This window comes from Arthrobacter sp. IK3 (assembly GCF_051337705.1).
Classification (GTDB): domain Bacteria; phylum Actinomycetota; class Actinomycetes; order Actinomycetales; family Micrococcaceae; genus Arthrobacter_B; species Arthrobacter_B koreensis.
In genome coordinates, this window is record NZ_JBPPSW010000005.1 from 113,990 (window position 1) to 171,660 (window position 57,671).

The window sequence follows — 57,671 nt, forward strand, 5'->3', positions numbered from 1 at the left end:
TCATGGCGTCGCGCGGGAGATCAAGGTCCACGTTCTGCAGGTTGTGTTCCCTTGCACCCTTCACCACCAGGCGCGAAAGATCGCCGGATGGGTGCGGATTGTGGCCAGAAGTCAGTGAAGTCGCGGTAGACACGCTTTCCACTCTAGATCAAACGGGATTCGAAGACGTATTCGAGGGCGGGCGTGTTCACCGCTGGCGTAGGGCCGCCTGGACGATGGACAGCGCTTCCTTGTGGTCCACCCCGTTGGCGCTCACCGTCTCGGCGAAAACCCGTGCGGCTTCGGCGACGCGGCGGCGTCCGTTGTCCCCTGCGGCTGCCACGACGGTGCCGGCCCGGGACCGCGTGGTTACCACCTCGGCCTGCTCGAGTTCGCGGTAGGCGCGGGCCACCGTATTGACCGCCAGTCCCAGCTGCGCAGCGAGGGTACGCACCGGCGGAAGCCGGGTGCCCACGGGCAGGCTGCCGTCATTGGCGGCGTCGAGGATCTGCAGGCGGAGCTGTTCGTACGGGGGCACCGAGCTTGCCGCATCGATCCGCACCCAGTTGAGCACGCCGTCGTCCATGCCACCGCTCTCTTTTCACCTGCCGCCGGTCCGCGGATGCGGGCCGGTACCGGATCCATCTTGCCACGGACCCGCCCCGGGCCGGCGGAGGACGGACCTACTCCGGTGAGTCAGCGGTGGAAGCCGGTTCACTGAACTGGGACTGGTAGAGCTGAGCGTAGAAGCCGCCGGCGTCCAGGAGGGCCTCATGGGTTCCCTGTTCGACGATTTCCCCGTTGCGTACCGCGAGGATGACGTCCGCGTCGCGGATGGTGGAAAGCCGGTGGGCAATGACGAAGCTCGTGCGGGCCTCGCGCAGCGCTCCCATGGCCAGGCGGATGGCCACCTCGGTCCGCGTGTCCACCGAGCTGGTCGCTTCGTCCAGCACGAGGATGGACGGGTTGGCCAGCCAGGCCCGGGCGATGGTGATGAGCTGGCGCTGCCCCTGGCTCAGCGACCCGCCGTCTGATCCGAGGACAGTGTCATAGCCTTCCGGCAGCGAACGGACGAAATGGTCAACGTGGGTGGCTTTCGCGGCGGCAATGATTTGCTCTTCGGTGGCGTCCGGTGCCCCGTAGGCCAGATTCTCCCGGATGGTTCCCTCGAAGAGCCAGGCGTCCTGGAGGACCATGCCGATGCGGCGGCGCACGTCGTCGCGGGTCATTGCCATGGTGTTCACGCCGTCCAGCAGGATTTCGCCGGAGTCCACGTCGTAGAAGCGCATCAACAGGTTCACCAGCGTGGTTTTCCCGGCTCCGGTTGGTCCGACGATGGCAACCGTCTGGCCCGGTTTAGCGTCAAAGGAGAGGTCCTGGATCAGCGGAACCTGTGGTGAATAAGAGAAGCTGACGTGCCTGAAGGCGACGTCGCCGCGGATCTTTCCGAGCCGCACCGGATCCCTGGGATCGGGTGCGATCTCCTCCGCATCCAGCAGGGCAAAGACCCGCTCAGCGGATGCCAGGCCGGACTGGAGCATGTTAATGAGCCCGCCCAGCTGGCCCAGCGGCTGGCTGAACTGACGGCTGTACTGCACGAACGCCTGCACGCCCCCGATGGACAGCGCGCCGCCGGCCACCTGGATGCCGCCAACGACGGCGACGGCGACGTAGTTCAGGTTGGATATGAACGTCATGGTCGGCATGATGACGCCGGAGACGAACTGGGCGCGGAACGAAGACTCGTAGAGCCGTTCGTTCCCCGGATGGAAACCTTCCACGACGCGCTCCTGCTGGCCGAATGCCTTCACCACGTCCTGGCCGGTGAACATCTCCTCGATGTAGCCGTTGACTTCGCCGGTGGTTTTCCACTGGGCCTTGAACTGCACCTGCGAGCGCTTGGCGATCAGGACGGTCACCACGGCGGAGACGGGAACCGTGAGCACGGCGATCATGGCCAGCAGCGGGGAGATCCACAGCATCATGCCCAGCACCCCCAGGATGGTCAGCACTGAGGTGATGACCTGGGTGATGCTCTGCGAGAGGGTCTGGGCCAGGTTGTCAATGTCATTGGTGACCCGGCTCAGCACGTCTCCCCGGGACTGCTGCTGGAAATGGGACATGGGGAGCCGGAACAGCTTGGCGTCCACGTCCCTGCGCAGCCGGTACATGGCGTTCTGCACTATGCGCGCCGTGACCCGAGCCTGGGCCCAGCCGAAGAAGAAGGACGCAAGGTAGATGCCTAGCACGGCCATCAGCAGCATGCCCAGCGTGGTGAAGTTGATGCCCTGCCCCGGAACCGCGTCCATGGCGGCGAGCATGTCCGCCAGCTGGGTCTGCCCGGATTCCCGCAGCGCCTGGACCTGGTCTGCCTTGGAAACCCCCGGTGCCAGGGACGCGCCGATGACTCCGTCGAAGATCACGTTCGTCGCATCGCCGAGGACCTTCGGTGCGGTGACGGCGAGCGCCACGGAGACGACGCCGAAGACCAGCACGGCGGCTACACGCCACGTGTCCGGTGAGAGCAGCCTGAGCAACCGGGCGCTGGAGGCCCTGAAGCTTGGCGGCTTGGCTGTGGGACCGCCGCCGCGGCCATGCATGCTCACAGCGCTTCCTCCGGTGCGTACTGCGAGGAGACGATCTCCCGGTAGGCGGTGCTGGACTCGAGCAGTTCAGCGTGCGTGCCCATTCCGGCGATCCGCCCTTCCTCCAGGACGATGATCCGTCCCGCGTCGGTAATGGTGTTCACCCGCTGGGCCACCACGATCACCGTCGCGTGGGCTGTGCGCTGTTTCAGGGCTGCGCGCAGGCGTGCGTCGGTGGTGAAGTCGAGTGCGGAGAAGCTGTCGTCGAACAGGTAGATGTCCGGCTGGACTACCAGTGCCCGGGCGATGGCAAGCCGCTGGCGCTGTCCGCCGGAGAAGTTGCCCCCGCCCTGCTCCACTGTGTGGTCCAGCCCGCCCTCGGCCGCCCGGACGAAGTCAGCGGCCTGCGCGATTTCGAGAGCCTCCCAAAGCTCCTCGTCCGTGGCGCCGGGTTTGCCGAAGCGCAGGTTGGACGCGATGGTGCCGGAGAACAGGTGTGCGCGCTGGGGTACCAGTCCAATACCGGAGCGGAGGGAATGCAGGGTCACGCCTGCTGTGTCCTGCCCGTCGACGCTGATGTTGCCGACGGTCGGATCCAGCAGCCGGGGAACCAGGTTCAGGAGCGTGGACTTCCCGGCTCCGGTCGAACCGATGATCGCGGTGGTCTGTCCGGGCTCCGCCACGAAGCTGATGTCCTGCAGGACGGGATCCTCGGCCCCGGGATAGGTGAACCCCACCCCCGCAAAGACCAGGCGTCCGCCGTCGTACACCAGCTCCCGCGCATCCGGGGCGTCCCGGACGCTTGTCCGGGTATCCAGCACTTCGTAGATCCGCTCCGCACAGACGGCGGCCCGCGGCAGCATCATGATCATGAACATGGACATCATCACGGCCATCAGGATCTGCATGATGTAGGCGATGAACGCCGTCAGCGCACCGATCTGCATCTGTCCCGCGTCGATGCGGAAGGCACCAAGCCAGACCACTGCCACGGTGGCCAGGTTCGCCACCAGCATGGTGGCGGGGAACAGCAGTGCCAGATACTGGCTCACCCGCAGCTGCGTCCCGGTGAGGTCGCTGTTGGCGCCGTCGAACCGTTCCTTCTCCGTGCTTTCGCGCACGAAGGCGCGGATCACGGCGATCCCCATGATCTGCTCGCGCAGCACCCCGTTCACCCGGTCGATCTGCTTTTGCGCCCGGCGGAACAGCGGAACGAGCCGGCGCAGCACCAGTCCAATGATGATGACCAGGACGGGCAGGATCAGCAGGAGGACGCCGGAGAGCGGACCATCCTGGTTCAGGGCCAGCAGGACTCCGCCAATTCCCATGATGGGCGCAGACACCATCATGGTCATGGTCAGCAGCAGGGACATCTGCACCTGCTGGACGTCATTGGTTGTCCGGGTGATCAGTGACGGAGCGCCGAAGAGGCCAACCTCCCGGCCGGAGAATGTCTCCACATTGGTGAACAGCGAGCGCCGGACGTTCCGGCCCACCCGCATGGCGGTGCGCGCCGCGAAGAAGGTAGCGGCAATTGAACACACCACCTGGGCGGCCGTGACGGCCAGCATCCAGCCGCCGATGTTCAGAATGACGGAGGTGTCCCCCTTCACCACTCCCTGGTCGATGATGTCCGCATTGAGGGTGGGCAGGAACAGAGTTGCGGCGGTCTGCAGGAACTGCAGGATGACGACGGCGGCAACCGCACCTTTGTACGGAGCCAGGTTTTCGCGAACGAGCCGAAGAAGCACGTATCCTCCCGGAACTGCCGGGGCGTTCCGGCACCATCTGAACGTACGCCCGGTATGCCCAGCGGGCAAGGGAGCAACGGACACGCAGCCCGGGTGCCCCGCTGCGGAGCGCGGGCACCCTTTAGACTGGCGCCATGCTGGATACCAGGAACGTTTCGATTCGCCGTGCCTCCGTAGGCTCCATGGACAACAACGTCTACGTGCTCACCGCCAAGAAATCGGGAGTGCAGGTCCTCATTGATGCCGCAGATGATTTCCCCCGCATTCAGGAACTGCTCGACGCCGGTGCCGCGGACAGCAACTCCGGCAAGGCCGCGGTCCGGATGATCATTACCACCCACAGCCACTGGGACCATGTACGGGCCCTGGCCGAAGCCAAAGCTGCAACGGGCGCACGCACGGCCGCGGGCGGCCCGGATACCGCGGACATCGAAGTTCCTACCGACGTGCCGCTCTCCCATGGGGATGTGCTGGACTTTGACGGGTTTGACCTGGAGGTCATTGCGCTGCGCGGACACACCCCTGGTTCCGTTGCCCTGGTCTACCGGGATCCGGAAGGACCGGCGCATCTGTTCACCGGTGACTCGCTCTTCCCGGGCGGCGTAGGCAACACCCAGAAGGACCCAGAGCGCTTCAATTCGCTCTACCGGGACGTAGTCGAACGTATATTCGAACAGTTCCCGGACGAAACGCTCGTCCACCCCGGCCACGGCGCCGGCACCACGCTGGGAGCCGAACGTCCGCACCTCGGGGATTGGAAGGAACGCGGCTGGTAGTGCCGGTGCCCTAAGGTTTGTGCGCCACCATGAAGATCCTGCGGAACGGCATCACGGTTCCCCAGGACTTTGGTGGATACGCCTGCCGCAGCAGCGCTGCGTATTCGGCTTCGAACGCCCGGTACTCGTCCGGTTCCAGGGCCTGCATCACTGGCCGAAGGGCTGTACCCCGTACCCAGTCGAGGACGGGATCCGGGCCGTGGAGCACCTGTGAGTAGCTGGTCTCCCACACATCGGCGGCCATGCCGGCATCCACGAACAGTTCAAGGTACTCTCCCGGCTCGGCTACCGAATCAGTTCCGCGGAGCACGCCTGCGAGCGCCTGCGCATAACGCGGGCTGGCTGCCAGCTCCCGCATGAGTGCATGCGACGGGGCTCCGAAATTGCCCGGGACCTGGACTGCGATCCACGATCCGGGTTCCAGTGCCTTCGCCCAGCGGTCCAGCAGGTCCATGTGCCCCGGGACCCATTGCAGGGCCGCATTGGACAGCAGGACTCCCGGCCCCGGGAGCGGGTTCCAGTCCTGGATCCGGCCCTGGTCGAAGCCGAGGTTCCGCCCGGAGCGGGCGTGGGCTTCCCTGATCATGTCCTCGGAAGAATCGATGCCCATGATGGGGCTTGTGGTCCAGCGGTCCGCCAGGACCGCAGTGAGTGCACCGGTTCCGCAGCCAAGGTCCGCAACCCAGGCGGGGTCACTCTCCGGCTGCCCGGCTCCGATCCTGGTGGCCAGGTCGAAGAACGGCCGGTCACGGTAGTCCGCAAACTGAAGGTAGCACTCAGGGTCCCATTTCATGCCCGCGAGCCTAGCAGCGCCGTCGTACCCTGCTTTGGAGGCAGCGCCGGTGATTTTTGCCGCCGGGCTAGGCTGGTAGGTGAGATGAAACTACTTGACTCGCTTCCCGCGGCAGCCAGCGGAACCACGACCATTGATCCGGACGAGGTCTACACGTCCTTCCTCGAGTGGGTGGAAGGCCGCGGCATGTCCCTCTACCCTGCCCAGGACGAGGCAGTGATGGAGCTGGTAACCGGGAACAACGTCATCCTGGCCACACCCACCGGCTCAGGCAAGTCCATGGTGGCCATCGCCGCGCATTACTACGCCATGGCGCTGGACGAGCGCAGCTACTACACGGCCCCCATCAAGGCCCTCGTCTCGGAGAAGTTCTTCGCCCTCTGCGACATTTTCGGTGCGGAGAACGTCGGCATGGTCACCGGTGATTCCTCGGTCAACAAGGACGCCCCGATCATTTGCTGCACGGCGGAGATCCTCGCAAACATTGCCCTGCGTGAAGGCGCCGACGCTGACATCGGAACCGTCATTATGGACGAGTTCCACTTCTACTCCGATCCGCAGCGCGGCTGGGCGTGGCAGGTTCCCCTGATGGAACTGCCGCAGTCCCAGTTCCTGCTGATGTCCGCCACCCTGGGCGACATGACCCGGATCAGCACGGACCTCTCCGAGTCCACCAACCGGGACACAGTGACGGTGTCCTCGGTGCAGCGGCCCATTCCCCTGCACTACTACTACGTTGAGACGCCGGTGCAGGAGTCCCTCGAGGAACTCCTGGCCACCAAGCAGGTTCCGGTCTACGTGGTGCACTTTTCCCAGATTGAGGCCATTGACCGCGCACAGGCGCTGATGAGCATCAACGTCTGTACCCGCGAGGAGAAGGACCGCATCTCGGAGCTGATTGCCGGCTTCCGGTTTGCCCCCGGGTTCGGCAAGACCCTGAACCGGCTCGTGCGCCATGGAATCGGCGTGCACCACGCCGGCATGCTGCCCAAGTACCGCCGTCTGGTGGAACAGCTGGCCCAGGCCGGGCTGCTGAAGGTCATCTGCGGTACGGACACCCTGGGCGTAGGCATCAACGTTCCCATCCGCACCGTGCTGATCACTGCGCTGAGCAAGTATGACGGCACCCGCACCCGGCCCTTGAAGGTCCGTGAATTCCATCAGATCGCCGGACGTGCCGGACGTGCCGGCTACGACACGGCGGGCACCGTCGTCGTGCAGGCGCCTGACCACGTGATCGAGAACGCCAAGGCCATGGCCAAGGCACAGGCCAAGTTCGGCGATGACCAGAAGAAGCTGCGTCAGGTCGTGAAGAAGAAGCCCCAGGCCGGTTTCGTGTCCTGGGGCAGGCCGACCTTTGAAAAGCTCGTGGAGGGCACCCCGGAGCCCCTGACCTCCAGCTTCAACATCACCCACTCCATGCTGCTGAACCTGCTGGAGCGCCCCGGTGATCCTTTTGCCGCAGCGAAAAAGCTGCTCACCAGCAACCACGAGAGCCGGTCCTCCCAGCTGGCCCTCATGAAGAAGGCGCTGAGCATTTACCGCGAGCTGAAAACCGCGGGCATCGTGGAAGTGCTCCCTGAACCCGACGCCGACGGCCGCAGAGTCCGCCTGAAGGTTCACCTGCAGCCCAACTTCGCCCTGAACCAGCCGCTATCTCCGTTCGCCATGGCGTCCCTGGAGATCCTGGACCCGGAGAGCCCGTCCTATGCACTGGACGTGGTTTCGGTGATCGAGGCGATCATGGAAAAGCCGCGCCAGGTGCTCTCTGCCCAGGAGAAAAAGGCCCGCGGCGAGGCTGTTGCCGCCATGAAGTCCCAGGGCATCGAATACGACGAGCGGATGGCGCTGCTCGAAGAGGTCACCTACCCGCAGCCGCTGGCCGAGCTGCTGGAACAGTCCTTCGAGGTCTACCGTTCCGGCGCGCCGTGGCTGGGCGAATTCGAACTCAGCCCGAAGTCGATTGTCAGGGACATGTACGAACGTGCCATGAGCTTCGGTGAGTATGTGGCCTTCTATTCGCTGGCCCGCTCCGAGGGCGTGCTGCTTCGCTACCTCTCCGATACCTTCAAGGCCCTGCTGCACACGGTTCCCCCGGAGCGTCTGCGCGAGGACCTGGAGGACATTATCGAGTGGCTCGGCGAGCTGGTACGCCAGACGGACTCATCGCTGCTCGATGAGTGGGAAGAGCTGACATCCGGGGTCAATCCGGACGCCACCGACGAGCCGCTGCTGCCTCCGGTGCCGGACCGTCTCACAGCCAACGTCCGGGCCTTCCGGGTGATGGTGCGCAACGAGATGTTCCAGCGGGTGAAACTCTTCGCGGATGAGGACGACCGCGCCTTGGGCGAGCTCGACGGCGACGCCGGCTGGGATGCGGACCGCTGGGCCGTCGTGCTGGACGCCTACTTCGAGGAACATGATGACATCGACGACGGTCCTGACGGGCGGGGTCCGGACCTGCTGATCATCAAGGAGCAGCCGGGCAAGTGGGAGGTGCGGCAGATCTTCAAGGATCCCGCCGGCCACCGTGACTGGGGCATCAGCGCCGAAGTTGACCTGGCCGCTTCGGACGAAGCCGGCTCCCCCGTCATACGCGTCATCCATGCCGGGCGCCTGGACTAGGCTGGATGCCATGCAGATTCGAGCCGCACGCAAAGACGATGTACCGGTAATCCTTGAGCTCATCCATGAGCTCGCCGTTTATGAAAAGGAACCGGACGCGGTCCGGAATACCCCCGAGGCGCTGGAACGTCACCTCTTCGGTGACCACCCCGCAGTCTTCGCGCACGTCCTGGAGGATGAGGGAAAGGTGCAGGGCTTCGCTCTCTGGTTCCTGAACTATTCCACCTGGGAAGGTGTTCACGGCATTTGGCTTGAGGACCTCTACGTCCGGCCGGAAACCCGCGGACGCGGCTACGGAAAGGCGCTCCTGCGCAGCCTGGCGCAGACCGCCGTCGAACGCGGGTACGCCCGCGTGGAATGGACCGTCCTGAACTGGAACGAACCCTCCATCCTTTTCTACAAGTCACTCGGGGCCCAGCCCATGGATGAGTGGACCACCTACCGCCTGACCGGCGGCGCCCTCGAGGAGTTCGGCACCCCCGGAGCAGCATGAGCGTCCCGCACACAGCTTCGGAGCCGAGGGCCGTCCGCGGCATGCGCGTAGTGGAGCACCGCTTCACTGTCCCGTTGGACCACTCCCGGCCGGGCGGGGAGCAGATCAGCGTCTTTGCGCGCGAATACTCCGACCCTGCGGTTTCCGGAGACGTGCCGTGGCTGCTCTATCTCCAGGGCGGCCCAGGCGGGAAAGGCAATCGGCTGCTGCAGTTCGGCGGCTGGACCAAGGCGGCCTCACGGCACTTCCGGATCCTGATGCTGGATCAGCGGGGTACCGGACTCTCCACACCGGCGAACAGGCAGAGCCTGGCCCTGCGGGGAGATGCAGCCGCGCAGGCTGAGTACCTCACCCACTTCCGGGCAGATTCGATCGTCGCCGACGCGGAGCTGGTCCGGGCGGCCCTTGGCTCCGGACCGTGGAGTATTTATGGCCAGTCCTACGGCGGGTTCTGCGCACTGACGTACCTGTCCTTCGCGCCGGACGGAGTCAAGGAGGCGCTGATTACCGGCGGCCTGGCGCCCCTGACCGGCCCCGCGGACCGGGTCTACCGGGCGACGTTCGCCCGGGTAGCAGCCCGGAACGCCGAATACTTCGCCAAGTATCCGCAGGACCGCGAAACCGCAACCCGGATTTTCCGGCATCTGGAGGCCGTTCCCGAATCCCTGCCGGACGGTTCACGGCTCACCCCCGGGCGCTTCCAAATGGCCGGGTCCTTCCTGGGCGGCAACACCCGGATGGACGGGCTCCATTACCTGCTCGAGGAAGCCTTTCTCCCGACGCCGGAGGGCCCGCGGCTTTCCGACACCTTCCTGGCCGGCATGTGGCAGCTCGCCGAGCGGTCCACCAACCCGTTGTACGCCCTGATGCACGAATCGATCTATGGGCAGGAGCAGGCCACGAACTGGGCCGCGTGGCGGGTGCTGCAGTTCCGGCCCGACTTCATGCCGGACGCCCCGGAGCCGCTGTTCACCGGTGAAATGGTCTATCCCTGGTATTTCGAGGAAGATCCTGCGCTGCGCCCGCTGCGGCAGACGGCCGATCTGCTGGCCGCGAAGCCCGACTGGCCGGCCCTCTATGACTGCAGGCAGCTTGCTGCCAACACGGTGCCTGTGGCGGCTGCCGTCTACACCGACGACATCTACGTGGACCGGGACCTGTCCCTGGAAACCGCCGAAGCCGTCCGCGGCTTGAAAGTCTGGGAAACCGCTGAGTTCCACCACGACGGCATTGCGGACGACGGCGAAGGCATCTTCAACCGGCTGCTCGGCATGGTGCGCGGGGGCGGATAAGACACGGAGCCCAAGGCCCCTAGGTATGGCACGGCATGTCCGGCTACCGGATAACCTTTAACCATGGCGCGCCCGGTTATCTATCTGATTGGTACCTCAGGACACCCGAATTTCGGTGATGAGTTCATTACGGCTGCGTGGATTAAGTACATCGCCGAAACGGCGCCGGAGGCCGAAGTTTGGCTTGATAGTCCACAGCCGGGAGCTTCCTCCACATTGTTCGCCGGAATGCATCCGCACCTGTTTGTGACGGACACTTTGTGGCGGGCAGTCTCGGAATCCAGTCACCTGCCGGTCGAAGAGGTTGGTTCAAGGGTGAGGAACCTCGTCACCAACCTGGGTTCCCCAGCCTTTGATCTGGGCCTGCTCAAGCTGCGTGAGGCGCGTTCCCTGCACCTGGTGGGTGGAGGCTACCTCAACGGCGTCTGGCCCCACCACTTCGCCTTGACGGACGCAATGCGAGCCGTGAAAGAGCTGACCGGAGCCAAGCTGTTCGCCACCGGCCACGGACTGATGCCGGTGCCCGGAGGACTGACGGAACCAGCGGAGTTTTTCCGGGATTTCGACTACGTCTCAGTCCGAGACCAGGATAGTGCCCAGCAGTACGGCGTACCGCTGGGCGTAGACGACGCTTTCCTCGGTGCCGCGTCCGAAATCGGCCGGGATACACCAGAGGCGGATGGGATGTTCGTCTGCATTCAGAGTGACATGACGGACACCGAAACCTTTGAAAAGACTATTGCCGGCGTCCGTCCCATCATTGAGCGCGCAATTAGTGAAGGTAAGCCGGTGAGTTATGTCGAGGCGATTCCGGGAGTCGACCACGCGGCTTTTGCCCGCCTGTCCGACCTCATTCCCGGTGAAAAATTTATCCCTTTCGCGCACATCTGGCAACACGGGCTCCCGCTCTCAGCACACCAGGAATGGGTCACCACCCGGTTCCACTTCCACCTTCTGGCTTCCGCGGCTGGTGCCAAAGGGATAGCCCTTGGCATCAGGCCTGGTTATTACGACATCAAGCACCGATCGCTGGTGGAACTCGGCAGTGGGTGGCACTACGCAGCAGCTGACAGAGATGCTGGGGCCGGCGTCGCCGCACCCTCCGGCGGCACCCTTTCCGACCAATTGCCACGCCTGACCGCACGCAAACGGGCCGAAGCGGACAAGCTATACTCTGTCCAGAGCGCTCCCCAGTCCCAGGACCGCACCGGCCGTGCAACCCTCCTGAGCCGAATCGGCGCCGCGCGGCGCCGTTAAGCGGAGCCGCATGACCCTACGGAGGGTAGGGAATTTTGCGCAGGACCTGACGGCCGGACCCAAACCGGCCTAACCTGACTGGAGCAGCACACGGTTGAGGAAGGTCCTCCCATGACTCCCAGCACGCGTTACAGCCCTCCCCCGGAGCCAACCGTCAAGCCCGGCTCGGGGCAGCGTTGGAGGGGACCGGTTTCGACGGTACTCGGCATCCTCGCCGGGCTGGCCCTCGTGGCTGCGGTGATCGCCGGATACGCCGGCAGCCTGGTCAGCAGCACCGACCGCTATGTCGCCACGGTTGGACCCGTCATCCAGGACCCCGCCGTGCAGGCGGACCTGTCCGGACAGATATCGGACCAAATCACCTCGCGGATGGACATCAGCTCCACTATTCAGGACGAGGTGGCCCAGCGAAGCGATACGCGGGCAGCGCAGGGACTGGCATCGGTCCTGGGCCCCCGGATCGCCGAGAGAACCAACAACCTGGTTGAACAGACCGTCTCGAAGGCCGTGGCGAGCCAGGCTTTCGCGGTGATGTGGACTGATGCCAACCGGGCGGCCCACCAGGTCCTCGTCCGTGCACTGGAAGACGATCCGGGCGGCGTTGCATCCATCGCGGGGAACGGCGACGTGAGTATCTCCACGACGGCGATGATCAGCGAGGCCAAGTCCCGCCTGCTGGCGCAGGGAGTAGCCGCGGCATCGGCGATTCCCGACGACGCCGGGCAGGACTACACAGTGTTCAGTGCCCCTGGCCTCGCGTCTGCGCTTTCAGCCCTCGACACCCTGGGGCGTGTTTCCGCGGTTCTTCCGTGGGCTGCCCTCCTGCTGGCGGCCGGGGCGGTGCTGGCTGCTCCACGGGGTCGCCGGCTTCGGAGCGGGATCGTCCTCTCCCTGGCGGGAGGCGGAGCGGCGCTGGCCGCTGCCCTCGCCCTGCGGGTGGTCGAACAGGGAATCGTCAACGCCGCCGGCGGAAGTGCCGTTTCCCCGGAAGCCGCCGCCGCGGTCAGCGGAGCCTTCCTGGACCCGCTCTCAGGAGCTCTGCGCTCGGTGCTTGTCCTGGCCCTGCTGGCAGTGGGAGTGCTCTACGCGGCCGGGCACCCCTCACGCTGGTCCGGATGGGCTCTGCGCCATCTTCGGATCTGCCAGGGGACGGCAGCAGCGCTCACCGTGCTCGTGCTGTTCCTGCCGGGACTCGCCCCCGGGATTGTCCTGGGAGTGGCAGCCGTAATGGTGGCGGTCATTGTTGTCCTGGAAGTCATGGCCCGCACACAGCGCACGCCGGCTCTCGCTTAGAGAACCGGCGTGCGCTGGTCCCGAATGGTGACGGAACCCTTTAGGCCAGGGCTTTCTCCTTGAGCCGGCCGAACTCGTCGTTTGAAATCAGGCCTTCATCCAACAGGGATTTGGCGGCGGATATCTGCTCTGCTGCGCTCTGGCTGCCTGCAGTGCGCCGAATATACTCGGCTGCCTGCGCTTCGGACTCGCTGGCACGCCGTGCGCTCCGGGCGGCCATGCCGCTGCCGCGGGCAATGACATACACCAGGGCGGTGAGGTACGGAACAAAGAGCAGGAAGAAGATCCAGACTGCCTTCGCCCAGCCGTTCAGGCTGTCATCGCGGAACAAGTCCACGAAGATCTGGAAAAGCAGGATCAGGTACGCGAAAACGAAGAACACCACAACGATTGACCACAGTACTTCGAAGAAGTTCATGGCTGTTCCTTTGGAGCCGCAACGGATACGAAATAGCCCTGTGCGGGCCGTGAATTCCCTGACGGGGACGTAAGGCTGTATCGGAAGGCTAGCACCGGCTTCGCCGGATGGATCCGGAGCGCACAAACTGGATGGCGGCAGAACGGCGGCGGCGGTCCCCCGCCGCCCTGGCAGGGAACCGCCGCCGTCATCCCGGCCCGGGCGGCCGGCGTGCACTGTGCCGGCTACTCGCCGGCGCCGGGCTTGCGCGGGTCTGAGGCCAGGAACCTGGCACGCGCTTCGTTTGAGATCTCGGGCAGTTCGACGTCGGACCGGCTTTCGGCAGCCTTTTCGGCTGCCCGGTAGGTCTTGGTGACGTCGTCGTACGCCTGGGCGCGCTCGGCGTGCGGGGCATCCTCTCCCAGGCTGCGGTACACCCTGAGTGCGGCTTCCAGGGAAGCGACTGCCTGCACGGCTTTTGCCTTGGGGCTCAGCAGGCTGGCAACCGTGGCAATCACGATGGTGCCAAGGATGACGGCGAGCGAGACGAAGGTGGGGATCTCCGGTGCCCAGGCAACGGACTCTCCGCCGTTGATAAAGGGCAGTTCGTTCACATGCAGGGCGTGCAGGATCAGCTTCACACCGATGAAGGCAAGGATGACGGACAGCCCGTGCTTGAGGTAGATGAGCCGGTCCATCAGGCCGCCGAGCAGGAAGTAGAGCTGGCGCAGCCCCATCAGGGCGAAGATGTTGGCCGTGAAGACGATAAACGCGCTCTGCGTCAGGCCAAAGATCGCGGGTATCGAGTCGACCGCGAACATCAGGTCCGTCACGCCGATGGTGATGAACACGATGATCATCGGGGTGAAGACTTTCTTGCCGTCCACCACGGTTCGGATCTTGCCGCCGTCGAAGTTCTCGGTCATCGGCAGGAATCCGGTGAGCTTGCGGACCAGCTTGTTGTCGCTGCCGCCCTCTTCGTCTTCACCGTTGTCCGTCGCCTGCTTCCACGCCGTCCACAGCAGGAAGGCACCGAAGAGGAAGAAGACCCAGGAGAAGTTCTCGATCACGGCGGCGCCGACAATAATGAAGATGCCGCGGAGGATGAGCGCAATGATGATGCCGAACATCAGCACTTCCTGCTGGTACTTCCTGGGTACCGAGAAGCGGGCCATGATGATGATGAACACGAACAGGTTGTCGATGCTGAGGCTGTACTCGGTCACCCAGCCCGCCACGAACTGGCTGCCGTATTCCGGGCCGGTAAAGATGAACATCATGACGGCGAACAGCAGCGCCAGACCAACGTAGAACCCGACCCACAGGCCGGCCTCCTTCATGGACGGTTCATGCGGCCGCTTGACGACCAAAAGCAGGTCGAAGAGCAGTACCAGCCCTAGGACAATGAACGTACCAACCTCGAACGCGAGGGGTAATGCGGGCATGGGAGCAGACCTTTCAGAGCACGGAAAAGGCGGGGTTCCCGTAGCTGCTACGGAAATGCCCCACCGCCGTCGAAAAGTTTACACCCAGCTGCTCCTAAGCGTGCCCGGCGTTCTGCATCTGCCGCAGTTCCTTCTTCAGGTCCCCCACCTCATCGCGCAGGCGGGCGGCCAGTTCAAACTGGAGTTCCGCGGCAGCCGCATGCATCTGCTCCGTCATCTGCTCGATCAGGGACGTAAGGTCCTCTGCGGGTGCCGCGGCAAGTCCGTCCTTGCGGACGGTCTTCGCGCCCTTGCCCTTGGTCTTCTTCTTCGCGGCTTCTTCCAGCAGTGCCTTGGTGTCCGCGTCTTCCCGGGCGAGGGAATCGGTGATGTCTGCGATCCGCTTGCGCAGCGGCTGTGGATCCACGCCGCGTTCCTTGTTGTACGCGACCTGGATGGCCCGGCGCCGGTTGGTCTCGTCAATGGCATGAGCCATGGAGTCCGTAATCCGGTCCGCGTACATGTGCACCTGGCCGGAGACGTTTCGCGCGGCACGGCCGATGGTCTGAATCAGGGAGGTTGAGCTGCGCAGGAAGCCTTCCTTGTCGGCGTCGAGAATTGAGACGAGCGAGACTTCCGGAAGGTCCAGGCCTTCACGGAGCAGGTTGATGCCCACCAGGACATCGAAGGTGCCCATCCGCAGTTCACGGAGCAGTTCCACGCGCCGGAGGGTGTCGACGTCGGAGTGCAGGTACTCGACCTTCACCCCGTTTTCCAGCAGGTAGCCGGTGAGGTCTTCGGCCATGCGCTTGGTCAGTGTGGTGACCAGGACGCGTTCGTCCTTCTCGGTACGGGTCCGGATCTCTGCCAGCAGGTCGTCAATCTGGCCCTTGCTGGGCTTGACCACCACTTCCGGATCCACCAGGCCGGTGGGCCGGATGATCTGCTCCACCACGCCGTCGGCCTTGCCGAGTTCGTACTTGCCCGGTGTCGCGGAAAGGTAAACGGTCTGGCCGATCCGCTCCAGGAACTCATCCCACTTCAGCGGCCGGTTGTCCATTGCCGACGGCAGCCGGAAACCGTGCTCCACGAGGGTCCGCTTGCGGGACATGTCGCCCTCGTACATGGCGCCGATCTGCGGGATGGTCACGTGGGACTCGTCGACCACCAGGAGGAAGTCGTCCGGGAAGTAGTCCAGGAGGCAGTGCGGTGCGGTGCCGGGTCCGCGGCCGTCGATCCAGCGCGAGTAGTTCTCGATGCCGTTGCAGAAACCCATCTGCTGCATCATTTCCAGGTCATAGGTGGTGCGCATGCGCAGCCGCTGCGCTTCCAGCAGCTTGTTCTGCCCTTCGAGTTCCTCCAGGCGCCCGCGCAGTTCGTCCTCGATGCCCTTTATGGCTCGGTTCATCCGGTCCGGTCCGGCTACGTAGTGTGATGCCGGGAAGACGTACATTTCCTGCTCGTCGCGGATCAGGTCTCCGGTGAGGGGATGGAGTGTCTGGATGCTCTCCACCTCGTCGCCGAAGAACTCGATCCGGATGGCTTGTTCCTCGTACATCGGAATAATTTCCACGGTGTCCCCGCGCACCCGGAAGGTGCCGCGGTGGAAGTCCATGTCATTGCGGACGTACTGCATTGAAACGAACTTGCGCAGCAGGTCGTCACGGTTCATCTCCATGCCGCGGCGCAGCGTGACCATGCCCTGGATGTACTCTTCCGGGGTACCCAGGCCGTAGATGCAGGAGACCGTGGCGACGACTATGACGTCGCGGCGGGTTAGCAGGGCGTTAGTGGCCGAGTGGCGCAGCCGCTCCACTTCCTCGTTGATGGAGGAGTCCTTCTCGATGAAGGTATCCGTCTGCGGCACGTAGGCTTCGGGCTGGTAGTAGTCGTAGTAGGAGACGAAATACTCGACGGCGTTGTTGGGCAGCAGTTCGCGGAACTCGTTCGCCAACTGGGCCGCCAGCGTCTTGTTCTGCACCATTACCAGCGTGGGGCGCTGCACCTGCTCCACCAGCCAGGCCGTGGTGGCGCTCTTGCCGGTACCCGTGGCGCCCATCAGGACAACGTCCTTCTCGCCGGCGTTGATGCGCTCGGCAAGTTCCTTGATGGCGGTGGGCTGGTCGCCTGCCGGGGAGTATTCGCTGACTACTTCAAAAGGGGCAACAACACGATTGATGTCCTGCGCAAGACTCATGCTTCTACGCTACTCCGGGTCGCGGTCAGCTGTTGTCCGTATTGCTGACGGCATAACCCCCTGGCCCTAGCTGCCGCCGGTGCGGAGCCGTTCCCGGTTCAGCGGCACCAGCCGGGAACTCCAGAGGCCCCAGACCGCCTCTACAAGGTCCTCAGGGGTGGCGGTGTTCTCCAGCACAACGTCCGCGACTGCGGCGCGCTGCTCCGCGGTCGCCTGGGCGGCGATCCGGGCCCGTGCATCTTCGGGTGTCATCCCGCGGTCCCGGACCATGCGCGCGAGCCGCTCCTCCTCGGGTGCTTCCACCACCAGGACAAAGTCGAAGTTCCCAGCCTGTCCGGTCTCCACGAGCAGCGGTATGTCCTGCACCAGGATGCCGTCCTCCGGAACCTGTGCCGCCAGTTCCGCGGCCCGGGCGCGAACCAGCGGATGGACGATTGAATTGAGCGTCCCGCGCTTCTCCTCATTCCCGAACACGATCGCGGCCAGAGCGGCGCGGTCCAGCGTTCCGTCTGCGGCAAGCACCTGCGGACCGAAAGCATCGACGACGGCGGCCAGCCCGTCGGTGCCGGGTTCCACCACCTCCCGGGCCAGGGCATCGGCGTCAACCAGCACAGCCCCGCAGTCTGCCAAGGTGCGGGCGACCAGTGATTTTCCGGCGGCGATTCCGCCGGTGAGACCTACCTTCAGCATGGCCACCAGCCTACCTTCCCCGAAGGCCCCGGGGCGGATGCGGCCACGGGGCCAACTAGACTGGCAGGGTGAGTGATATCCAGGCAGCTTCGGGACGCTACACGACCGTCGCCCGAGATCACCGCACTGAACTCGACATCAAGCGCTCGCGGTTCATCACCGTCCTCCGGCGTACCGAAACCGAGGACGAAGCGCGCGGCCTCATCGCGGAGCTGCGCCGGGAGTTCCATGACGCCCGGCACCACTGCAGTGCGTTCGTCCTGGGTCCCGGCCGCGAGGTCCAGCGCTCCAGCGACGACGGGGAGCCCTCCGGCACTGCCGGAATTCCCATGCTTGAGGCGCTGACGAAAAGGGAGACTTTCGACGGCGCCTCGGACCTCAGCGACATCACGGCCGTCACCGTCCGCTATTTCGGCGGGATCCTGCTCGGGGCAGGCGGCCTGGTCAGGGCGTACTCGGAGTCCGTGTCCTCGGCACTGTCCTCCGCTTCCCTTCTCCGCCGCCGCCGCATGCAGTTGTGCGCCGTTCCGGCAAGCCATGCCGCTGCCGGGCGGCTGGAGAATGACCTGCGCAGCGCCGGCTACACCGTGCGCGGCACCGAGTACGGAGACGGAGGGGCCGTGATTACGGTTGCCCTCCCAGACATCCCGGGTGCTGCCGGTGATTTCCAGGATCACCTTGCCGCCCTCACAGCCGGAGATACCTCCGCCGAACTTATCGCCACCGAATGGATTGACCTGTGACAGCTTTCGACGCTTCGTTTGACTTCGACCTGCTGGGGCGGGCTCCGGACGTGGAGGCGGAGAACCTGCAGGCGTTCGACACCGCGGACAAACTGCTGCTGGATACCGCAGCGGGCGACCTCGAAGCCGCGGCTGCAAGCGGCAGCGGTGCGCCTGTGGTTATCGGGGATTCTTATGGTGCACTCACGCTCGGCGCGGCAGCGCGCTATTCGCTCTCCGGGATCCGGGTGCATCAGGATCCCTTCTCCGGCGAGCTCGCACTGGACCGGAACGCGGCCCGGCTGGGCCTAGCCGGACGCTACACGCACTCCGGACTCACCCCTGAGCTGGTGGGCGGTGCCCGAATTGTCCTGCTGCGCCTGCCCCGGTCACTGGATGCGCTGGAAGAGATTGCACAACTCCTCGCCATCCATGCAGCACCGGACGTCCGCATTTACGCCGGCGGACGCATCAAGCACATGACCACCGCCATGAACGACGTGCTGCGGCGGTACTTTGGATCGGTCACCGCAGGACTGGCACGGCAGAAATCCCGGGTACTGACCGTTAGCGGCCCGCTCCCTGCGGACGCGTTGCCGGCGTCCCGATTTCCGCTGGCGGCAGCGTACGACGTCGGACTGCCGGTTCCGCTGCAGCTGCGGGCCCGCGGTGCGGCCTTTGGGGGCGCATCGCTGGACCCCGGCACCCGCTTCCTGCTGCCGTTCCTGGTCCAGGCCCGCGGCGCAGCGGAAGCCGTGGACCTTGGCTGCGGCAACGGTGCCATAGCAGCGTACCTGGCACTGCTCCGCCCCGACACCGGGATCCTGGCCTCGGACCAGTCCGAGGCAGCCGTCGCCTCTACCCGGCTGACGCTGGCCGCCAACGGCGTGGCGGGCCGCGCCGTCGTCCAGCGGGCGGATGCCCTGTCCTGGCTTCCGGACCGATCCCAGGACCTGGTGGTGCTCAATCCGCCTTTCCATATTGGAGCCAGCGTGCATACCGGCATCGCCCACAAGCTCTTTGCCGACGCGGCCCGCGTGCTGCGTTCCGGCGGCGAACTATGGACTGTCTGGAACTCGCATCTGGCCTACCGGCCTGCCCTTAACCGCCTGGCGGGACCCACACGCCAGGCGGGCCGCGATCCCCGTTTTACGGTCACGGTCAGCACGCGGCGCTAGGAAAACGCAGCCCGCCGACAGCGGACACGGGAAATCGGAGAGAGCGCTCTCTTGACAGTGAACCGCGTCACATCTAGGCTCTCAGCAAGATCAGAGAGCGCTCTCTGGAACGGTTAGGAACATCGGAACCGTGCCGGGCCTCTTGTGGTTCACCGAGCATCAGCTCTGAATTAGTCCCGACTGGACGAGCCTGGCACCTTCGGCACGGTCCTCCCCCGGGATAAACCGGCAAGACACACACAAAGGAGTGACCGTGAAAAAGTTCCGATATTCAGCGTCTGTGGTGGCAGGAGCAGCGGCCGTGGCCCTGCTGGCCGCCGGCTGCAGCAGCGGCAGCAACAGCGGCGAGGCGGCTTCGGAAGACAACCCGGTTGAACTGACCGTCACTACCTTCGGCACCTTTGGGTATGACGATCTTTACGCGGAATACGAGGACGCCAACCCGGGCATCACCATCAAGGCAACCAACATCGATACCGGCGGCAATGCCCGGACGGATCTTTTCACCAAGCTCGCCGCCGGATCCGGCGTGAGCGACGTGGTTGCCATCGAAGAGGGCTGGCTCGGCGCCATCATGGAGGTCTCCGACAAGTTCGTTGACCTGAACGAATACGGTGCCGAGGACATCAAGGACAACTGGGTGGAGTGGAAGTACAACCAGGGCACCGACCCCAGCGGGCGCGTCATTGGCTACGGCACGGACATCGGACCCCAGGGCATCTGCTACAACGGCAAGCTTTTCGAGGCAGCCGGCCTGCCCAGTGACCGCGAAGCCGTAGCTGAGCTCCTGGGCGGAGAAGACGCCAGCTGGGAGAAGTACTTCGAGGTAGGCAACCAGTACAAGGACGCAAGCGGCAAGCCCTGGTTCGACCAGGCCGGCTTCGTGTGGAACTCGATGGTCAACCAGATGGAAGAGGGCTACTACACCAAGGACGGAGAGTTGAACGTCGATGGAAACGAAGCCATGATTTCGCGGTTCGAGCAGCTCTCCACCGCCATCGGTGATGGCCTGTCCTCCAACCAGAAGGAATGGGACTGGGCGAACGGCAAGGCCTTCCTCGACGGTTCCTTCGCCACCATGGTGTGCCCCGGCTGGATGCTGGGCACTATCCAGGGCAAGGTTGAGTCGGCGGGCGGCGGCATGGACAGCGGCTGGGACTTCGCAGATGTCTTCCCCGGCGGAGCCTCGAACTGGGGCGGAGCGTTCCTCTCCGTACCGGAAAGCTCCGCGCACAAGGAAGAAGCGGCAAAGCTCGCAGCCTGGCTGACCCACCCGGACCAGCAGATCAAGCAGAGCGAAGCAGCAAACAACTTCCCGAGCACCATCGCCGCACAGGAAACCCTCGCAGAGGAAGCAGCACCTAACGAGTGGTTCAACGACGCACCCACCGGTGCAATCCTGGCCGAACGGGCCAAGGGCGTCGAAGCGCAGTTCAAGGGCCCGGATGACTCCGTGATCCAGGAGAACGTCTTCGGTCCGCCGATCGACCTGGTCGAGACCGGCCAGGCCGACGCCGACCAGGCCTGGGCCAAGGCGCTCGAGCTTCTCAACGACCTGGTTATCAACAACTAGCAGCGCCGCACGCGGGGCCTCCGGCCAGACCCGGAGGCCCCGCCCGGAGCATGAGAGTTTCCCATGACTGCCACCCTGAACCGCCCAGCCGCAGCGCCGCCCGTCACAGCGCGGCCTACCTTCCGCCAGCGTCTGTCCAAATGGGACATGAAGGCGTCACCATACCTCTACATTTCACCGTTCTTTATCCTCTTTGGCCTCACCGGGCTTTTCCCGCTCGTCTACACTTTCTGGGTCTCGCTGCATGACTGGCACCTGCTGAAGGGGCAGGGGGATTTCGTCGGACTTTCCAACTTCAGCAATGTCCTGGCCGACGGGTACTTCTGGAATTCGATGTTCAACACGTTTTCCATCTTCCTGCTCTCCGCCATTCCCCAGCTGGTAATTGCCGTTCTCCTCGCGGCCGTCCTCGACCAGAACCTGAGGGCCAAAACCTTCTGGCGCATGTCAGTCCTGGTGCCTTACGTAGTGACACCTGTTGCAGTGGCCCTCATTTTTTCCAACATGTTCAACCAGGAAAACGGCCTGATCAACAACATGCTTGAAAACGCCGGCATTGGCGGAGTCCGCTGGCAGGACGGTTCCTTCGCCAGCCACGTTGCGATCGCAACCATGGTGAACTGGCGCTGGACCGGCTACAACGCACTCATCCTTCTGGCAGCGATGCAGGCCGTCCCCCGCGACCTCTACGAGTCCGCGGCCCTGGACGGCGCGGGTGCCGTCCGGCGGTTCTTCAGCATCACCCTGCCAAGCATCCGGCCCACCATGATTTTCGTCATCATCACAGCCACCATCGGCGGTCTTCAGATCTTCGCAGAACCGCGCCTGTTTGATCCCGTCAATGCCGGTGGAACACAAAAGCAGTTCCAAACGACGGTCCTCTTCCTGTGGGAGCTGGCCTTCCAGCGGCAAAACTTCGGCAAGGCATCCGCCGTGGCCTGGCTGCTATTCCTCATCATCGTGCTGGTTGGCGTAGTCAACTTCCTGATCAGCAAAAAAATCGCCACCTCGGACACCCGCAGGCCCCGCCGGGTTAGGAGCAGAAAATGACCGTCCTTCAAAAAGCCCGGGCAGTTCCCGGGACCGGAACGGGATCCGGGTCCGGCAAACCACTGCGCGGCAGGCGCCGGTTCTTCCGGGGCGCGGGCCGGCCCGGGTTCCTGAGCTACGGAATCCTGCTGGCGTTCCTCATCGGTTCCGCCTACCCCCTGTGGTGGTCACTGATCATCGGCAGCCGCTCCAACGAGGCCCTGGGCCTGGACTGGCCTCCACTCTGGCCCGGAGGCAACTTCTGGACAAACGCCGCTGCGGTCTTCGACACCGTGCCGTTCTGGAAGGCCCTGGCCAACAGCATCATCATCTCCGGAACCATCACCGTCTCGGTGGTGATCTTCTCGACCCTGGCCGGATACGCGTTCGCAAAACTGCGGTTCCGGGGCAGGGGTCTCCTCATGGTTGCGGTCATCGCCACCATGGCAATCCCCACCCAGCTGGGAATCATTCCCCTGTTCATGGTGATGCAGAAGCTGGGCTGGACCGGGGAACTGGGAGCGGTGATTGTTCCCGGCCTGGTCACGGCCTTCGGAGTGTTCTTCATGCGCCAGTATCTTGTGGACGTCATACCGGATGAACTCATCGAATCCGCTCGCATGGACGGCGCGAGCATGCTGGGTACCTTCCGGCACGTCGCCTTGCCGGCGGCGAAGCCGGCCATGGCCATCCTGGGTCTCTTCACCTTCATGACGGCGTGGACGGACTTCATGTGGCCGCTTTTGGTGCTGCCCAACAACCCAACACTGCAGGTGGCGCTCAGCCAGCTGCAGTCGGCCCGGTACGTGGACTATTCAGTGGTCCTGGCCGGGGCAGTCTTGGCAACCATCCCCCTGCTCATCCTCTTCGTGGCGGCGGGAAAACAACTCATATCCGGAATTATGCAGGGAGCAGTGAAGGGCTAATGACGAACAACACCTCTTTGGGGAACCACGGTAACCACAACGGTTTTCCGCCCAACTTTCTCTGGGGCTCGGCAACTGCAGCGGCCCAGGTTGAGGGTGCCGCCCGGGAAGACGGCAAACAGGACTCAATCTGGGATGCATTCGCGGCAGTGCCCGGCAACGTCCTGAACCAGGACACACCCGCCACCGCTGTGGACCACTACCACCGCATGCCGCAGGACGTTGCGCTGATGAAGGAGCTGGGGCTGGATTCCTACCGCTTCTCCACCAGCTGGGCTCGCGTCCGTCCGGGCGGTGGGGCGGTCAACCCCAAGGGACTGGACTTCTACTCGCGCCTCGTGGACGAACTGCTCGAGGCCGGAATCCTCCCCTGGCTGACGCTGTACCACTGGGATCTGCCGCAGGGCCTCGAAGATAAGGGCGGCTGGACCAACCGTGACACCGCCTGCCGCTACGTCGAGTACGCGCAGGACGTCTACGCGGCACTTGGTGACAGGGTGAAGCACTGGACGACCTTCAACGAGCCTTTCTGCTCGTCCCTTCTCGGGTACGGGTCCGGCGTCCATGCACCGGGACGGCAGGAACCGCGTGCCGCCATCGCGGCCGTGCACCACCAGCACCTTGCCCACGGCATGGCGGTCACGGAACTGCGGAACCTGGGTGCCGAACAGGTCGGCATCACGCTTAATCTCAGCAATTCGATTCCCAGGGACCCAGACGATCCCGTTGACCTGGAGGCGGCACGGCTGTTCGATTCGCTGCAGAACCGGATCTTCCTGGACCCGATCCTGCGCGGAGCGTACCCGGAGGACTCACTCCGCGACCTCGAACCATACGGCCTGCACGAACTGATCCTGCCCGGCGACATGGAACTCATTGGGGCCCCGATCGACTTTCTCGGCGTCAATCATTACCACGATGACCAGATCAGCGGCCACCCGGACATGTCCGGTGAAGACGGCCACGGCGGCGGCACTGACACGCCCAAGGCCTCACCCTGGATCGGTGCCGAACACATCACCTTCCCCACCCGCGGGCTCCCCCGCACCGCAATGAACTGGGAAGTGAATCCTGACGGCCTCCGTAAGCTGCTCGTTCGCCTGGGACAGGAGTACCCAAACCTGCCGCCGCTGTACGTCACTGAAAACGGAGCCGCTTACGACGACGCCGTCAGCAGCGAGGGAACCGTACCGGACGCTGAGCGCACCAAGTACATCCTTGACCACATCCAGGCTGTCAGTGGGGCCGTTGCCGAAGGCGCGGACGTCCGTGGCTACTTCGTGTGGTCCCTGTTGGATAACTTCGAGTGGTCCTGGGGCTACGAGAAGCGCTTTGGCATCATTCACGTGGACTACCAGACGCAGGAACGCATCATCAAGGACAGCGGACTGGCCTACAGCCGGCTTATTGCGCAGGTGCGGCAGGCGACGGAAGCAGGAAACCTGCAAAACGCGGCGGCAGCCGCGGGTGCGCGGTAGGGGAACTACGATTGAAAGCTGAGCCCGGCTTCGGACAGCAGAGGACACCAGGAAATGGAGATCCCATTGGGTACTGAGACGGGGCAGGTGCGGCCCGCACCCACCCTGGAGATGGTGGCTGCGCTTGCCGGAGTCTCCAGGGCCACCGTGTCGCGGGTGGTAAACGGCTCAACCTCGGTTGCACCGGAACTCGTGCACAGTGTTGAGCAGGCGGTACGGACGCTGAATTATGTACCCAACCGGGCAGCGCGGACCCTGGCCAGCCGCCGGACCTACACCATTACCCTCCTGGTTCCCGAGTCAACGTCCAAGGTATTCGCGGACCCCTTCTTTGCCACGGTGGTGGAAGGGGTCGCGAAGTACCTGAACTCCACGGACTACATGCTGAACATGGTCACGTCATCCGAAGCGAACCCGGGCAAGACCCAGCGTTACCTGATGGGCGGCAACGTGGACGGTGTGCTGGTCGTTTCCCACCACAGCGGGGACCACTCCTGGGAGCACCTCAGCGATGCCCTGCCCATCGTGTTCGCCGGAAGGCCGCTGCTCAACGCAGCAGACAGCTATTACGTAGAGGTGGACAACGAGGAAGGTGCGCTGGCTGCCGTCGAGCGGCTGATCAGCACCGGACGGCAGAATATCGCCACGATCGCAGGACCCCAGGACATGCCGCCGGGCGTGGACCGCCTTGCCGGCTGGCGTGGCGGACTGCACCAGGCCGGGTTGAGCGACGCGCTGGTGGAGTACGGTGACTTCACCGTTGCCTCCGGCGCGGCGGCGATGCAACGGCTCCTGGCGCGGGGCAAGCCCCTTGACGGCGTCTTCGCCGCAAATGACCAGATGGCAGCGGGCGCGCATTCGGTCATCCTGAAGCACGGACTCAGGATCCCTGAAGACATCGCCCTCGTGGGCTTTGACGATGACCAGTTTGCCACCGGCGTCGAACCCGCCCTCACCACCGTGCACCACCCCATTGCTGAACTTGGGGAGAAGATGGCCCGTATGCTGGTGGAACTGATTGAAGGCCGGGCAGCGGAGCGGGTTTGCCGGCTGCCTACTTCACTGGTGGTGCGGGAGTCGGCCTAGGCCGGCGTGTAGCGGATGCCGCTGTAGTCTTCCTCGGCCCAGAGGGAGCTGCGGCGGTTCCGCCTGTTCCAGCGCGACTCCAGGATCTGCAAGGCGTCCTCCCATTGGACTGCATCGGGTTCACGCTCCCGAATCAGCGCCGCGGCTGCGGCCTCGGATGCGCAGTGCCAGACCGAGAAAGCGGCAAACTTCGGATCGCTGAAGACGCCTTTCCACAGCGGGCTGCGGCGTTTCCTAAGAAGCTGCGTACCGAGGAGGATGACCCCCACGGCCAGTACCGCAGCCGTGAAGAACGCGTCACCGGAGATGAGGCCGAACGGTTTCGCCAGCACGACGGCTGCGAGGAGGATCCCGCCCGCGATCCTGACCCAGGCAGCACTTGCCGCGGCGGCGCCGTCCGTTTCCCGGGCCACCCTCAGCTGCTCCTTCCGCCAGGCACGGAAGCGTGGCAGGTCCGACTCGGCTTCGGACTTTTCCACTGCTTCCGCGGCGTCGAAATAAGCAGCGAACCTGGACTGCAGCTCCCGTTGACGGTCATCGGCTGCTTCGAGTTCCTCCCAGGAGCTGGCTTCCCGTTCCTCCTCCGCGACCCCGTTGATGAGGTTGGCTGCCTGGCTGGGAGGCAGGTGCAGGGCGGAGGCCTGTGCCCGCCGGCGAATCTGTTCCTGAAGCTCCTCGCCGCTGATTGAAAACGGCCCGCTGACCTGCATATCTGTTTCCCCCGGTGTGATGCTTCGTGTTGGCTAGTGACGGCGCACCCAGCCTACCAACAGCCGCCTGCCCCCTCCTGGCAAGACAAAAGGCGGGTTCCCACCGAAGTGGGAACCCGCCTTTCAGGCAGCTAGCACCTTAGCAACAGGAAATTAGTTGCCGGTCAGCTTCTCGCGCAGTGCGGCAAGTGCCTCGTCGGATGCCAGGGTACCGGCAGCGGACTCGGATGCAGCAGGCTCGGAGGAGTAGCTGGTGGAGCTGGACTCAGCGGAGTCGGATGCAGCAGCAACGTCCTCGGAGTTGTGCTGGGCAACCTGCTTCTTGTGAGCTTCCCAGCGGGCCTGGGCGTCAGCGTACTGCTGCTCCCAAGCGGCGCGCTGGGTCTCGTAGCCCTCGAGCCATTCGTTCGACTCGGGGTCGAAGCCTTCGGGGTACTTGTAGTTGCCGGCTTCGTCGTACTCTGCGGCCATGCCGTACAGAGCCGGATCGAACTCGGTGCCTTCGGGGTCGACGCCCTCGTTCGCCTGCTTCAGCGACAGGGAGATGCGGCGGCGCTCGAGGTCGATGTCGATGACCTTGACGAACAGCTCATCCCCAACGGAAACAACCTGCTCTGCCAGCTCTACGTGGCGGACAGCCAGCTCGGAGATGTGGACCAGGCCTTCGATGCCGTCTTCGACGCGGACGAACGCACCGAACGGAACCAGCTTGGTGACCTTGCCCGGGACAACCTGGCCCAGGGCGTGGGTGCGGGCGAAGGTCTGCCACGGATCTTCCTGCGTAGCCTTCAGCGACAGGGAGACACGCTCGCGGTCGAGGTCAACTTCCAGAACCTCAACGGTGACTTCCTGGCCAACTTCAACGACCTCGGAGGGGTGGTCGATGTGCTTCCAGGACAGCTCGGAAACGTGGACGAGACCGTCTACGCCGCCAAGGTCCACGAATGCACCGAAGTTGACGATGGAGGAAACAACGCCCGGACGAACCTGGCCCTTTTCCAGCTTGTTGAGGAAGGTGGAACGGACCTCGGACTGGGTCTGCTCGAGCCATGCACGGCGGGACAGGACCACGTTGTTGCGGTTCTTGTCCAGCTCGATGATCTTGGCTTCGATCTGCTGGCCGATGTACGGAGCCAGGTCACGGACGCGACGCATCTCCACGAGGGATGCGGGCAGGAAGCCGCGCAGCCCGATGTCGAGGATAAGACCACCCTTGACAACCTCGATGACGGTACCGGTGACGACGCCGTCTTCTTCCTTGACCTTCTCGATGTCGCCCCAGGCACGCTCGTACTGTGCGCGCTTCTTGGAGAGGATCAGACGGCCTTCTTTGTCTTCCTTGGTGAGCACCAGGGCCTCGACCTGATCGCCAACGGAGACTACGTCTCCGGGATCAACGTCGTGCTTGATGGAAAGCTCACGGGAAGGAATGACACCCTCGGTCTTGTAACCGATGTCGAGCAGAACCTCGTCGCGGTCAACCTTGACGACGGTACCTTCGACGAGATCGCCGTCGTTGAAGTACTTGATCGTTGCGTCAATGGCGGCGAGGAAGTCCTCGGCAGATCCGATGTCGTTGATGGCGACCTGCGGGGTACCGGACTTCTCGGTGGTGGTGATGGTCATGTAGTTGGGACTCCGATGTGGAAGTTGTTGTAATTCCGGATGCGCTCCCACCGGCTCGCGTGCAACCCGAGGACTCGGGCTCAAGACGGTGCTTGGTTGTCCGGAGATGGACAGAATGTAAATAATGTTGGTGCCCGCCCTGCGCTTGGAGGTGGCCTCCAGCAATGTGGAAAATGTGGAAGCCGAACCAGCACGCGTGACGCGCCTGTTCAGTCTAGCCGGAGCCTCCAAGTCAGGTCAAAGCCGTACGGGGATTCCGGTAGTCCTTTTCCCCTGTCCATGGCAACCAGGAAAGAACGCCCGTAATTCCCTGGGCGGGTACCCGCTTAGAAGTGCGTGCTGCAGTAGGGCGCACGGACCACGTCGAACAACCGTCCCAGCGCTTCGACCGCCTCGACGCTGCCGCGGATGCCGCCTGAAGCCGCCAGCATCGAAGCAGGCACGCCGCCCAGGTAGAGCGACGCAAACGCCGTCGCGTCAACTTCCACCGCGGGGATTCCTTCGGGCTCCTCGCGGTCCAGCCCGGTCAGTACCGCAGCCCCTGAACTCACCTGGAGCAGCCACCGGCCGTCGGCGAGCCCCAGCGGATCAGTGACGCCAATGACCAGGTTCCCGTCCGACTCGAAGCCGCGTGCACGAAGCATCGCGGCAGGATCCAGTGCCCGGAGCCAGAGCGCGTCCTCGACACCCGTGATGCGGTAGCGCCGCCGGTCGGCCAGCGCCCAGGGAAGCGGGTCGCTGACCGGGGCGGAAGCGGTGATCTTCTCGACCAGGTCAATAGACCCGAGGTACCGCCACAGCTCCAGCCGGGCCGTGTCGTCCACGGCCACCAGGTCCAGGACCTTCAGGGTGTGGGGCTCGGTCTCCCACGGCAGGAAGCGGTAGGTCACGTACCCGTCCGGCGTGCCGTCGGCGTCGTAATGGACCGCTGCGCGCACTTCCTTCTGCTCCTCGGGAAGGTCTCCCCAGAGTCCGGCGGCGCGCTTGGCGTAGCCGGCCTGCCGGCCGATAGCCCCGCGTGTTGCTTCAAGATGGCGCTGGAAGATTTCGGGTGCGAGCTTCTCCATCCCGGCCAGGTCCGCCACGGCGGTGGCACCCGACGGCGCCGTCCGCAGCTCCAGCCGGCCGCGGACGTCCACTTCAATGTCGGCTTCCAACGTAGCCGCGCCAAACCCGTACCGGCCGTAGATGACGGCCTCCGAGGCGTAGAGGGAGGCAACAGCGAAACCGTCCTCCTTCGCGCGGCGCAGATCCCCGGTGATCATTCCCGTCAGGATCCCCTGCCTGCGGTGTGTGGGCCGCACCGTCACCGAGGTGACCTGGTGCGCCGGCAGGAGTCCGGCTCCGGCGTTCAGGTCGTGGGACATCGACGCATACGTGGCAACCGGTGCCTTCGGATTCCAGGCGTGCTCGGGCGCGGCGTCGTCATACACTCCGGTGAGCATCCGCCCGTCTGCCTGGTACGCCTGGACGATCGGGGCCAGGTGCTTGGGATCCCAGCGCGCATCGTGGAATCCGAGGTTGACGGCCTCGAGCCAGTTCGAGGTGGGCTCGTCCGGAGCCTTTGGGTCAGCATCCGTAAATCCGGGGCTGAAACGTTCGGTGCGCAGGGCGGTCCCGGTGTTAGTGCCGCTCATCTGTTCCCCCTGGGTTGTAGGTATTAGTGGCCTGCCTCATGCCAGCTGGCACCCCAGCCCACGGATACGTCCAGGGGCACGGAGAGATCGGCAGCGCCGGCCATCTGTTCGCGGACCAGCTTCTCTGCGGCCTCCCGCTCCCCCGGCGCGACTTCCAGGACAAGTTCGTCATGGACCTGCAGAAGCATACGCGTTTTCAGGCCCTGCTTTTTGAGTTCGGCGTCCACGCCCAGCATTGCCTTCTTGATAATGTCCGCCGCAGAGCCCTGGATGGGTGCGTTCAAGGCGGCGCGCTCGGACATCTCGCGCAGCTGCCGGTTGGTGCTGGCCAGGTCCGGCAGGTAGCGGCGGCGGCCTTCGATGGTGGAGGTGTAACCGTCCTTGCGGGCCTGCTCGACGACGCCGCGCAGGTAGTCACGCACGGCACCGAAGCGGGTGAAGTAGTCGCGCATCAGGGTGCGGGCTTCGTCCACCGGAATCGAGAGCTGCTTGGACAGGCCGAAGGAGCTCAGGCCGTAGACCAGGCCGTAGGACATGGCCTTGACCTTGGACCGCATGGCGCTGGTGACCTCTTCCGGCGGGACACCGAAGATATGCGAGCCGACGAAACGGTGCAGGTCTTCCCCGTCCCGGAACGCCTGAATCAGGCTTTCATCTCCCGACAGGTGCGCCATGATGCGCATTTCCACCTGGGAATAGTCGGCGGTCAGCAGGGTCTCGTAGCCCTCGCCCACCACAAAGACCTCACGGATCCGGCGGCCTTCCTCGGAACGGATCGGAATGTTTTGCAGGTTGGGGTTGATGGAGGACAGCCGCCCGGTTGCCGCTACGGTCTGGGCGTAGGTGGTGTGGATCCGGCCGTCGTCGGACACCGATTTCCGCAGGCCCTCCACCGTCTGGCGGAGTTTGGAAGCATCCCGGTAGGCCAGAAGGTGCGCGAGGAACGGATGTCCGTTCGTCTTCACAATCAGGTCAGACAGGGCGTCCGCATCGGTGGAGTATCCGGTCTTGATCTTCTTCGTCTTCGGCAGGCCCAGCTCCTCGAAAAGCACCACCTGCAGCTGTTTCGGGGAACCAAGGTTGATCTCCTTGCCGATGACCTCGAAGGCCTCGGTCTTGGCCTGGTCGATCGTGCGGCCGAACTCGTCCAGCAGCTGGTCCAGCTTCTCGGTGGAAACGGCTATGCCTGCCAGTTCCATCTCGGCCAGCACCTCCGCCAGCGGGAGTTCGAGTCCGCCCAGGAGCTGGTTGGCGCCGCGCTCCACCAGCTGCCCGGAGAAATGCTCACTCAGCTTCAGGGCAGCAAAGGCCTCCATGACGGCCGGTGCAGCGGTGTCCTCACCCTCAAGGGTGAGCTCGAGCTGGTTTCCGGATCCCGCGGCCGGTTCAAGGGACAGCTTGAGGTGCTGCAGGCTCAGGTCCGGCAGGTCATAGCTACGCCGGTCCGGCTGGATCAGGTATCCGGAGATGGCCGGGTCGTCCACTTCACCGTCGAGGTGGAGCCCGCGGCGGGACAGCAGCTTGTAGGAGTCCTTGAAGTCGTGGACCACCTTGGGTGCGTTCGTATCTGCCACCCAGTCCGCCAGGACCTTCTCCGCCCCGGCGTCCAGCTCGGTCAGGGGAATGAAAGCCGCCGAGTCGTCGGTGACCACGGCGACGCCGGTTGCCTCGCGTGCCTCGCCTGCTCCTTCGGTCACGAGCCGGAGCCCCGCCGGCTTCTGGTTCGTGGCCTTGAACCATGCCTCCAGCGCGTCCGCTGCAGTGATGGTGGTGTGCACGGGGGGCAGCATTTCCGGATGGGCTCCGGGCGCCTCCTCTTCCCCATACACGTCAAAGAGCCGCTTGCGCAGGGCATTGAACTGCAGGGCATCGAAGAGTTCCTCAATGGCTTCACGGTCCGGCCGGCGTGCAGCCATGGCGTCCAGGTCCACGGGAAGCTCGAGGTCCCGCAGGAGCCGGTTCAGCCGGCGGTTGCGCTTGACGCCCTCGATGTTCGCGCGGAGGGAATCACCTACCTTGCCCTTAATGTCATCAAGGTGCTCCAGGATGCCTTCCAGTCCGCCGTAGGCCTTGATCCACTTCGCGGCGGTCTTGGGCCCAACGCCGGGTACGCCGGGGAGATTGTCCGCGGACTCCCCCACCAGTGCCGCGAGGTCCGAGTACTTGTCCGGCGGCACGAGGTACTTTTCCTCCACTGCAGCCGCGTCCATGCGGGGCAGGTCGGAGACGCCCTTCTTCGGGTAGAACACGGTGACGCGGTCATTAACAAGCTGGAAGGCGTCCCGGTCTCCGGAAACCACCATGACATCCCAGTTCCGGCCGGCTGCCTGCTCCGCCAGGGTGGCAAGGATGTCATCCGCCTCGTAGCCGTCCAGCGTGATGGTGGGGATGTTCATGGCCTCCATGACCTTGATGATCAGGTCCACCTGGCCATGGAATTCCTCTGGCGTCTTATTGCGCCCGCCCTTGTATTCCGAGTACTCCTCGGTGCGGAACGTTGGAGTGTCCAGGTCAAAGGCCACGGCAATGTGGGTGGGCTCTTCGTTCTTGATCAGGTTGATCAGCATGGACGTGAAGCCGTAAACGGCGTTGGTGTGCTGCCCGGTGTCAGTGGAGAAGTTCTCTGCCGGCAGGGCGTAGAAGGCACGGAAAGCCATAGAGTGCCCGTCGATGACCAGCAGCCGGCTGTGGCCGGAAGCGTTGGGTTTTCCGAGGGCGGCTTCAGCCGGGGCCAGCGCCGTGTCCACCGCGTGGCTGCCTGCAGGTGCCGCTCCGGCCGGCTCGGTCCGGGACTCCGCTTCCGTGGTTTCCTCCAGGGAATCAGCGGGCTCGGGAAGGGGGTCAGAGACAGGCGCAGAGGCCAGTTTGGCAGTTTCACTCACAGATGTAAGCCTAGTGGGCATGAGCGACATTTTCACGCCGGGCCAGGCCGGCCCCGCGCAGGGCGAAGTCCCCATGCTGCAGGAACTGATCGACGCCGGAGTGCCGGAGGAACTGCATCCCTGGCTGGGTAAATCCGGAGTCGGACCCCTGGTGGTGAAGCTCGGCATCCGCTTCCTGGAAATGTCACCCTCCCGGATTGTTGCCACCATGCCCGTCGAGGGCAACCAGCAGGTGGCGGGCATCCTGCACGGCGGCGCCCATGTTGTCCTCGCCGAAACCCTGGGCTCCTTTGCGGCGTCGCTGCACGCCGGACCCGGCCGCTACGCCGTCGGCATTGAAGTTGGCGCGACCCACCACCGGTCGGTTTCCTCCGGTCTGGTCACGGGTACCGCTACGGCCGTGCATCTGGGCGGCACGCTCACCACGCATGAAGTAGTCATGACCGATGATGAAGGGCGCCGGCTCTCAAGCGCCCGCATCACCAACCTCATCCGCGAGGTCCGTTAGGCAGCCTTACGGGAATAGGGAGCCGGCGGCGAAGGTTGCCGCAGGTACCCCCCAATGTGCAGGTGGATACCTATTGCCTGCCGAAAGGAAGTACGTGCAGACAAATCTGTTTTCTCCCCTGACCCTTGGCACCCTTGAGCTGCCCAACCGCCTGGTGATGGCGCCCCTGACCCGCGTCCGCAGCGGCGCGGAAGGCATTCCCGGCCCGCTCGTAGCGGAGCACTACCGCCAGCGGGCCTCACTCGGCCTGATTGTTTCAGAAGGTACGTATCCCTCCCCCGAGGGCCAGGGTTTCTCCGGACAGCCGGGCCTGGTCACCCCCGAACAGCTCGCCGGCTGGCGCGAGGTGACTGACGCCGTGCACGCCGAAGGTGGCCGGATCTTCGCGCAGGTCATGCACGCCGGACGGGTTTCCCACCCTGATATCAACGGCGGGCTCCAGACAGTGGCCCCCAGCGCCGTCGCAATTGACGGCGTCATCCGCACACCGGCGGGCAAGCTGCCCCACGCCCAGCCGCGGGAACTTGGCGAGCTTGAACTGGACGGGATGCGGGACATCTTCGTCCGGGCCTCGGTTGCTGCCGTCCAGGCAGGGTTCGACGGCGTTGAACTCCATGGTGCCAACGGTTACCTGCTGCACGAATTCATGAGTCCGGCTTCCAACCTGCGCACCGACGGCTACGGCGGTTCGCCCCAGGCGCGTGCTCGCTTCGTGGTGGAAGTTGTCACCGCCGTGGCTGCCGCCATTGGCGCGGACCGGGTGGGACTGCGCATTTCACCGGAGCACAACATCCAGGATGCGTGGGAGAAGGACGCTGACGAGACGCTGGCTGCCTACGGCGCCCTCGTGGACGAGATCGCGCCGCTCGGACTCGCCTACCTGAGCATCCTGCACAATGATCCGGCAGGTGAGCTGGTGCAGGAATTGCGCCGCCGCTTTGGCTCCCCGGTCCTGCTCAACACCGGTTTCGCCGTCGTCACCACGCGCGAAGAAGCCGCCGGGCTGCTGGAACAGGACCTGTGCGACGCCGTCGCCGTCGGGCGTCCCGCGATTGCGAACCCGGACCTTGCCCTGCGCTGGAAGCACAACCTGCCCCTGAACGAGCCGGATCCCTCGACGTTCTACTCGGACGGGGCCGAAGGCTACACCGATTACCCGGAATACGCGGGTGCACCCGCCTGACTAAACCTTCAGGGCTGTCGACGGCGGCTCTCCGCACAGCTCGACGTCCACGACGGTGTCAGGGGAAGGCAGCACCACCAGTCGGGTGTGGGTTTTCCCTGACGGGTCGGTAACGCTGAGCACGTAACGGCCCGGGGCCGGCAGCGGCAGTTCGTAGCTGCCTCCCCGGGCCGAAACGGCCGAGAACGCCGGAGACTCACCCGACTCCGGAACCAGGAGGATCAGTGCCCCTGTGACCGGATGACCGTGGCGGCGTACGCGGCCGGTGAGCATCAGCCGGTTGGCGAAGTGTATGTCGATCTCCTGCGGCGCCGGCGCTTCGCGCACCTGAACTACTTCCGAAACCGGCAGCCAGCGCCTGTGGGCGGCAACGAACACGAACCGTCCCGGTCCGGGCAGAGCCACGGTGTACTTGCCGTGTTCATCCGTGCGGTCCCAGTCAACGGGAGTTCCATCTACGTCGGCGACAGACACCGTGCCTCGGTCAATCGATCCCCGGTCCCCGGGCGCACGCAGCACCCCGGTCACGCGGACCGCCGGCTTCGGCAGCCGGTCCCCCGCCATGTCCTCTCCGGATGCTCCCGGCCGTCCGGAGTGCAGGTCCGGATGGGTCGCCTCGTGCCGGCTGGCACGGGGCAGCAGGAAGCACAGGGCCGTCGCCGCTGCAGCAGCGAGGCCCGCGAGGATGAAGATCAGACGGAAGGCATCCAGCCCCGGAAAGACACGGCCGCCAATGCCGAGGGTTATTGATGCCAGGATGGTCGCCACGGCCGCACTGCAGGTGGAGGTGCCCACCGAGCGCAGCAGCGTGTTGAGCCCGTTGGCCGCCGCCGTGTCCCGCCGCGGAGCGTTGCTCATAATGATGGTGGGCATGGCAGCCATAGCCATGGCGGTCCCCACCGAGATGACCACGGCTCCCGTGAGGATTCCGGCTACCGTGCTGACCAGGAACGTCCGGCCAAGGTACCCCGCGGCCATCACGGCACAGCCGGTGATCATCGTGGTCTTCGCGCCGAACGTATTGGTGATCCGGGCGGACAAGGGGGCGGCCGCGACCATGGCCACCCCGGAAGGAATCATCGTGAGGCCCGCCGCGAGGACGCTGAGTCCGAACCCGAACCCGGTCACGCGGGAAAGCTGGAGCTGCTGAGTCGTGACCAGCATGTTGGCGTACATCGAGAAGCCCACCAGGACCGCCGCCGCGTTGACGACCAGGATGGGCCGGCGGGCGGAGGTGCGCAGGTCCACCAGCGGCTGCCCGCTGCGCAGTTCCAGCGGGAACCAAAGCGCTATCAGGACCGTGAACGCAGCAAAGAGGCCCAGAATGACGTCACTCGTCCAGCCCCAGACGCCGCCCTTGGAAATGGCCAGCAGCAGCGCCGTCATGGCACCGGACAGCAGGAGTGCCCCCGCGTAATCGAAACGGCCTTCGGTGCGCAGGGTGGACTCGGGCACGAAGAAGTAGACGGCAGCGAGGATTGCCAGGGCGAACAGGGCGACGATCCAAAAAGTCGCCTCCCAGCCAAGCTTCTGGTAGATGAGCCCGGCCATGGGCAGTCCCAGGGCGCTGCCGATCCCGAAGCTGGCGCTCATGAGGGAAACCGCTCCGGCGATGCGCCGCTGGGGCAGCGTATCCCGCAGGATGCTGATCCCCACCGGGATCACTGCCCCCGCGGAACCCTGCAGGGCACGGCCAATCACGGCTGCGGCGAATGAACCGCCTAGCGCAGCTATGAACCCTCCCGCCACCATCAGGGCAAGGGAGATCATCAGCATCCGTTTCTTGCCGAACATATCCGCCAGCCGGGAGACGATGGGCGTGGCAACAGCCGCGCTGAGCAGGGTTACAGTGACCAGCCAGGAAACGTCGTCGGAGCTCACCTGGAAGATCCGCGGATACTCCGGGAGCAGCGGCACCACGGCCGTCTTTTCGAGGGACACCGTGATGCCGCCCAGCCCCATGATGGCAGTGACCAGCCAGGGCGGTGACCTGTCTGCCCTGGAGTGTGCCTGAATGCTCCGGTTCTGCTGGGACACGGGGCCTCCTCGGTGCCGGTGCCTGCTACCTCAGGGCGGAGCGCGCGGTGGTGATGTCAGCCGTGGCTGACGGGGACCTTCCGGCCGGTGCTGCCTGCGTCCTGGATCGGGACACGGACCTCCAGCACGCCGTCGCGGTAGGACGCCGTCACTTGGTCGGTGCCGGCACCGGCCGGCAGCTGAATATCCCGGCTGAATGAGCCGTACTTGAACTCGGACCGGTAAGCGTTCCGCGCCCGGTTGGCCGCTTCTTCGCGCCGTTCACCGCGGATTCGCAGCGTTCCGTCAGACACCGTGACATCCAGGTCCTTTTCCGGATCGATCCCCGGGATTTCTGCCCGGACTACCATGGCTCCGGTGTCCCGGAACTCCTCTACCCGGAAGGCCGGGACTTCCCAGTCGCCTTCAAAGAGCCGGCGCATGGGTTCCGGCAGTTCGAAGCGGTCACGTCGGCTTGCCATGGGCGTTCTCCTGCGGTGGGCCGCTCCCCGGCGAGGTGCTTGGCACGAACTGCGTGGCCGGGGCTGCTGCGGAATGGATGAGGTCTTCGAAGGGTACGCGCGGGCGCCGCGGGCCTCAACGGGCGGGACCGCGGAGACGGCCGCCACAGCCCAGCTCGGGATGCCTGGGAGCAGTTCCGGGCTCCACGCGTCCTAATACCGGCGATGCCTAGAAAACGTGAAAAGCCCGCGCGTATAGTCGAACGCGCGCACCTGTGGGGCTCAAAGCGCCGCCGCTCACCACGGCCGGCAGCCACGTTGGTCACTCCTTACGAGAGGTCGAAGCCATGCCGCAGAACGATCCGCAGGATTTCCTGAGCGTCAATCCGATATTCTCCCGCGAAGGCGAAGCCACCCAAATCCCGAAGTACGAGTTTCCGGAAAGCGGCATGCTGCCGAAAACGGCCTACCAGATTGTGCACGATGAAACGATGCTGGACGGAAACGCGCGGCTGAACCTGGCAACGTTCGTCGGTACCTGGATGGACGACAACGCGAACCGGCTGTACGCGGAAACCTACGACAAGAACATGATCGACAAGGACGAGTATCCCCAGACGGCGGCCATTGAGCAGTACTGCTGGAAGATGCTTGCCGGCCTGTGGCACTCGCCGGACCCGCAGGGCACCATTGGCACGTCCACCATCGGTTCGTCGGAAGCGTGCATGCTGGGCGGGCTCGCCTTCAAGCGGCTCTGGCAGCACAAGCGACGGGCCGAAGGGAAGTCCACGGACAAGCCCAACCTGATCATGAGTTCCGCCGTGCAGGTCTGCTGGGAGAAATTCTGCAACTACTTCGATATTGAGGCGCGCCTGGTTCCCATCAGCGAGGAGCACAAGTGCCTCGACGGCTACGAACTCGAGAAGTACGTTGACGAGAACACCATCGGCGTCGTCGCGATCATGGGCGTCACCTACACGGGCATGTATGAGCCGGTGAAGCAGGTCGCAGCGAAGCTGGATGAAATCCAGGCCTCCACCGGGTTGGACATTCCCATCCACGTGGACGGGGCGTCCGGCGCCATGATCGCCCCCTTCATCCAGCCGGAGCTGGAATGGGACTTCCAGCTTGAACGGGTGCATTCCATCAGCACGTCCGGACACAAGTACGGCCTGGTCTACCCCGGCCTCGGCTGGGTTGTCTGGCGGGAGCGCCAGTGGCTGCCTGAGGACCTCATCTTCTACGTCAGCTACCTTGGCGGGGACATGCCCACTTTCGCGCTGAACTTCTCCCGTCCCGGGGCCCAGGTTGTGCTGCAGTTCTACATGTTCCTGCGGCTCGGCTTCGAAGGGTACAAGAAGGTCCAGCAGACCTGCCAGGACGTGGCGCTGTATCTCTCCCACGGCATCAGCGAGATAGGTCCCTTCGAGCTGTGGAATGACGGCTCGGACATCCCGGTCTTCGCTTGGCGGCTGAAGGAGGGGCACACGGATCGCTGGACGCTCTACAACCTGGCCGACAGGCTCCGGACAAAAGGCTGGCTGGTCCCCGCCTACCCGATGCCGGACAATCTGGGCAACCTGACAGTCGAGCGGATCGTGGTCCGCAATGGCCTGAGCATGGACCTGGCCGGGCGCCTGCTCAAGGACATCCAGGACGAAACCGCCTACCTGGAAAACCTGAGCGCGCCAATGCCCGTCGAGCAGGAGCATCCGGGATTCCACCACTAGGAGGTGAATTCAGTGAGCGATTCAACTGCATCAGCTGCATCAACCGGCGCCGGATCACCGGCCGGGAACGGCCGCATGAGCCGGGCAAAACAGAACGCAACCATCACCGTCGGTGCGCTCGCCGTCATGAACATCGTTGCGGTGGTGAGCCTCCGCGGCCTGCCTGCCGAGGCCGAGTACGGACTGAGCTCGATCTTCTACTACGTCTTCGCTGCGCTCGTGTTCCTCATTCCGGTTTCGATCGTCGCAGCCGAACTCGCGACGGGCTGGCCGGAGACCGGAGGCGTCTTCCGCTGGGTGGGCGAAGCTTTCGGCCCCCGCTGGGCCTTCCTGGCCATGTTCATGCTCTTCATCGAGGTGACCATCTGGTTCCCCACCGTGCTCACCTTCGGCGCGGTCTCGCTGGCATACACGGGAACGGACCAGAACATTGATGCGCAGCTGTCGGGAAACAAGGCGTTCGTCCTCGCCGTCGTGCTGGTGGTCTACTGGCTGGCGACGTTTATCGCCTTCCGGGGCGCCGCGGCGTTCTCGAAAGTGGCGCAGTGGGGTGGGATCGTCGGCACCCTGATCCCCGCCGGCATCCTCGTGGTGCTCGGTTTCTCCTACTACTTTGCGGGCAACACCCCGCAGATCAAGATGGGCTGGGGAGAGCTTGTACCGGATTTCTCCAACTTCTCCAACGTTGTGCTGGCAGCAAGCATTTTCCTTTTCTATGCCGGCATGGAGATGAACGCCATTCACGTCCGGGACGTGAAGAATCCTACCCGGAACTATCCCCTTGCCGTGCTGATTGCCGCGGCAGGGACGGTAGTCATCTTCGTCCTGGGCACACTGGCCATTGCCTTCGTTGTTCCCCAGGCGGACATCAACCTCACGCAGAGCCTGCTGACCTCCTACAACGACATGTTCGAATGGGCCGGCATCGGCTGGGCATCGCCAATAGTCGCCGCGATGCTCCTGATCGGTGTGCTGGCCGGCGTGGTCACCTGGGTGGCAGGCCCGTCCAGCGGTCTGCTCGCCGTGGGCCGGGCAGGGTATCTTCCGCGGTTCTGGCAGCACACCAACAAACACGGAATGGGAACGCACATCCTGCTCTTCCAGGCGTTTATGGTCACCGCCCTGGGTGTTGTCTACGTGGTGCTGCCCTCGGTGCAGGCGGCGTACCAGATCCTGAGCCAGCTGACCGTGATCCTGTACCTGGTGATGTACCTGCTGATGTTCGCGGCGGCAATCTACCTGCGTTACAGCCAGCCGAACCGCCCCCGCCCCTACCGGGTGCCCGGCGGCGACCTGGGCATGTGGATTTTCGGCGGCGTCGGGTTCCTGGGCTCGCTCATGGCCTTCGTCTTCAGCTTCATCCCGCCGGATCAGATTTCCGTGGGGTCTCCGGCAACCTATGTGGGCATCCTCGTGGGCAGCGCAGTGCTGCTCATTATTGCTCCGCTGGTCATCTACGCGCTCCGCAAGCCGCACTGGAAGGATCCCCAGGCCGAGTTTGTGCCGTTCACCTGGCAGCTTGAACACGTTCACCCGGGCACAGTCAACGAGTCCTCAACAACCACTGCCGAACTGTCAGAGACCTGGGAGGAGACGGCCGGAAACGCCCCGAAGGCGGCAGCGGCGGGCGGCACCCCGGCCGGCAAGCACACCGGTAAACCGTCTGCCACCGGCGCCGGTTCCCGGGGGTCTGAGCAGGGCGGGGGGACACGCGTCCACCGGCCGCACCCGGGGCCGGCCGCAGGAGGGAGTTCAGCGGTATGAAAATCGACAAGTCAGCCATCCAGGCCGCCGTTCAGACCGCCCACAGCGATTTCACCCCGGACCAGGGCGGTAAGAACGCCGGTTACATCCCCTACCTTGCCTCCGTCGATCCGGCACTGTTCGGCATTAGCGTGGTCACGGCCGACGGCGAGGTTTTCGAAGCCGGCAACTCGGATTTCGAGTTTGCGCTGGAGTCGATCTCCAAGGTCTTTTCGATGGCCCGCGCCATGGATGAAGTCGGGTTGCCCCAGTTCCACGACAAAGTCGGGGCGGACCCCACGGGTGAGCCGTTTAATTCGGTGATTGCCGTGGCCCTGCACGATGACAAGCCGCTCTCCCCGCTCGTCAATGCCGGAGCCATGGCCACGGTGTCCCTGATCCCGGCAGGCAACGCCGAGGACCGCTGGCAGAAAATCCTGGCAACCCAGTCTGCCTTCGCCGGCCGGGACATTCGGCTGAGCGATGCGGTGAACGACTCGGAACAGTCCACCAACTTCCATAACCGGGCCATCGCCTGGCTGCTGTATTCAGGCGGGACGATGTACTCGGATCCCATGGAGGCCTGCGACGTGTACACACGCCAATGCTCCACCCTGGTGACAGCGGTTGACCTGGCAACCATGGGAGCGACCATTGCCGCACGGGGAACCAACCCCGTGACGAAGCAGGCTGCCATCACGCACCCGGACATCATCCCGCCCATGCTGGCGGAAATGACCATGGAGGGGCTGTACACGGCCTCGGGTGACTGGGCGTACCGGGTAGGCCTTCCCGGCAAGTCCGGCGTGGGCGGCGGGATCCTGGCAGTCATGCCGGGCGTCCTGGCCATTGCCGCCTTCTCACCCCCGCTGGACGCTGCCGGCAACAGCGTCCGGGGACGAAAGGCGGTGGCCCAGATCGCCTCGGCGCTAAAGCTGAACCTGTACAACGCCTCGGACTACGCAGCCTAGCGGGGCATCACAAGACGAACTGCGGCGGGGCGTGCGAACGGGTCTCCGCCGCAGTTCCCTGCCCCGCGGCATCCTGCCGGCACGCGGGTGGCTACCCCGTGAGGCGGATGCCGTAGTCGGCCGAAATGTCTTCAGCGGCACGCCTCAGCCGGGGCAACAGGATTTCTTCCAGTCCTGCGGCCCTGCCGTATGACTGGTGCAGGGAAACGTTGGCCGCGGCAACCACCCGTCCTCCGCGGTGGACCGGCACGGCAACTCCGCTGAGCCCTTCCTCGTATTCCTCACGGACAACTGACCAGCCGCGTTCACGCACCGTCCTGATTTCCGCCTGCAGGGCTTCCCTGGAGGGAACGGTGCTGGGCGTGAAGCGGCGGACGTCCGACCGGGCCAACCGGTCCTGCAGGTCTGCATCATCGAGCGAGGCCAGCAGCACCCGTCCCATGGACGTTGCCCAGGCCGGAAAGCGCGTTCCCACCTGGACGGCCACGCTGACCAGCCGCGGGGAGGTGACCCGGGCAACATACACCACGTGCACGTCGTCGAGGATGCACACTGACGCGGTTTCCTGAAGGTCCGCGGACAGCTGCTTCAGGTGGGGCTCCGCGATGGCGGGAAGCGTCAGGCTGGAAAGGAATGCCGAGCCGACGTTGAGCACGCGGGGTGCCAGCTGGAACCGGGCGCCGTCGGTGGACAGGTAACCCAGCTCCGTGAGGGTGAGCAGGAACCGCCTTGCGGCGGCGCGGCTCAGGTCGGCCTTGGCAGCCACCTCGCTGACGCTCTGCAGCGGCTCTTCCTCGGTGAATGCGCCCAGGACGGTAAACGTCTTCTCGACGGACTTTACATACCAGTCACCCTGCGGAGCGCCCACTGTGGTTTCCCCCTGACCTGTCCTCGTGCCGGGTCCTTCCCAACCGCCGATCCACCGATCCTAGCCCACTCCGGAACGCGGTCCGGCGGCGCACTGGCCGGCAAAGCCACAGGTCAGGACCGTGTCAGCCGTTCGCGAGGTACTGGGCCGCGAGCCGCACGGGAGCGTTGGGAGCGCCGTACCCCTCATAGGAAGGCCTGCGCTCCACCACCTCGAAGAAGACGTTGCCCACCGTGGAGGTATAGAAGTGCAGGAATTCGCCGTCCGCGTCCCGGTCGTAGAGAAGGTTCAGGTCCTTCAGCACCGTCAGGAACTCCGGGTCCAGTCCGAACCGCGCATCGAGGTCCTCGTAGTAGTTGCCCGGTACCGGCAGGAACTGCAGGCCCCGGGCGACGGCGGTGCGCGCCAATGCCACGAGGTCACTGCAGGCAAACGCCACGTGCTGCGGATAACCGGAGCCGTCGAACACCATGGGCGCGATGTTCAGTGCCATCCGCACGGCGCCGTCGCTGCTGCGCATCACCTGGCTGCGGACCAGGCCCATGGGGCTGGGAACCTCGACGCTGGGACGCGGGGTGAGGCCAAGGGTGGATTCATAGAAGAGCACCGCTTCGTCAAAATGCTGCCAAGGCTGGGACAGGTTGACGTGGTCTACGGCGGTAATGGGACCAGCGGCCGGAACGGGAGCCCCGTTTCCGAATTCCCGAATCCATCCCGGGCCGCCTGATTCTGCCTCACACAGGAAGATCTCCGTCCCGTCCGGGGCGGCAACAGCCTGCAGGACTTCTTCGTTTGCCTGGCTGCGCCGGGGCACGGCCGTGGCTTTTAGCTGCAGGGCTCGGGAGGCTGCGGCGAGGGCGTCCGGTACGTCCAGGCCGATCGCCGAGATACCGGGCTCCAGTCCGCGTGCGTTCTGGCTGTTGATGATCACCCGCGCCCCGTTTTGGGTCCACAGCTCAACGGCTTTGCTGCGGTGGGTTCCCTGGCAGGTGAAGCCAAGCTGGTAGAGCAGCGTGCGGATGGTTTCGGGGTCGCCGGCTTTGACCTCGGCGAAGTTGAAACCGAGCGGTTCCCCGACTCCGGGCAGGGTGGAGAGTTCCATGGCGGTTTCGCCGGCGCCGGTTTCCTGCAGGTGGATGGAGGTCTGTTCGGCCAGGCGGATCAGTGAGCGCATGGCATCGACCGCAGTGCGTTCCTCGGCGGCCTGCCGGAAGACGTCGTTGAAGATTTCCAGTGATACCGGACCGTTATAGCCGCTGCGCACCAGATGCCCCATGAAGGTGACCAGGTCGAATGCGCCTTCACCGGGAAAGACCCGGTAGTGGCGGCTCCAGGACAGAACGTCCATGGACAACTCGGGAGCGTCAGCCAGCTGGACGAAGAAAATCTTCTCGGCGGGAATCTTTTCGATCGCCTCCGGATTCCAGCGGCGGGAGAGGATGTGGAAGCTGTCCAGGCAGGTGCCCACGTTGGGGTGGTCAGCAAGCTCCACGATGCGCCACGCATGTTCAAAGTCGCTGACGTAGCGGCCCCAGGCCAGCGCCTCATAGGCGAGCCGGACGCCGTACCGTGCGGCGGTTTCGCCCATTCGACGAAGCTGGGCTGCTGCTACAGCGTCATCGTCAATGGTGGCGGTTGCTACGTTGGAGCACACCAGCATGGTGTCGATGCCCAAGCGGTTCATGAGCCGGAACTTGGCCTCGGCGCGCCGCAGGTTATCTGCCAGCACGTCCTCCTCGACTCCCTCGAAGTCACGGAACGGCTGGTAAAGGTCCAGTGTCAGGCCCAGTTCCTGCGCCAGGTCCCGGATCTGCTCCGGTGTGGAGGGGGAAACCACCAGGTCCTGCTCAAAGATTTCGACGCCGTCGAATCCAGCGGCGGCACAGGCACGGAGCTTGTCCTCCACGGTTCCGGAGAGGCAGACCGTGGCAATCGACGTACGCATTGGGTAATCCCTTCCGGCTCAGAGGCCGTTGCTGACCATGTCCAGGAAGTGTGCCCGCATGCGGGCCGGGTCCGGGCGGATGCCGGTAATAAGTTCAAACGCGTCCACTGCCTGGCCCACCGCCATGTGTCCGCCGTCCAGCACGCGGCAGCCCAGCGATTCGGCAGTGTCGATGAGCTTGGTCCGCACGGGACGGTAGATGACATCGGCCACCCACAGTTCGCTGCGCAGGAGTGCGGGATCGACCGGCATGCCGGGATGGGAGTGCATGCCCACCGGGGTAGCCTGCACAAAGCCGTCCGCCGCTGCGAGTGCGCCCGCCAGGTCAGCGCTGGTTCCGGCGGCGACGTGCGCCTCCGGGAAGAGCGCGGACAGCGCCTGGACGCGTTCCTGCACCCGGTCGAGGTCAAGGTCAATCAGGGTCAGCTGTCCAACGCCGGCCTTCAGGAGGGCGTAGGCGACAGCAGCTCCCGCGCCGCCGGCCCCGAGCTGGACTACCTTCTCCAGTGCCGCACCGGGCAGGCCCGCGGCGAGGGCCCGGCCAAAGCCGGAGTGGTCCGTGTTGTGGCCCATGAAACCCTCGTCCGTGACCAGCACGGTGTTGACGGCACCTAACCGGGCGGCGTCGTCGGACACTTGGTCCAGGTGCTCCATGACGAGCTGCTTGCACGGATGGGTGATGTTGAAGGCGTTAAAGCCAAGGTCGCGGCCGTAGCGCAGCAGGTCACCTACCTCGGTCCCGCTGCGCCCGTTCACCGAAAGGTCCACAGGCCGGTAGAGGTAGGAAAGTCCGTTTTCCCGGGCTTCCCGCTCATGCATTGGCGGTGTCAGGGATGTGGTGATCCCTTCGCCAATCAGGCCAACGAGCCAGGATTCGGTGGTGGTGCTCAAGTGGTTCTCCCTTCGGCGCCCGGGACGGGGCTAGGCCCACGGTACCGGCCTGTTCATAAAATGCACAACTGTGCGCATTTCGCACACATGTGTTGCATCTGACTATGGCGCGGGTTACATTGTGGTGTTCGCATGAAGCACTGCTGTGCGTTTACCGCACACCATCCCTTGGAGGCCCCACATGAGCGCTGCTCCGACGCAGTCCGCCCAAGCCACCGCCAAGACCCCGAAGAAGGCCGCCGCGGCGAGCTTCATGGGCAGCGCGGTCGAGTACTACGACTTCTTTATATTCGGCACGGCCGCATCGCTGATCTTCCCCTATGTCTTCTTCCCGGATGCCGATGCCCAGGCGAGCATCATGTCCCTGGCGACCTTCGGCTTCGCCTACATCGCCCGCCCGGTTGGCGCAGTGATCCTGGGACACTTTGGAGACCGCGTCGGCCGCCAGAAGATCCTTATGTTTACCCTCATCCTGATGGGTGCCTCCACCTTCCTGATCGGCTGCCTGCCGGACTTCAACACCATTGGCTGGTGGGCTCCCACCCTGCTGGTCCTCTGCCGCCTGGCACAGGGCCTCTCTGCAGCCGGCGAGCAGGCAGGCGCCAGCTCCATGACGCTGGAACACGCCCCCGACGGCCGCCGCGCCTTCTTCACGTCCTGGACCCTTACCGGAACCCAGGGCGGCCAGATCCTTGCAGCCATGGTCTTCATTCCGGTCATGGCCCTGCCCGATGACATCAAGTACGGAATCGGCTGGCGCATTCCGTTCTGGCTCAGCGCCGTCGTTGTTGTGGTCACCTACTTCATCCGCCGCACCCTCCACGAGACCCCGACCTTCCAGGAAGCCAAGGCAAACAACCAGATCGCCAAGCTGCCGGTGGGCGTACTGCTCAAGCACCACTGGCGTGACGTCCTGCGCGTCATCTGCTGCGCCTTCATCGCGGCTGTCTCGACCGTGTACGGCACCCTGGCCATCAAGTACGGCACCGAAGTAGGAAATGTCGACGCCGCCATCACCCTGTGGCTGGTAGTGGCTGGCAACATCGCCGCGCTGTTCACGCAGCCGCTGTTCGGCATGGCTGCCGACCGCTTCGGCCGGAAGCCGGTATTCATCTACGGCGCGCTCTCCAGCGCCGCCGTGATGCCGTTCTACCTGCTCTCCATGGAATCCGGTAACTCGCTCCTGCAGTTCACCCTCTCCGTGGTGGTCTTCGGCTGCGGCTATGCCGCTGCGAACGCCGTGTGGCCGTCCTTCTACGCGGAGATGTTCAGCGCCAAGGTCCGCTTCTCCGGACTGGCAATCGGCACCCAGCTGGGCTTCCTGATGGCCGGCTTCGCGCCGTCCATCGTTGCTGCCCTCGGTGGCTTGGAGCCGGGCGGCTGGGTAGTGATCAGCTGGTTCACAGCTGCCATTGCCGGCATTGCCGCGATCTCCGCGCTGACGGCCAAGGAGTCCTTCCGTATTCCGACGGCCGAACTTGGGCTGAAGAAGTAACAGCTTCTGCACCAAAACGGCCGGTACCGCGCCTGTGCGCGGTACCGGCCGTTGCGCGTTAATGCGTCATTGGCCTGCGTCCAGCCGGCGCTGCCGGCGGGCCGACCACGCCAGGTAGCCGCCCAATACGCCCGTAGACGCCAGCCCGGCTCCCATGAGCGGCGCCTGCCAGCCGCGCCAGCGGTCGGCGTCGCCCAGTGTCAGCTCACCGACACCCCGGATGAAGGCTGCCGCGAAGATCGCCGCGACCATCCGGTTGCCCACCCGCTCCAGCCGTTCCACCAGGGGAACCAGGTCCCCGGCGCGCAGATGCACCTCCATTCCTTCAAAGTCCAGGGTGTTGATAAGCCGCTGCAGTTGTCCGGGCAGCTCGGTGCCGAGTTCCAGCAGCTCTCCCCCGGCCTTACCGAGCCGTTTGGCGTAGGCAGCCGGGTTCAGGTGCTGCACGGTCATCCGCCGGGCGTAGGGCGCGAGCGTCTTCCCCATGCTGAAGTCCGGGTCCAGAACCTCCCCCATGCCTTCGGTCATGATCAGCATCCGCAGCAGCAGGGCAACCTCCCCGGGCAGCTGCAGGTGGTGGTTCCGGATGATCCCCAGGCCGTACGTAATGATCCGGCCCACCGGGGCATCGCCCAGGGTCCGGTTCGAGTACAGCTTGATCAGGCCGGCAAGGTCCATCCGGAGCTTGATCCGGTCCGGACGGGTCCGCGAGACCGTCATCCGCATCAGTGCGGTGGCCATCCGCTCAGGGTCCTTGCGGATGACGGCGACGAACAGGGCCGAAAGCTGGCCGCGGAGCTTGTCGTCGAGTTCTCCAACCATGCCGAAGTCAATGAGCCCGATCTGCGAGTTGGGCTGCACGAAGATGTTCCCCGGATGCGGATCAGCGTGGAAGAAGCCGTCCTCGAACACCATCTTCATTTCGGCATCCGCAGCCGTGACGGCGAGGGCCTTGCGGTCCAGTCCCGCGGCTTCCAGGGCCGTGGTGTCGGTGACCTTCATGCCGTAGAGCCGCTCCATGGTCAGCACCTTGGAGGTGGTGTGCTCCCAGTAGACGCGCGGAATGACCACCGCGGAGTCGTCTTCGAAGTTCAGCGCGAAACGATCCGCGTTGTGGCCCTCCTGCACATAATCCATTTCCTTGCGGAGGGTATCGGCGAACTCATCCATGAAGCCCTTGACGTCGTAGTCCCTGGCAGCTTCCCAATGCCGGCTGGCGTAACCGGCCAGGGACTGCAGGATGGACAGGTCCGCCTCCACCTCCGGGACAATGCCGGGACGCCGCACCTTCACCACCACGTTTGTGCCGTCCGCCAGCACCGCTGCATACGCCTGGCCGATGGAAGCGCTGGCAATCGGGGTGCTGTTGAATTCGCGAAACACCTCCAGGGGGTCCGCGCCGAGTTCCCGGCTGAGCGAGCCGCGCACGTCGTCCCAGGCAGCGGGGGTTGCCGAGTCCTGCAGTTTAGCCAGCTCATCCATGTAGGCCGGAGGCAAAAGGTCAGGCCGGGTGGAGAGCAGCTGGCCCAGCTTTACATAGGTGGGGCCGAGTTCTTCCAGCGCCCGGCGCAGGTATTCCGGGCTCGCCATCCGGGTGGAGTCGGCGCCGTCGGCCTCCCTGCGGCGAAACGGCAGCCAGGACTCAAGTCCCGCAACTGACACCAGGTATCCCAGTCCATTGCGGTACAGGATCTCGGCCATTTGGCGATAGCGGTCAAAACGGGTCTTCATTGCCTTCTCTCCGTCAGCCCTGCTGCGGCAGTCCGCTGCCCCGCGGGAGGGCCGCGCGGACGCCTGTTAGGGGAACCATAGTCCTTGGGCTGGGCACGGAACAGGTACGTACAGGCCAGGTCAGTGCCGGACGCCTGCATCGGGGAGCACCGTACGTGCTGAAGGTCCTGCCTAGCCGGTCACGCTCGGTTTGGGCGCTGGCCGCTCTCCGGCACCGCCTGACGCCCGCTCAGAGGCGGCCGCTGCTATTGATCCCGCAACGAACAGGGCGGCAATGCTGATGCAGCAAACCAGCAGGGGCACGGTCCAGCCCTCGGAAACGTCATGCAGGGTTCCCAGCGCAACGGGTCCGGCGGCAGCCACCAAATAGCCACCTCCCTGGACCATGGCGGAGAGCTGCCCCGCCTGACGGCCCGAACCGCCAAGCCGAACCAGGATCAGGAAGATCACCGTGATCCCCGCTCCCTGCGCTATGCCGCCGAGCGTCACCCACAGGACCCATCCAGCCGGGGCGAGCAGCAGCCCCAGAGGCAGTGCGGCCCAGGCAGCAACCGTCAGCCAAAGCAGTGAGCGCGTGCGCAGCCGCCTGGCCAGCAGTGGAACGGCCAGGGCGCCCACGATGGCCGGCCCCTGGAACAGGGAGGCGCCGGCGCCTGCGGCGGCCGCGTCGAGTTCCAGCAGGTCCGCAAGCAGGGTGGGCAGCCACGTGGAGATGGCATAGAAAGAGAACGCCTGACCGCTGAACGCGATAAGCAGCAGCCACGCGACCGGACGGCGCCAAACCGGCTCGGCAGGCGCAACCGGAGCGGATGCCGCAGGTCCGGCTGCGTTTTCGGGTGCAGCGCTGTCTGCGGTCCGGCGCGCGGCCGCTCCCCTGGCTCCGCCCAGCAGAAAATCCCGCCAGCCCACCAGTCCGAGCCAGGCAAGGGCCGCGGCGACTGCCAGTACACACCACACCGCCATGGCAAGGCGCCAGCCGAAGGCATCCGCAAGCGGTGCGGTCAGGATGAGGGTGGTCATCGAGCCGATGTTCATGGCCGCCGTGTAGGTGCCGGTCACCAGGGGCACGCGCGCCGGTGGGAAGTCCCGCCGGATGATAACCGGAACCAGCACGTTGCCGACGGCGATCGAGGCGCCGATCAGGACCGTACCGGCCAGGGCAAGCTCCGTCCCTCCGGCTGAGCGCAGGAGCGTCCCGGCCAGGATGCCGGCCAGGCAGAACGCGATTGCCTGGTCCGGACCCCCGCGGCGGAGCAGCGGCAGTGCCAGGAAGGAGATGACGCCGAAGCAGGCGATCGGCAGCGCGGTCAGCAGGCCGGATGTTTGGACGGACATCCCCAGTTCGGACTGGAGCAGGTCCAGGATGGGCGACGGCGCTACGATCGGACCGCGGAAATTCAGCGCGATCAGGATGATGCCGGCCAGGGCGCCCCAGAAAACCATCCGGGCAGAGCGTCTGCGCCCGTTCCTTCCAGTGCCTGCGGGACTGTCGAGATGCATGCTGCAGCGTTTCCTTTGGGACTCGGGTTGAGCGGCAGCGGGCGCGGCAGCCTGACGCGATTCTCTCACCGGGAGGGCGGTTCAGCGGGAAGCCTCGCAGGGCGCCGTGCCTAGAACTGCGGCTGCGCCTGCGGAGGAAATGCCGGAATGTGATGGGTGGGCAGCCGGTCCCGGTCATAGGTGACCGTCGTGTAGCCATGCGGAGCAGGACGGCCGTTTGCGTCCAGGTTGACGAAGACGATGCGTTCGATGGTCAGGATGCTCGAACGCGTGATCATGTTCCGCACCTCGGCCCGCATCGTCAGGGACGTCTTGCCGAATTTTGTGGCGCACAGCCCCATTTCAATGAGGTCGCCCTGCTGTGCGGAGCTGACGAAGTTGATTTCGGACATCAGCTTGGTGACCACCCTGCCGTTGCCCATCTGGAGGATCGCGTAGATGGTTGCTTCCTCATCGATCCACCGCAGCAGCGACCCGCCGAACAGTGTTCCGTTTGCATTCAGGTCTTCGGGCCTGACCCATTTACGGGTATGAAAATTGATGTCGCCGGATTCCATGATTCTCAGGTTATCCCCGCGGATACGCCCTTCAATGACGGCTGTGAGGGTGCCCACCGGCCGCTGCGGGACTCGGCACAGTCCACCGCGGGTGGCCGAACGGGCGGGCTACGCCACTCCCCAGCCCTCGTCAGCGCGTGTTTCGCAGCGGTGTAGGCGGCGCCTCCAACCGAGCCCCGCAGCCCTGCCCGCGAGGCCAAATTCACTCTGGATCCGGCACCGCGGGAAAGCATGACCGGGTCGCGCTTTCACGGAACAGCCTCCGGAACGGCTCTTAGGGTTGCGCCCCCGGTTCCTGCAGCACATCAGCGAGCTCATACTTCACCGGTTCCTCGAGCTGGCCAAAACCGCAGCTTTCCGGTTCGCGGTCCGGCCGCCAGCGGAGGAAACTTGGCGGATGCCGGAACCGTGGTCCCTCCATATGGTCATAGGCCACCTCAACCACACGTTCGGGTCGCAGTGGGGTGAAGGAGAGGTCCTTGCTGCCCGTCCATCGGCTCCCCTCGGAGCTGCGCGGAGTCCGTGTGCCGGGTTCCGGGCCCGCCGAACTCCAGGGATGGGATGGGTCCCAGGTGACAAGGGCCTGGAGCTCGTCGAAGAGTTCGCTTCGTCTGGCCATGGGAAAGGCTCCGATGACGCCGGCGTTGACGAGGTTTCCGGCATCGTCATACAGGCCCAGCAGAAGGGAACCGATCCGGTCATCGCCGCTCTTGTGCACCCGGTAGCCTGCCACCACGCAGTCCGCCGTGCGCCGGTGCTTGACCTTGGTCATGGCCCGCTTACCCGGCTCGTACCGTCCCTCCAGCGGCTTGGCGACCACACCGTCGAGCCCGGCCCCCTCGAAACGCCTGAACCATTCCCCGGCTGTCCCGGCGTCCAGGGTCTGCCGGGTCACGTGCAGGCGGCCCCCGGCTGCACGCAGAACTCCGTCGAGCTGCTCGCGGCGCCTGCGGAAGGGCTCACCCGTGAGGTCGGTACCGCCTAGGGCCAGCAGGTCGAACGCCACAAACGACGCCGGGGTCTGCTCCGCCAGCAGCGAGACCCGGCTGCCGGCCGGGTGGATCCGCTGCTGCAGGGCATCGAAGTCCAGCCGCCTGCCGTCCCCGCTGACGAGGATGATTTCACCGTCCACTACGCACTGCTCCGGCAGGCCCTCAAGGAATGCCTCCGCAAGCTCGGGAAAGTACCGGTTCAGGCTCCTGCCGTTGCGGCTGAGGATCTGCACGTCCTTCCCGTCCCGGAACACCAGCGCCCGAAAGCCGTCCCATTTGGGCTCATAGGCGTATCCACCCTCGGGGATCCCGGCCGCAGGCTTGGCCAGCATGGGACTAATGGTCTTGGGCAGCGGCAGCTCCATGAGCAGGACCTTCCTGGTTGGCGGTGGCACCGGTTGGGGACTGCCACCACCGTAGGATGCTTTTATGAGTCTGAACAGCAGCGGAGGCAGGCAGCAAGCATCATGTCCCGGCCATTACGATCCTCCACTGCTGCACCCCGTGCACCAGTTTGGCGGCAGGGAACTGGACTTCCGGTGCCGGGTGGCGCTGATGGCGATCATCAACCGCACCCCTGACTCGTTCTACGATGCCGGCCGGACCTTTGGCCGGGACGCGGCAATCGGCGCAGCACTGAAAGCAGTGCACGACGGCGCGGACTGGGTGGATATTGGCGGGGTTCCGTTTGCGCCGGGGCCGGCTCTGGATCCTGCGGAAGAAGCGGCACGGATTGTTCCCGTCATCCGGGCAGTCCGCAGCGAATCGGACGCAATCATCTCAGCCGACACCTTCCACCCCGCCGTCGCGGAACAGGCCATTGAAGCCGGCGCCAACGTCATCAACGACACCACCGGACTGCACGATCCGCGGCTGGGCAGGGTGGCCGCGGAAGCAGGCGTGCACCTGGTAATCACCCACAGCCTGGCGGAACCGCGGACGGTCTACCCCCGCCCGCAGTACGGCGACGTGGTGCTGGAGGTGGCGCAGTTCCTGCGCCGCCGTGCGGACTACGCTCAGGAGCTGGGGGTGCCTCCGGAAAAGATCATTCTTGATCCCGGACATGACCTGAACAAGAACACCCTGCATTCCCTGGAGCTGACACGCCGGCTCGCCGAGATCGCGGAGGCCGGTTATCCCGTCCTGGCCGCTGTGTCCAACAAGGACTTCATAGGCGAGACGCTGGATGAGCCCAAGTCCGGCAGGGTTGAGGGGTCCCTGGCTGCCGCTGTTGCCAGCATTTTCAACGGTGCGCGGATCCTGCGCATGCATAATGTTGAAGCCGCCTCCCGGGCCATCCGCATGACGGAGGCGATCCTGGGCTGGCGTGAGCCGGTGCGGCTGCGGCACAACATGGGTAACGTGAACGAGCCTGCGCTGTGAGCGCGCCGGTGATCACCGCTGCGGGCTCCGAACGGGCCCTCGGCGACGCAGACCTCCTGGCAGCCTACGGGTGGGATCATCCTGCTCATTCCGGGCGCCCAGTGTTCAGGTTCAACTTCGTGGCCTCAGCGGACGGGGCAGTGACCTGGAACGGGCGCTCCGGGGAACTGGGAGACGACGCGGACCGCCGCCTGTTTGCCCTGCTGCGCTCCACTGCGCAGGTGATCCTGGTGGGCGCCGGGACAGTACGGTCCGAGGGATATGCCGGCGACCTCGTGAGCGCACAGACCCGGTCCTGGCGCACGGAACAGGGGCTCGCCGCACATCCGGGAGTCGCCGTCGTCTCCGCCGCACTGGACCTGGACCCCGGATCCGCCTTCTTCACCGAGGCTCCGGTGAAGCCGCTGGTACTCACCGCCGCGGCTGCGCCGCGCGGGCGACTTGCCGCCCTGGAAGAGGTGGCCGACGTCGTGGTGGCCGGAGCGGACACGGTTGAACCCGCATTGGCGGCCCGGGCCCTGGCGCAGAGGGGCTGGCTGCGGGTCCTGTGCGAGGGAGGGCCCCGGCTCTTTGGATCGTTCCAGGCAGCGGGACTGGTCGACGAGCTCTGCCTGACGCTCTCCCCGGTGCTCGCTGCCGGTTCCTCCGGTCGGATCGGTGCAGGGACGCCGGGGGTTCAGCTTGCGAGGCTGCGGCTGCAGCACGTCCTGCGTGCCGGGGACACACTGCTGCTGCGTTACCTCACCCGCTGAGCCGCCGCGCGCGGATCACTCGCACGCCTAGAAGTTGATCATGTGGCCCGTCAGCCCGTGGAAGGCTTCCTGGAGGGCCTCGCTCAGCGTCGGATGGGTGTGCACGTTGCGGGCCAGCTCGGAAGCGGTCAGGTCCCACTTCTGCGCCAGTGTCAGCTCGGGCAGCAGCTCCGAAACGTCCGGACCAATGAGGTGCCCGCCCAGCAGCTCCCCGTAGGCGGAGTCGGCAATGAGCTTCACGAATCCCACCGGCTCCCCCAGTCCGTGGGCCTTGCCGTTTGCGGTGAACGGGAAGGTGCTCACCACTACCTCGTGCCCCTCGTCCCTGGCCTGGGCTTCGGTGAGTCCGAAGCTCGCCACCTGCGGCTGGCAGAACGTAGCCCGCGGCATCATGCGGTAGTCCCCCAGCGGCATGGTTTCTGCACCTGCGATCGTCTCGGCGGCCACCACGCCCTGGGCTTCGGCAACGTGGGCGAGCTGGAGCTTGGCCGTCACGTCCCCGATGGCGAACAGGTTGGGAACGCTGGTACGCATGTAGTCGTCAATCGCGATGGCGCCGCGTTCGGTTACCTCCACCCCGGTGCTTTCCAGGCCAAAGCCGTCCAGCCGCGGGGCGAAGCCCACGGACATCATCACGCGGTCGGCGTCGACAGACTGCGCGTTGCCGTCCTTATCGGTATAGGTGACCGTGACGGAGCTGCCGTTGTCCGTGACGGTCTCCACCTTCGCCGAGGTGTGGATCGGAATGCCCAGCTTCTTGTACTGCTTGGTGATCTCCTTCGACACGTCGGGATCTTCGTTGGGCAGCGCACGGTCCATAAACTCGATGATGCTCACGTCCACCCCGTAGCTGCGAAGGACGTAGCCGAACTCCATGCCGATGGCACCGGCGCCCACGATGACCAGTTTCGCGGGCAGGTCCCGGCTGAGGATCTGGGTCTCATAGGTGACCACGTTCTCGCTGAGCTTCACACCGGGGAGCAGCTTGACGGCGGCTCCGGTGGCAATGATGGCGTTCTCGAACGTGAGCTCTTCGGTCTTCCCGTCCGACAGCGTGACCTCCATGGTGTGGGCATCCTTGAAGACACCCCTGCCGTCGTATTCGGTGATCTTGTTCTTCTTCATGAGGAAGTGCACGCCCTTGACCCGCCCGTCGGCCACCTGCCGGCTGCGGTCGTACGCGGCACCGTAGTCGAAGCTCACGTCTCCGTGCATTCCGAACACGTCCGCCTGGCGGGTGAAAATCTGTGCCAGCTCTGCGTTGCGAAGCAGCGCCTTGGACGGGATGCAGCCCACGTTCAGGCAGACCCCGCCCCAGTACTTCTCCTCGACGATGGCAACGCTCAGACCAAGCTGCGCGGCGCGGATGGCGGCCACGTAGCCGCCGGGCCCGGCTCCCAGGACAACGACGTCGTAATGTGAACTCATGCTGGCTCCTCGATCGTGGACATAGGGCCTTGTGGAACAGTACCGGCTCAGATGTAGCCGCGGTAGCCCTGCCAGGCGCGGCGGCGTTCGGGAAAAGGATCGGACTCAATCCGGTCCTCGATGTCGAAAACCCGGGTATGGCGGTTCTGTTCCTCGAACCGGGGCCAGTCTTCGCCGGGCAGGTGGCGGTGGGCGAGGTTCAGCAGCGACCCCTGGAACCGCGCCGACAGTTCCCGGAGCTCGTCCCGCCCGCCCAGCAGGGACAGGGCACGGAGGATCCGCTCGTTGGTCTCGCCGAACATCACGGGCACGTCGAAAGCGTGGGTCGCTCCAAAGCCCAGCAGGTTCATGAGCCTGGTTGCGTAGTCATAGCGGTATATCCAGGTAGGGGCCACGCGGGAGTGGCCTTCGGCCACCAGCTGGCTGGGGTACCAGAAAACGAGGTCGCCGCTGATCTCCACGGACCGGTCCCGAGACGGATAGCCGGGATAGGCGGCAGTCACACGGTCCAGCGCGGCCGGGTCAGTGCCGGCGAACATTCGCTCCAGGCGGGCCGGCGTGGAGGGCAGGATGTTGTCCAGCTTGGCGAACAGTGCACCCTCCTGGGCCATGGTTCCCAGCACCAGGGGTTTGGGTGCCGACTCTCCGTCCAGGAAGGTGTCAATGGGATGGCGGGGAAGGAATTCGCCGTCGATCACCGGTGAAACGCTCAGGGATCCCGGCTGCTGGACCGGCCCGATCTTCATGGTCATTTTCTGGATCGCGGCCACCAGCTTGGCAGCCGGAATACTGGACAGCACACGGGCCGCGTCGGTTTCCTCGACCCGGAGGATCTCCAGGAGGTCCAGTGCCCACCGTTCGTGCATGTCCGGGTAGTACGCACCGGACGGCGCAGGGCTCTGTGCGAATGCCTTGTGGAACAGGGGCGCCGCGGAAGGAATACACATCAGGGCGGTGACGGAAATTCCGCCTGCGGACTCACCGAAGATGGTGACGTTCTCCGGGTCGCCTCCAAAGGATGCGATGTTCTCCCGTACCCACTTCAGTGCGGCCACCTGGTCCCTCAGGCCCAGGTTGGACTCGAACTGCCGCTCGGAGGTGGAAAAGGACGTGAAGTCCATGAAGCCCAGGGCGCCGATCCGGTAGTTCAGGCACACGTAGACCACCTCGCCCGTGCGCACCAGGTTGGCGCCCCGGTACGTCCGGACGGCGGAGGAGCCCGAGCTGAAAGCACCCCCGTAGAGATAGACCAGCACCGGAAGCCCGGCCAGGTCAGAGTCCAGGGGGGCGCTGACGTTGATGGTCAGGCAGTCCTCGCTCATCAGCGGCCGCCGGCGGGAACCGGTCAGGGCCAGCCCGCGGGACTGCGGCGGAATGGGGCCGAACTCGGACGCGTCCCGCATGCCGGTCCAGGAATCAGCCGGAGCCGGTGCCCGGAGCCTCAGTTCACCCAGGGGCGGTGCCGCATAGGGGATGCCCCGCCAGGTCCGCACGCCGTCTTCGACTACACCGCGTACCCAGCCATCCGCTGTTTCAACTTCGAGTGCCGATATGTCCAGGGACATCCCTCACCTGCTTCCACCGGGCGGCGGCCCCGAGAGCCTGGCCAGGCCGGGCAGGCGGGTCCGGTTCCGCGCTAATCCACGATAGACCCGGCGGCGCGCGGTAGCCATAGCGCGGCCGCGTCAGCGTCCTTGGGAAGGCAGAGCGCGGAAACGGTTCCTAGCGGAGGGCCGGCTTCCGCCGGCGCAGGATGTAGCGGTGGACGGCAACTTCCTTCAGGCACAGGAGCACCACGGCGGCAAGGTTCAGGGCGACTTTTGCGGAGGTGTCCCAGTTCGTCAGGACACAGGTCATCCAGACCACCAGCAGGACGGTCACGTCCAGCTTGCGCAGAATGCCGGGGAACGCCTGCCGCTCCCGGGCACGCGGTTGGAGGCGCATCGGTGCGCTCATCAGAGCCATAGCAACTTCTTTCCCCCGCAATGCGGCGGCACTTCCTGTCATCCAGGCAGTCCCGCCCTTAGAAGACTTCTATCACATCTGTCACAGAACTCACATACATTTCTCTGCGGGCGGGCTGGCCGGGTAATCCTAGGCCTCGCTGACGGACCCGTCCTCAACGCGCCACATGCGGTCCAGCCGGACGTTCTGGAGCATCCGGCGGTCGTGCGTGACCAGCAGCAGAGTGCCTGTGTAGGACTCAAGCGCCTCTTCGAGCTGCTCGATCGCCGGCAGGTCCAGATGGTTTGTCGGTTCGTCCAGGATCAGCAGGTTGACGCCGCGGGCCTGGAGCAGGGCCAATGCTGCGCGGGTCCGCTCGCCCGGGGACAACTCGCCCACCCGGGTGCCGGTCTGGTCCGCCTTGAGCCCGAACTTCGCCAGCAGGGTCCGCACCTCTCCGGCGTTCATTTCCGGCACGCAGGCCTCAAAGGCGGCAGCAAGGGGCTGGTCCGCGGCGAGCTGGGTGCGCAGCTGGTCGATCTCCCCGAGGGCTACTCCTGAGCCCAGTGAGGCTGAACCCTGATCGGGCTTCAGCGTCCCGCGGAGCAGTGCGAGCAGCGTGGACTTCCCGGCACCGTTCGGCCCGGTGATGCCTATCCGTTCCCCGGCGTTGACCTGCAGGGATACGGGTCCGAACCGAAAGTCCCCGCGCCGCAGTGCGGCCTCGTTCAGGATGGCCGCAACGGTGCCCGAGCGCGGTGCTGCCGCGATGGAGAACTGCAGCTGCCACTCCTTGCGCGGTTCCTCCACTTCCTCCAGCCGGGAGATCCTGGATTCCATCTGGCGCACCTTCTGGGCCTGCTTCTCGGAAGATTCCATGCTTGCCCGGCGGCGGATCTTGTCATTGTCCGGGGACTTGCGCATGGCGTTCCGGACGCCCTGCGAGCTCCACTCCCGGGTAGTGCGCGCCTTCGCCACCAAATCCGCCTTGCGGCCGGCATATTCATCGTAGGCTTCGCGGGCATGGCGGCGGGCCACCGCCCGTTCCTCCAGGAATGAGTCGTAACCGCCGTCGTATACGGCCACCTGGTTCTGTGCCAGGTCCAGTTCCACGATCCGGGTCACGCAGCGGGCGAGGAACTCACGGTCATGCGAAACCAGCACGACGCCGCCG

At 65.0% G+C, this 57,671-nt stretch carries 46 protein-coding genes and 1 pseudogene (2 of these 47 running past the window's edge); 21 read left to right on the forward strand and 26 right to left on the reverse strand.

Annotated features, from left to right (window positions below):
• The 4 genes from uvrA to ACSLGO_RS08405 form a co-directional block, all read right to left on the reverse strand.
• Window positions 1–133: the 5' end (the start) of an excinuclease ABC subunit UvrA gene (gene uvrA / locus ACSLGO_RS08390; RefSeq protein WP_226802443.1), read on the reverse strand. Its footprint begins 2,762 nt before the window's first position; only the first 133 of its 2,895 coding nucleotides appear in the window; it begins with the start codon at window positions 131–133; its stop codon lies off the left edge, out of view.
• A 54-nt stretch (window positions 134–187) separates the two neighbouring features.
• Entirely contained in the window at window positions 188–565 is a 378-nt protein-coding gene (locus tag ACSLGO_RS08395) for a GntR family transcriptional regulator (protein WP_226802442.1), read from the reverse strand.
• Between the two features lie 97 nt (window positions 566–662).
• The gene (locus ACSLGO_RS08400) at window positions 663–2,579 is read right to left on the reverse strand and encodes an ABC transporter ATP-binding protein (RefSeq protein WP_436400956.1); all 1,917 of its coding nucleotides are present in this window, start codon (window positions 2,577–2,579) and stop codon (window positions 663–665) included.
• Between the two features lie 2 nt (window positions 2,580–2,581).
• Complete coding sequence (locus ACSLGO_RS08405) at window positions 2,582–4,315, reverse strand: ABC transporter ATP-binding protein (protein WP_436400907.1); 1,734 nt, start codon at window positions 4,313–4,315, stop codon at window positions 2,582–2,584.
• Between the two features lie 134 nt (window positions 4,316–4,449).
• Here ACSLGO_RS08405 and ACSLGO_RS08410 point away from each other — a divergent pair, with 134 nt between their 5' ends.
• A complete protein-coding gene (locus tag ACSLGO_RS08410) occupies window positions 4,450–5,091 on the forward strand; it encodes an MBL fold metallo-hydrolase (protein ID WP_436400908.1) in 642 nt (213 codons plus the stop codon).
• Between the two features lie 10 nt (window positions 5,092–5,101).
• On the opposite strand, the gene ACSLGO_RS08415 is transcribed toward ACSLGO_RS08410, so the two are convergent.
• Window positions 5,102–5,884: a trans-aconitate 2-methyltransferase gene (locus ACSLGO_RS08415; protein WP_436400909.1), complete on the reverse strand. Its 783-nt coding sequence runs from the start codon at window positions 5,882–5,884 to the stop codon at window positions 5,102–5,104.
• An 84-nt stretch (window positions 5,885–5,968) separates the two neighbouring features.
• On the opposite strand from ACSLGO_RS08415, the gene ACSLGO_RS08420 reads away from it, so the two are divergent.
• The 5 genes from ACSLGO_RS08420 (at window position 5,969) to ACSLGO_RS08440 (ending at window position 12,844) form a co-directional block, all read left to right on the forward strand.
• The gene (locus ACSLGO_RS08420) at window positions 5,969–8,509 is read left to right on the forward strand and encodes a DEAD/DEAH box helicase (RefSeq protein WP_436400910.1); all 2,541 of its coding nucleotides are present in this window, start codon (window positions 5,969–5,971) and stop codon (window positions 8,507–8,509) included.
• Window positions 8,510–8,519: 10 nt separating this feature from the next.
• Window positions 8,520–9,002 carry a GNAT family N-acetyltransferase gene (locus ACSLGO_RS08425; RefSeq protein ID WP_091605042.1) on the forward strand — a complete coding sequence of 161 codons (483 nt, stop codon included), beginning with the start codon at window positions 8,520–8,522 and terminating at the stop codon, window positions 9,000–9,002.
• The gene (locus tag ACSLGO_RS08430; protein WP_436400911.1) at window positions 8,999–10,294 is read left to right on the forward strand and encodes an alpha/beta fold hydrolase; all 1,296 of its coding nucleotides are present in this window, start codon (window positions 8,999–9,001) and stop codon (window positions 10,292–10,294) included. The genes ACSLGO_RS08425 and ACSLGO_RS08430 overlap by 4 nt, the downstream gene beginning before the upstream one ends.
• 63 nt (window positions 10,295–10,357) lie before the next feature.
• Window positions 10,358–11,551, forward strand: coding sequence for a polysaccharide pyruvyl transferase family protein (locus ACSLGO_RS08435; protein WP_436400912.1), 1,194 nt, complete (start codon window positions 10,358–10,360; stop codon window positions 11,549–11,551).
• Window positions 11,552–11,662: 111 nt separating this feature from the next.
• Entirely contained in the window at window positions 11,663–12,844 is a 1,182-nt protein-coding gene (locus ACSLGO_RS08440; RefSeq protein WP_277664491.1) for a hypothetical protein, read from the forward strand.
• Window positions 12,845–12,884: 40 nt separating this feature from the next.
• On the opposite strand, the gene ACSLGO_RS08445 is transcribed toward ACSLGO_RS08440, so the two are convergent.
• The 4 genes and pseudogenes from ACSLGO_RS08445 to coaE all read right to left on the reverse strand — a co-directional run bounded on the left by ACSLGO_RS08445 (window position 12,885) and on the right by coaE (window position 17,552).
• On the reverse strand, window positions 12,885–13,262 hold the full coding sequence (locus ACSLGO_RS08445; RefSeq protein WP_091605048.1) for a PLDc N-terminal domain-containing protein: 378 nt from the start codon (window positions 13,260–13,262) through the stop codon (window positions 12,885–12,887).
• A gap of 395 nt (window positions 13,263–13,657) precedes the next feature.
• A pseudogene (locus ACSLGO_RS08450) lies at window positions 13,658–14,686 on the reverse strand (TerC family protein); the annotation flags it as partial.
• Window positions 14,687–14,780: 94 nt separating this feature from the next.
• Window positions 14,781–16,862 (reverse strand): excinuclease ABC subunit UvrB, encoded by a 2,082-nt coding sequence (gene uvrB / locus ACSLGO_RS08455; RefSeq protein WP_091605054.1) that lies wholly within the window; start codon window positions 16,860–16,862, stop codon window positions 14,781–14,783.
• Window positions 16,863–16,928: 66 nt separating this feature from the next.
• Window positions 16,929–17,552: a dephospho-CoA kinase gene (gene coaE, locus ACSLGO_RS08460; RefSeq protein WP_436400913.1), complete on the reverse strand. Its 624-nt coding sequence runs from the start codon at window positions 17,550–17,552 to the stop codon at window positions 16,929–16,931.
• A gap of 68 nt (window positions 17,553–17,620) precedes the next feature.
• On the opposite strand from coaE, the gene ACSLGO_RS08465 reads away from it, so the two are divergent.
• From ACSLGO_RS08465 to ACSLGO_RS08495, 7 genes are all read left to right on the forward strand, one after another.
• Window positions 17,621–18,295, forward strand: coding sequence for an IMPACT family protein (locus ACSLGO_RS08465; protein WP_263128941.1), 675 nt, complete (start codon window positions 17,621–17,623; stop codon window positions 18,293–18,295).
• Window positions 18,292–19,452, forward strand: a complete 1,161-nt coding sequence (locus tag ACSLGO_RS08470) for a class I SAM-dependent methyltransferase (RefSeq protein ID WP_436400914.1) — start codon at window positions 18,292–18,294, stop codon at window positions 19,450–19,452. The genes ACSLGO_RS08465 and ACSLGO_RS08470 overlap by 4 nt, the downstream gene beginning before the upstream one ends.
• Window positions 19,453–19,705: 253 nt before the next feature.
• Complete coding sequence (locus ACSLGO_RS08475; protein ID WP_436400915.1) at window positions 19,706–21,025, forward strand: ABC transporter substrate-binding protein; 1,320 nt, start codon at window positions 19,706–19,708, stop codon at window positions 21,023–21,025.
• 63 nt (window positions 21,026–21,088) lie between these two features.
• A complete protein-coding gene (locus ACSLGO_RS08480) occupies window positions 21,089–22,075 on the forward strand; it encodes a carbohydrate ABC transporter permease (protein ID WP_091605066.1) in 987 nt (328 codons plus the stop codon).
• A complete protein-coding gene (locus ACSLGO_RS08485) occupies window positions 22,072–22,980 on the forward strand; it encodes a carbohydrate ABC transporter permease (protein ID WP_091605069.1) in 909 nt (302 codons plus the stop codon). The genes ACSLGO_RS08480 and ACSLGO_RS08485 overlap by 4 nt, the downstream gene beginning before the upstream one ends.
• The gene (locus tag ACSLGO_RS08490; protein ID WP_277665116.1) at window positions 22,980–24,458 is read left to right on the forward strand and encodes a GH1 family beta-glucosidase; all 1,479 of its coding nucleotides are present in this window, start codon (window positions 22,980–22,982) and stop codon (window positions 24,456–24,458) included. The genes ACSLGO_RS08485 and ACSLGO_RS08490 overlap by 1 nt, the downstream gene beginning before the upstream one ends.
• Before the next feature lie 66 nt (window positions 24,459–24,524).
• Entirely contained in the window at window positions 24,525–25,544 is a 1,020-nt protein-coding gene (locus ACSLGO_RS08495; RefSeq protein WP_377955530.1) for a LacI family DNA-binding transcriptional regulator, read from the forward strand.
• Here ACSLGO_RS08495 and ACSLGO_RS08500 read toward each other — a convergent pair.
• From ACSLGO_RS08500 to polA, 4 genes are all read right to left on the reverse strand, one after another.
• Entirely contained in the window at window positions 25,541–26,254 is a 714-nt protein-coding gene (locus tag ACSLGO_RS08500) for a hypothetical protein (RefSeq protein WP_091605078.1), read from the reverse strand. The genes ACSLGO_RS08495 and ACSLGO_RS08500 overlap by 4 nt on opposite strands.
• Window positions 26,255–26,407: 153 nt before the next feature.
• The gene (gene rpsA, locus ACSLGO_RS08505; protein ID WP_091605081.1) at window positions 26,408–27,880 is read right to left on the reverse strand and encodes a 30S ribosomal protein S1; all 1,473 of its coding nucleotides are present in this window, start codon (window positions 27,878–27,880) and stop codon (window positions 26,408–26,410) included.
• 326 nt (window positions 27,881–28,206) lie between these two features.
• Window positions 28,207–29,517, reverse strand: a complete 1,311-nt coding sequence (locus tag ACSLGO_RS08510; protein ID WP_436400916.1) for a GNAT family N-acetyltransferase — start codon at window positions 29,515–29,517, stop codon at window positions 28,207–28,209.
• Between the two features lie 23 nt (window positions 29,518–29,540).
• On the reverse strand, window positions 29,541–32,174 hold the full coding sequence (gene polA / locus ACSLGO_RS08515) for a DNA polymerase I (protein ID WP_386887636.1): 2,634 nt from the start codon (window positions 32,172–32,174) through the stop codon (window positions 29,541–29,543).
• A gap of 244 nt (window positions 32,175–32,418) precedes the next feature.
• On the opposite strand from polA, the gene ACSLGO_RS08520 reads away from it, so the two are divergent.
• Both ACSLGO_RS08520 and ACSLGO_RS08525 read left to right on the forward strand, forming a co-directional pair.
• Window positions 32,419–32,907 carry a PaaI family thioesterase gene (locus ACSLGO_RS08520; protein ID WP_091605088.1) on the forward strand — a complete coding sequence of 163 codons (489 nt, stop codon included), beginning with the start codon at window positions 32,419–32,421 and terminating at the stop codon, window positions 32,905–32,907.
• Window positions 32,908–33,001: 94 nt separating this feature from the next.
• On the forward strand, window positions 33,002–34,090 hold the full coding sequence (locus ACSLGO_RS08525; protein WP_436400917.1) for an alkene reductase: 1,089 nt from the start codon (window positions 33,002–33,004) through the stop codon (window positions 34,088–34,090).
• On the opposite strand, the gene ACSLGO_RS08530 is transcribed toward ACSLGO_RS08525, so the two are convergent.
• On the reverse strand, window positions 34,091–36,127 hold the full coding sequence (locus ACSLGO_RS08530) for an MFS transporter (protein ID WP_263128933.1): 2,037 nt from the start codon (window positions 36,125–36,127) through the stop codon (window positions 34,091–34,093).
• Window positions 36,128–36,183: 56 nt separating this feature from the next.
• Window positions 36,184–36,588 carry an Hsp20/alpha crystallin family protein gene (locus ACSLGO_RS08535; RefSeq protein WP_263128932.1) on the reverse strand — a complete coding sequence of 135 codons (405 nt, stop codon included), beginning with the start codon at window positions 36,586–36,588 and terminating at the stop codon, window positions 36,184–36,186.
• Between the two features lie 326 nt (window positions 36,589–36,914).
• Between ACSLGO_RS08535 and ACSLGO_RS08540 the strand changes: the two genes are divergently transcribed.
• From ACSLGO_RS08540 to glsA, 3 genes are read left to right on the forward strand one after another with little or no spacing between them, the layout of a single operon-like run.
• Window positions 36,915–38,297, forward strand: coding sequence for a glutamate decarboxylase (locus tag ACSLGO_RS08540; protein WP_263128931.1), 1,383 nt, complete (start codon window positions 36,915–36,917; stop codon window positions 38,295–38,297).
• A 12-nt stretch (window positions 38,298–38,309) separates the two neighbouring features.
• Window positions 38,310–40,061 (forward strand): putative glutamine/gamma-aminobutyrate antiporter GadC, encoded by a 1,752-nt coding sequence (gene gadC, locus ACSLGO_RS08545; RefSeq protein ID WP_377955536.1) that lies wholly within the window; start codon window positions 38,310–38,312, stop codon window positions 40,059–40,061.
• Window positions 40,058–41,011: a glutaminase A gene (gene glsA, locus ACSLGO_RS08550; protein ID WP_436400918.1), complete on the forward strand. Its 954-nt coding sequence runs from the start codon at window positions 40,058–40,060 to the stop codon at window positions 41,009–41,011. The genes gadC and glsA overlap by 4 nt, the downstream gene beginning before the upstream one ends.
• Window positions 41,012–41,102: 91 nt before the next feature.
• Here the strand turns inward: glsA and ACSLGO_RS08555 are convergent, their stop codons facing one another.
• The 3 genes from ACSLGO_RS08555 to ACSLGO_RS08565 form a co-directional block, all read right to left on the reverse strand.
• Window positions 41,103–41,879, reverse strand: coding sequence for an IclR family transcriptional regulator domain-containing protein (locus ACSLGO_RS08555; RefSeq protein ID WP_263128929.1), 777 nt, complete (start codon window positions 41,877–41,879; stop codon window positions 41,103–41,105).
• 124 nt (window positions 41,880–42,003) lie between these two features.
• Complete coding sequence (locus tag ACSLGO_RS08560; RefSeq protein ID WP_436400919.1) at window positions 42,004–43,824, reverse strand: bifunctional sugar phosphate isomerase/epimerase/4-hydroxyphenylpyruvate dioxygenase family protein; 1,821 nt, start codon at window positions 43,822–43,824, stop codon at window positions 42,004–42,006.
• Window positions 43,825–43,842: 18 nt separating this feature from the next.
• Window positions 43,843–44,715: a shikimate dehydrogenase gene (locus ACSLGO_RS08565; protein ID WP_436400920.1), complete on the reverse strand. Its 873-nt coding sequence runs from the start codon at window positions 44,713–44,715 to the stop codon at window positions 43,843–43,845.
• A 181-nt stretch (window positions 44,716–44,896) separates the two neighbouring features.
• On the opposite strand from ACSLGO_RS08565, the gene ACSLGO_RS08570 reads away from it, so the two are divergent.
• A complete protein-coding gene (locus ACSLGO_RS08570) occupies window positions 44,897–46,210 on the forward strand; it encodes an MFS transporter (RefSeq protein ID WP_152274416.1) in 1,314 nt (437 codons plus the stop codon).
• A gap of 66 nt (window positions 46,211–46,276) precedes the next feature.
• On the opposite strand, the gene ACSLGO_RS08575 is transcribed toward ACSLGO_RS08570, so the two are convergent.
• The 4 genes from ACSLGO_RS08575 to ACSLGO_RS08590 form a co-directional block, all read right to left on the reverse strand.
• Window positions 46,277–47,941 carry an ABC1 kinase family protein gene (locus ACSLGO_RS08575; RefSeq protein WP_091605115.1) on the reverse strand — a complete coding sequence of 555 codons (1,665 nt, stop codon included), beginning with the start codon at window positions 47,939–47,941 and terminating at the stop codon, window positions 46,277–46,279.
• A gap of 171 nt (window positions 47,942–48,112) precedes the next feature.
• Window positions 48,113–49,441, reverse strand: a complete 1,329-nt coding sequence (locus ACSLGO_RS08580; RefSeq protein WP_436400921.1) for an MFS transporter — start codon at window positions 49,439–49,441, stop codon at window positions 48,113–48,115.
• Between the two features lie 110 nt (window positions 49,442–49,551).
• Entirely contained in the window at window positions 49,552–49,998 is a 447-nt protein-coding gene (locus ACSLGO_RS08585) for an acyl-CoA thioesterase (RefSeq protein ID WP_091605121.1), read from the reverse strand.
• Between the two features lie 274 nt (window positions 49,999–50,272).
• A complete protein-coding gene (locus ACSLGO_RS08590) occupies window positions 50,273–51,355 on the reverse strand; it encodes an ATP-dependent DNA ligase (RefSeq protein ID WP_436400922.1) in 1,083 nt (360 codons plus the stop codon).
• A 64-nt stretch (window positions 51,356–51,419) separates the two neighbouring features.
• Here ACSLGO_RS08590 and folP point away from each other — a divergent pair, with 64 nt between their 5' ends.
• Window positions 51,420–52,373: a dihydropteroate synthase gene (folP, locus tag ACSLGO_RS08595; protein WP_091605126.1), complete on the forward strand. Its 954-nt coding sequence runs from the start codon at window positions 51,420–51,422 to the stop codon at window positions 52,371–52,373.
• On the forward strand, window positions 52,370–53,125 hold the full coding sequence (locus tag ACSLGO_RS08600) for a pyrimidine reductase family protein (protein WP_386916520.1): 756 nt from the start codon (window positions 52,370–52,372) through the stop codon (window positions 53,123–53,125). The genes folP and ACSLGO_RS08600 overlap by 4 nt, the downstream gene beginning before the upstream one ends.
• Before the next feature lie 27 nt (window positions 53,126–53,152).
• Here ACSLGO_RS08600 and lpdA read toward each other — a convergent pair whose 3' ends face one another.
• The 4 genes from lpdA to abc-f form a co-directional block, all read right to left on the reverse strand.
• Window positions 53,153–54,553: a dihydrolipoyl dehydrogenase gene (gene lpdA / locus ACSLGO_RS08605; RefSeq protein WP_091605132.1), complete on the reverse strand. Its 1,401-nt coding sequence runs from the start codon at window positions 54,551–54,553 to the stop codon at window positions 53,153–53,155.
• Window positions 54,554–54,600: 47 nt separating this feature from the next.
• Complete coding sequence (locus ACSLGO_RS08610; RefSeq protein WP_386916519.1) at window positions 54,601–56,118, reverse strand: carboxylesterase/lipase family protein; 1,518 nt, start codon at window positions 56,116–56,118, stop codon at window positions 54,601–54,603.
• A 157-nt stretch (window positions 56,119–56,275) separates the two neighbouring features.
• A complete protein-coding gene (locus tag ACSLGO_RS08615) occupies window positions 56,276–56,518 on the reverse strand; it encodes a hypothetical protein (RefSeq protein WP_263128921.1) in 243 nt (80 codons plus the stop codon).
• Window positions 56,519–56,647: 129 nt separating this feature from the next.
• Window positions 56,648–57,671, reverse strand: the 3' portion of a protein-coding gene (gene abc-f, locus ACSLGO_RS08620; protein ID WP_436400923.1) for a ribosomal protection-like ABC-F family protein. It continues 614 nt past the right edge of the window; only the last 1,024 of its 1,638 coding nucleotides appear in the window; its start codon lies off the right edge, out of view; its stop codon occupies window positions 56,648–56,650.

Bases quoted from the DNA above. Each gene is read 5' to 3' on its own strand.
- ACSLGO_RS08500 (WP_091605078.1), bottom strand. From the start codon at position 26,254: ATGCAGGTCAGCGGGCCGTTTTCAATCAGCGGCGAGGAGCTTCAGGAA.
- ACSLGO_RS08575 (WP_091605115.1), bottom strand. From the start codon at position 47,941: ATGAAGACCCGTTTTGACCGCTATCGCCAAATGGCCGAGATCCTGTAC.
- ACSLGO_RS08440 (WP_277664491.1), top strand. From the start codon at position 11,663: ATGACTCCCAGCACGCGTTACAGCCCTCCCCCGGAGCCAACCGTCAAG.
- ACSLGO_RS08395 (WP_226802442.1), bottom strand. From the start codon at position 565: ATGGACGACGGCGTGCTCAACTGGGTGCGGATCGATGCGGCAAGCTCG.
- ACSLGO_RS08560 (WP_436400919.1), bottom strand. From the start codon at position 43,824: ATGCGTACGTCGATTGCCACGGTCTGCCTCTCCGGAACCGTGGAGGAC.
- ACSLGO_RS08590 (WP_436400922.1), bottom strand. From the start codon at position 51,355: ATGGAGCTGCCGCTGCCCAAGACCATTAGTCCCATGCTGGCCAAGCCT.
- lpdA (WP_091605132.1), bottom strand. From the start codon at position 54,553: ATGAGTTCACATTACGACGTCGTTGTCCTGGGAGCCGGGCCCGGCGGC.
- glsA (WP_436400918.1), top strand. From the start codon at position 40,058: ATGAAAATCGACAAGTCAGCCATCCAGGCCGCCGTTCAGACCGCCCAC.
- ACSLGO_RS08480 (WP_091605066.1), top strand. From the start codon at position 21,089: ATGACTGCCACCCTGAACCGCCCAGCCGCAGCGCCGCCCGTCACAGCG.
- ACSLGO_RS08520 (WP_091605088.1), top strand. From the start codon at position 32,419: ATGAGCGACATTTTCACGCCGGGCCAGGCCGGCCCCGCGCAGGGCGAA.
- ACSLGO_RS08570 (WP_152274416.1), top strand. From the start codon at position 44,897: ATGAGCGCTGCTCCGACGCAGTCCGCCCAAGCCACCGCCAAGACCCCG.
- ACSLGO_RS08400 (WP_436400956.1), bottom strand. From the start codon at position 2,579: ATGCATGGCCGCGGCGGCGGTCCCACAGCCAAGCCGCCAAGCTTCAGG.
- ACSLGO_RS08610 (WP_386916519.1), bottom strand. From the start codon at position 56,118: ATGTCCCTGGACATATCGGCACTCGAAGTTGAAACAGCGGATGGCTGG.
- ACSLGO_RS08430 (WP_436400911.1), top strand. From the start codon at position 8,999: ATGAGCGTCCCGCACACAGCTTCGGAGCCGAGGGCCGTCCGCGGCATG.
- ACSLGO_RS08585 (WP_091605121.1), bottom strand. From the start codon at position 49,998: ATGGAATCCGGCGACATCAATTTTCATACCCGTAAATGGGTCAGGCCC.
- ACSLGO_RS08580 (WP_436400921.1), bottom strand. From the start codon at position 49,441: ATGCATCTCGACAGTCCCGCAGGCACTGGAAGGAACGGGCGCAGACGC.
- ACSLGO_RS08540 (WP_263128931.1), top strand. From the start codon at position 36,915: ATGCCGCAGAACGATCCGCAGGATTTCCTGAGCGTCAATCCGATATTC.
- ACSLGO_RS08410 (WP_436400908.1), top strand. From the start codon at position 4,450: ATGCTGGATACCAGGAACGTTTCGATTCGCCGTGCCTCCGTAGGCTCC.
- ACSLGO_RS08490 (WP_277665116.1), top strand. From the start codon at position 22,980: ATGACGAACAACACCTCTTTGGGGAACCACGGTAACCACAACGGTTTT.
- ACSLGO_RS08425 (WP_091605042.1), top strand. From the start codon at position 8,520: ATGCAGATTCGAGCCGCACGCAAAGACGATGTACCGGTAATCCTTGAG.
- ACSLGO_RS08615 (WP_263128921.1), bottom strand. From the start codon at position 56,518: ATGGCTCTGATGAGCGCACCGATGCGCCTCCAACCGCGTGCCCGGGAG.
- rpsA (WP_091605081.1), bottom strand. From the start codon at position 27,880: ATGACCATCACCACCACCGAGAAGTCCGGTACCCCGCAGGTCGCCATC.
- polA (WP_386887636.1), bottom strand. From the start codon at position 32,174: ATGGCTTTCCGTGCCTTCTACGCCCTGCCGGCAGAGAACTTCTCCACT.
- ACSLGO_RS08415 (WP_436400909.1), bottom strand. From the start codon at position 5,884: ATGAAATGGGACCCTGAGTGCTACCTTCAGTTTGCGGACTACCGTGAC.
- uvrB (WP_091605054.1), bottom strand. From the start codon at position 16,862: ATGAGTCTTGCGCAGGACATCAATCGTGTTGTTGCCCCTTTTGAAGTA.
- coaE (WP_436400913.1), bottom strand. From the start codon at position 17,552: ATGCTGAAGGTAGGTCTCACCGGCGGAATCGCCGCCGGAAAATCACTG.
- folP (WP_091605126.1), top strand. From the start codon at position 51,420: ATGAGTCTGAACAGCAGCGGAGGCAGGCAGCAAGCATCATGTCCCGGC.
- ACSLGO_RS08435 (WP_436400912.1), top strand. From the start codon at position 10,358: ATGGCGCGCCCGGTTATCTATCTGATTGGTACCTCAGGACACCCGAAT.
- ACSLGO_RS08510 (WP_436400916.1), bottom strand. From the start codon at position 29,517: ATGAGCGGCACTAACACCGGGACCGCCCTGCGCACCGAACGTTTCAGC.
- ACSLGO_RS08445 (WP_091605048.1), bottom strand. From the start codon at position 13,262: ATGAACTTCTTCGAAGTACTGTGGTCAATCGTTGTGGTGTTCTTCGTT.
- ACSLGO_RS08535 (WP_263128932.1), bottom strand. From the start codon at position 36,588: ATGGCAAGCCGACGTGACCGCTTCGAACTGCCGGAACCCATGCGCCGG.
- ACSLGO_RS08420 (WP_436400910.1), top strand. From the start codon at position 5,969: ATGAAACTACTTGACTCGCTTCCCGCGGCAGCCAGCGGAACCACGACC.
- ACSLGO_RS08485 (WP_091605069.1), top strand. From the start codon at position 22,072: ATGACCGTCCTTCAAAAAGCCCGGGCAGTTCCCGGGACCGGAACGGGA.